This window comes from Allobosea sp. NPDC055594 (genome assembly GCF_053618995.1).
Window position 1 is genome coordinate 389,890 of record NZ_JBSHIO010000001.1, and the last position, 56,372, is coordinate 446,261.

The window sequence follows — 56,372 nt, forward strand, 5'->3', positions numbered from 1 at the left end:
TAGCTCCGAACTTGAAGCGCCCGGCGAACTGATCGGGGCTCCGCGCCAGCTGCCGGATCTCGTCCTGAAGATGAAGGCTCTGATCGACGAGGCCGATGATGCTGCGGCCGGTCGGTGTGAGTTCGACATGCCGCGTGGTACGGTCGAAGATCTCGCGTCCGAGGATCGTCTCGCATTCCTGGATACGCTTCGAGGCTGTCGATTGCGAGATGTTCAGATGGCGGGCTGCGGCATGGAACGTCCCGAGCTTGTTGACCCAGTAGATCGCCTCCATCTGCTTGTGTGAGATCATGCGCCGTTCCTTTTCGGCATCAGTCGAAAATCCTCATTGGTAGGGGGGTATGTTCGCCCAACCCGTCAAGCACAGTTCTGCCCGCCGCGCGCTTGCCGCGTTCTTCCAGCTTGCCGGCGGCTTTAGCGAGCGCGGAAAGCCCAAGACCTGACCCCAAGACCTGACCCATGTCTCACTCGACGTGTCGCTCGAGGAACTGCCGCACGCTCGTCGATCTGAGCCCCTGATCTTCCTCCAGATTTGAGTAGAGTCCGTCACTCACGGAAACGGACGATGCGCCCCTCACAGTTCACGGAAGAGCAGATCATCGGGATGCTGAAGGAGCAGGAGGCCGGAGCGGCGGCCGTTACCGCCTTGTCCGAATTCGGCCTCCCCCACGGCTGAGGAGGGGCGTCCGATGATGACGATCACCTGGAGCCTGCAACAGCTTCCTTTTCGATCGTGGTCAAGAACCTGCTGTTACCCTCCTGAGGACAGACAAAGCAGGTTGTGCCATCGATGACGACAGGGTCTAATTCGGCACCGTTCTTATTGCGCGTGCTGATTCTGAAGTCGCCTGCGGGCACGAAATTGAACGCAATCGCAGCGCGTTTGCTGGCTTCTACACTGGTTTCAATTGTTATCCGTGATTCTTCAAAATCTGGAGTAAAGCGGCGCTCACAGCGCTGAATGCCGGTGACACGCCTGAAATCTCTATTGTAGGATGAGGTGGCAAAGATTTCCGTCCCGGACATGTGGACATCGCCATCATAGTCGCGCGGCTCCGTATAATCGACGAACTGATCCCCATTGAAGGCCAGAGCAGCATTCCCCGTTAATGGGGACCGACCCTTCCTGGCTGTGACCAAAGGCCTTCCATCTATCTCCAGCACGAAGCCGCAGCAGTCATGGTTGCGGCTGTGCGTCAGATGCCGCTTTGAGCCAAAGACGAACAATCCAGACGTTTTTTTGCCGTTGCGATAATAGTCGACGGCAGCCATGCGCCGCTTGTCGAATAGGGTCGAGCGATAGCCATCTATCGGGCTCGCTATGGACGTTGAAAGGCAATAGTCGATTGGCGCATGATAGCTTAGCGGGAATGGCCCGGTTGGGACGTGATGCGCCAGCGGCCTGCCCGCTAATGCGCTCGTCATACGAGAGACGCCGCTATTCTCCCAGCTCTCCAGAAACTCATCGCCGAAATTCGCAAAAGGTACGCCGGTCGCGCTGGTGGCATGGTTGAGGTAATCCGGGAGCAGCCGGAAATAATTCATGCCGTCGGGGTAATGTCGTAACGACCATCCCGGTTGCTGGGCCTTTAACCAGATGAGAGGCAGAGCATGATCGAAAGCGAAAACGAGATAATGAAGCCCCTCGGAGTAGCTGCCGTCAGCCGCAGTATCGGCCATGATGGCGTGCCAATCTGCGTCTAGCCGGCGGACAAAATCCATATTATTCAGCCTCAGCAGTTCCGCACCGAGCAGAAAGCTGCTGTATATGACAATGCCGTGATTGGTTGATCGGCGATGCCAATAGTGCGCTTCGGGGAAGCTGGCATCGACCAGCCAGGAAGCGCCGCGCATAATGAAGGCTTCTATCGCGCTTGAAGGGGTGTCATCCAAGATCGCGCAGCATAGACCAAGCGCGCCCGGCAACAGGCCATTCGACCATCCGTTGAAATCCCATGGCTCTGACGGGTTTGCCCCCGAGGGGCGCCAATAAGGGGCCGACACAATGTGGTCGCGCATATCCCTCACCCAACGTTCCGATGAACGAGCCATTGCGGCACATTTTGGATCTAACCGGCCAATGTCCCGCAACTGGGCGATTACCATCAATGTCCCATAGATGGCGTTGGAGCGCCTTTCCCAATCATAGCGCCACGGCGAGGGAAAACCGCCTTCAGGTAAGATATAGTTCGAGGGCTGATCAGTAATTCGGCTTATCCTGCGCCTAGCATAGCGACGAAAATTCTCAAGAAATGCCGCATCCTGATCGATGGCGGAAACATTTTCATCCGATAGAAATATCATATGTTAGTGCTTCTCCCCGTGACCGAGAAGCTACGCTTTTCCTCTTGTTCAGTGTCAATATCTATCGATTGAGCTGGACGGGCCTTCGCGCAGGAATGAGCCGCCCCGGGTTCGCCGGAGACCATTTCGTTTGAGTCACGCTGCCATGGCTGGTTCGCTCAGCATGGCGTAGTGGCGTGCCTCGGCCTCGGTGTCGGGCAGAGATTTGCGTGAAAAGGGCCACATGGCCCCAAGGAATTGCTGATCTGGCATTTTTGCAGTGACTATGCCGCGCATCTTGCGAAAAAGCATACAGATGCAGGGTAGCGAAATGGGGCCGTCCGGGTAACGAGAGAGAATCGCAATATCGACAGAGCCAAAGGGCAGGGGGCCCGTTACCCGAAATGTTACCCCGCGCGCCCTAAGCCGGCGCGATCAAGCGCTGCCAAGCTGACAACAAATTGAATTATCGAGGATTTTTGGTGAGCGGGGAGGGGATCGAACCCTCGACCACATGATTAAAAGTCACGTGCTCTACCACTGAGCTACCCGCCCTCACCGGGCGCTGAATAGGGAGCGACGGCTTTCCGGTCAACATTGTTCGCAGGCTTTCCTCATGGCAGAAGCGCCGCAGAGATTTTCGAGGTCGCCATCGCGCATGTTCCAGACGTCCCAGTCCACGCATTTTCCGGCCGCAACCGCGTCCCCGCGGCCCTTGCGGACGAGATGCGCCCGGAGCGCCTGAAGTTATGGAAAATCGCGATAGCCGCCGCTGGACGGGCTGGATCAAGGCGTTTTCGCTGGCTGCGCTCGGAGTTGCCGGCACGCTTTTCGGCTTCGTCGCCCTGCTCGATCCTTATGGCGTGCGAGTCGAGGCAGGCGAGTCGCCGCGCCCGTTGATGGATCTCAACCAGCGCTTCATGTACCCGCAGCTGGTGCGGTCCGGCGCCTTCGATTCCGCTATCATCGGAACCTCGACCATCCGGCTGCTCGACCCGGCGATTCTGTCGCAGGGCCTGCAGGCACGGTTCGTCAATCTCGGCATGAACGCGGCGACCCCGTGGGAGCAGGTGCAGATCGCCGCACTGTTCGCGCGCAAGACCGCGGCGCCGAAGCTCGTGATCTGGGGCATCGACCTGCCCTGGTGCGAGGCCGATGCGACGAGCGGGGCGCGCAAGCTGACACCGCGTCCGTTCCCGCCCTGGCTTTATGACGACAGCGGCTGGAACGACTGGGCAAAGCAGCTCAATTTCACCACGCTCGAGATTGCCGTCAGGCTCGCCGGGAATCGTTTCGGCCTGGTGCCGCCGCGGATCCGCGGCGACGGCTACGAGGTCTTCACGCCGCCGGAGGCGAGCTATGATCTCGACCGCGCCCGCTTCCACCTCTACCGCGGCAGCCAGGGCAAGGCGCCCGAGATTGCGCCGCTGACGCCGGCCGAGGTGGTCACGCCGGAACAGCGGGCGACATGGCGTTTCCCGGCGCTGGCCTGGCTCGATCAGGCCCTGGCGGCCTTTCCGTCGCAGACCAGGCGCATCCTTGTCCTGCCTCCGATCCATGGCGGCGCATTGCCTCGCGAGGGGACTGCCGCCCATCAGCGGGAGCTTGCCTGCAAGGCGCAGATCGGCGCGATCGCGGCCCGGCACGGGGCGGTCGTCGCCGACTACGCCCATGTCTCGTCCCTGACCCGCGAGGATGCCAATTACTGGGATCCGGCACATTACCGGCTGCCGATCGCCCGCCGGATCGAGGCCGATCTGATCGCACTCGGCAAGGGTGAGCCTGCGCCGGACGATCCGGCCTTGCGGGTGTCGGCGCCCATTCGTTAACGCGCCATAAACCAAGCCGTTCTAGCGTCAGGCCATGGTCATACGTCGCGGCGTCCGCTCCATCCTGATCGCTCTGGCGCTCTACCTCGTGTCGGGCGCGGTCGTCGGCTATTTCCTGTTCCACGCCCAGCATGGTGCGCGCGGCCTCGAGGCGCTCGGCGGCCTGCGCGAGAAGCTCGGCGAGATGGAGGTCGAGATCGCCGCCCTGACGGCCGAGAGGCAAGGCTGGGAAAAGCGCCTCAACCTGATGCGCGACCAGGCCGTCGATCGCGATCTTCTGGAGGAGCGCGGGCGCGCCGTGCTCGGCCGTATCCACCGTAACGATGTCGTGGTGATGGGACGCTGAGCCGGCTCAGGGGGCGACGATAGTCGCAAAAAGATCGATTAACCGATATCAAGTTAATCGTCGATCTCTGAAATATATCAACAAACTAGCTCATGTTGCAGTGCGAGATGTCCATCTCGCCAAGGCTTTTGCGTTCCTCTACAACCGAAGCAGTTGAGCTTCGGAGGACTGCTTATGGCCATTGCCGCGCGTAAGACGAAGGCAGGCGATTCTGCCAAGGTGGCCGGAAAGACCCCGGCGAAGACCGCCACGCGGGGCAAGAGCGAGAGCAAGGCGATCTCCAACATCCCTGTCTTCGACAAGGAAGAAGAGCTGCACGCCTATCGCGAGATGCTGCTGATCCGCCGCTTCGAGGAGAAGGCCGGCCAGATGTATGGCATGGGCCTGATCGGCGGCTTCTGCCATCTCTATATCGGCCAGGAAGCCGTGGTGATCGGCATGCAGATGGCCTCGAAAGAGGGCGACCAGATCATCACCGGCTATCGCGATCACGGCCACATGCTGGCCTGCGGCATGGAATCGCGCGGTGTGATGGCGGAGCTGACCGGCCGGCGCGGCGGCTATTCGCGCGGCAAGGGCGGCTCGATGCACATGTTCAGCCGCGAGAAGAACTTCTATGGCGGTCACGGCATCGTCGGCGCCCAGGTCTCGCTCGGCGCGGGGCTCGGCTTCGCCAACTGGTACCGGCAGGACGGGCGAGTATCGATGGCCTATTTCGGCGACGGCGCCGCCAATCAGGGCCAGGTCTACGAGAGCTTCAACATGGCGCAGCTCTGGAAGCTGCCGGTCGTCTTCGTGATCGAGAACAACCGCTACGCCATGGGCACCTCGGTCAATCGTGCTTCGGCCCAGACCGATTTCTCGCGCCGCGGCGTCTCCTTCGGCATTCCCGGCGAGCAGGTCGACGGTATGGACGTCCGGGCGGTGCGCGCCGCCGGCCAGCGCGCCATCGATCATGCCCGCTCGGGCAAGGGGCCGTACATCCTCGAAATGCAGACCTACCGCTATCGCGGCCATTCGATGTCCGACCCGGCGAAGTACCGCTCCAAGGACGAAGTCCAGCGCATGCGCGAGGAGCACGATCCGATCGAGCAGGTGCGCGGCCGCCTGACGCGTGAGCACAAGGTCGGCGAGGATGAGTTCAAGGCGATCGACGCCAAGGTGCGCGAGATCGTCAACGACGCGGCCGAGTTCGCGACGCATGATCCCGAGCCGGACGTCTCGGAGCTCTTCACCGACATTCTGCTGGAGCCGACGCAGGCCTGACCGGCGCTGCGCTCCCAAATCGCATTTTTCAGCCCAACGGGCTTTCCAGAAATCCAGGTGCGTTCATGCCGATCGACATTCTCATGCCTGCGCTGTCGCCGACCATGGAACAGGGCAAGCTCGCAAAATGGCTGAAGGCCGAGGGCGACAGGGTCAAGGCCGGCGACATCATCGCCGAGATCGAGACCGACAAGGCGACCATGGAGGTCGAGGCGGTCGACGAGGGCGTCCTCGCCAAGATCCTGGTCGCCGACGGTACCGAGAATGTCGCGGTCAATACGCCGATCGGCGTGATCGCCGCCGACGGCGAGGACGTGAACGCCGCAGCGAGCGGCGCCGCGAAGGCGCCTGCCGCGCCGCAGGCGGCGGAGGCTCACGCACCGGCAGCGCCGGTCGAAGCGCCCGCTGCTCCGGTTTCGGCCGCGGCCTCGAGCGTGCCAGCCCAGGCGAAGTCGCATGATGCCTCGTCGGAGTTTCCCGCCGGCGCCGAAATCGTCACGATGACGGTGCGCGAGGCCCTGCGCGATGCCATGGCCGAGGAAATGCGCCGCGACGCCGACGTCTTCGTCATGGGCGAGGAAGTCGCCGAGTACCAGGGCGCCTACAAGGTCACGCAGGGCCTGCTGCAGGAGTTCGGCGCGCGCCGCGTGATCGACACGCCGATCACCGAGCATGGCTTCGCCGGCATTGGCGTCGGCGCCGCTCTGACCGGGCTGAAGCCGATCGTCGAGTTCATGACCTTCAACTTCGCCATGCAGGCGATCGACCAGATCATCAACTCGGCCGCCAAGACGCTCTACATGTCCGGCGGCCAGATGGGCTGCCCGATCGTCTTCCGCGGCCCGAACGGCGCGGCCGCCCGCGTCGCCGCCCAGCACAGCCATGACTACGCCGCCTGGTATTCGAACGTGCCGGGGCTCAAGGTCGTGATGCCCTACAGCGCCTCGGACGCGAAGGGCCTGCTGAAGAGCGCGATCCGCGATCCCAATCCGGTCATCTTCCTCGAGAACGAAATCCTCTACGGGCGCTCCTTCGAGGTGCCGAAGGGCGACGACTTCCTGGTGCCGATCGGCAAGGCCAAGGTCGTGCGCCCGGGGACGGATGTGACCATCGTCTCCTTCGGCATCGGCATGACCTATGCGCTCGGCGCCGCCGAGGCCCTGGCCAAGGAAGGCATCGAGGCCGAGGTCATCGACCTCCGCACCATCCGGCCGATGGACATCGAGACGGTCATCGCCTCGGTGCAGAAGACCAATCGCTGCGTCGCGGTCGAGGAGGGTTTCCCGCAATCCGGCGTCACTGCCGAGATCGGCATGAAGATCATGGAGGCGGCCTTCGACTATCTCGATGCGCCGGTCGCCCGCGTCACCGGCAAGGATGTGCCGATGCCCTACGCCGCCAATCTCGAGAAGCTCGCGCTTCCGAATGTCGGCGAGGTCGTCGCGGCGGCCAAGGCCGTCTGCTATAGGGCCTGACGCGTGCAGCTGACGATCGGAGCCATGATCGCTTCGGTCGCCCTCGCTTTGCTCGGGGGGCTGGCGGCCTATGCCTATGTCCAGCCCAAGCGCCGGCTGGCGCCACGCCCGCTGGTCGCCCGTGATCTCGCTCTGGCGAGGCTCAGCCTGCACCGCGTCGACCTCATCTCCTTCGTGCTGGCGGCGGCCGGTGTCCTGACGCTCATCCCTGAATCGGTCCAGGCCTTCGCGCCCGAGCTGATAGGGGGACGGACACTCGCCGGCACCGCGCTCGAACGTCTCGACTATATCGCCTTCGTTCTCGTCTCCCTCAGCTTCGGCATGGGCACCGTCCGCCGTATGCTGCTCATCGCATTGGAAAAAGCGAGCCTCCAGCCATGCCCGTGAACATCCTGATGCCCGCGCTGTCTCCGACCATGGAGAAGGGCAACCTCGCCAAGTGGCTCAAGAAGGAGGGCGACACGATCAAGGCCGGCGACATTATCGCCGAGATCGAGACCGACAAGGCGACCATGGAGGTCGAGGCGGTCGACGAGGGCGTGCTGGCGAAGATCGTCGTGCCGGAGGGCACCGCGGATGTCGCGGTGAACGAGGTCATCGGCGTGATCGCCGGCGAGGGCGAGGATGCCAAGAGCGTCTCCGCGCCGAGCGCCGCTCCGGCCAAGGCCGAGCCGGCTCCAAAGGCTGAGGCCAAGGCGGCCACGCCCGCCCCTGCCGTATCCGCTCCGGCCGCAGCTGCGGCTGCCGCCGCTCCGGCGCCCGTCGCCCAGGCCCCGGCAGCGGCCTCCGGCGAACGAGCCTTCGCCTCGCCGCTGGCGCGCCGCCTCGCCAAGGAGGCCGGGATCGATCTCAGCAAGGTCCAGGGCTCCGGCCCGCATGGCCGGATCGTCGAGAAGGATATCGAGGCCGCCAAGCAAGGCGGGGCCGCCAAGGCTGCTCCGGCTGCGGCTGCAGCTACTGCGCCGGCTGCGGCGAAGCCCGCTTCCGCGCCGCTCGCCTCGGGCCCCTCGGACGAGCAGGTCAAGAAACTGTTCGCGCCGGGTTCCTATGAGGAGATCCCGCATGACGGGATGCGCAAGACGATCGCGCGCCGCCTGACCGAGGCCAAACAGACCATCCCGCATTTCTACGTGACGGTCGATTGCGAGCTCGACGCGCTCTTGAAGCTGCGGGCCGAGCTCAATGCTGCCGCTCCGGAGAAGGACGGCAAGCCGGCCTACAAGCTCTCGGTCAACGACATGGTAATCAAGGCGCTCGCCCTGGCGCTGCGGGCTGTGCCGGACGCCAACGTCTCCTGGACCGACGGCGCGATGCTGAAGCACAAGCATGCCGATGTCGGCGTCGCGGTCTCGATCCCGGGCGGGCTGATCACCCCGATCGTCCGGGATGCCTGCCACAAGACGCTCTCCCAGATCTCCAACGAGATGAAGGACCTCGCGGCCCGCGCCAAGAACCGCAAGTTGAAGCCCGAGGAATACCAGGGCGGCACGTCGGCTGTCAGCAATCTCGGCATGTTCGGGGTCAAGGACTTCGCCGCGGTGATCAACCCGCCGCATGCGACGATCCTGGCGGTCGGGGCCGGCGAGCAGCGCGCCGTGGTCAAGGGCGGGCAGCTCGCGGTCGCGACGGTGATGTCGGTGACGCTCTCGACCGACCACCGCGCCGTCGACGGCGCGCTCGGGGCCGAGCTGCTCCAGGCCTTCAAGGGCTATATCGAAAAGCCGATGGCGATGCTGGTGTGAGGTAGTCATGACCCGCCAGGCCCGCATCCTCGCCTTCGGCGACTCCCTGACCTGGGGGCGTATCGCCAACCGGCCGGAGCGACATGGCGACGATGTGCGCTGGCCGCGCGTGCTGGAAAAGGCGCTCGGCGGCTACGCCACGGTGATCGAGGAGGGGCTGAACGGCCGGCGGATCGCGCTCGAGGACCCCTTGCGGCCCTATCGCTCGGGCATCTCGCTGCTGCCGCTGTTCATCGAGTGCCATGCGCCGCTCGATCTCGTCATCCTGATGCTCGGCACCAATGACTGCCAGCGCCAGCATTCGCTGGCGCCCTACGACGTCGCCCGCTCGATGCGGATGCTGGCCCAGGTGGCTCAGCGCCCGCCGGTCGAGCCCGGCATGCCGGTGCCGGAGGTGCTGATCGTCTCGCCGCCGGTGGTGCGTATGCCCGACGATCCCGAGCATGAAGCCAACTTCTTCATGGAGGGCGCTCCGGAGAAGATGGCATTGCTGGCCAAGTATTATCGGCGCATCGCCGACGAGATCGGCGTGCACTTCTTCGACGCGGCGGTGGTCGCGAGCGTGACCGGCGAAGACGGCATCCATCTCGACGCCGACAACACCCGCGCCATTGGACAGGCGCTTGCGCCGGTCGTCGACGGGCTGCTCGGCCTGCCGCTGCCGGCGCGTGGGCCGGCGCTGCGGATCACCGGTCCGTAAAGGGAATTACCGGGGCCTTGCCCCGCAACGTCAACGCCTCCCGAAAATGGGAGGACAGAGCCGAGGTGCCTTCCATGGCTGACTACGACATCATCATCATCGGCTCCGGCCCGGGCGGCTACATCGCGGCGATCCGCGCGGCGCAGCTCGGCTTCAAGACGGCGATCGTCGAGCGCGAGCATCTCGCCGGCATCTGCTCGAACTGGGGCTGCATCCCGACCAAGGCGCTGCTGCGCTCGGCCGAGATCCTGCATTATGGCCAGCACGCCAAGGATTACGGGCTGACGCTGGAAGGTACGTTCAAGGCCGATCTCGAAGCCGTGGTGAAGCGTTCGCGCGGCATCGCCGCCCGGATGAACAACGGCGTCCAGTTCCTGATGAAGAAGAACAAGGTCGACGTGATCTGGGGCGAGGCCAAGCTCACCAAGGCCAACACCATCGTGGTCGCGCCGACCAAGAAGCCGGCAATGCAGCCGCAGGTGCCGGCGCCGAAGAACGCCAAGGGCGAGGGCACCTACACCGCCGACCACATCATCGTCGCGACCGGCGCCCGGCCGCGCGTGCTGCCGGGGCTGGAGCCGGACGGCAAGCTGATCTGGACCTATTTCGAGGCGCTGGTGCCGCCGACCATGCCGAAATCGCTGGTCGTGATGGGCTCGGGCGCGATCGGCATCGAGTTCGCCTCGTTCTACCGCACGCTCGGCGCCGAGGTGACGGTGGTCGAGGTGATGCCGCAGGTCGTGCCGGTCGAGGATGCCGAGATCGGCGCCTTCGCGCGGAAAGCCTTCGAGAAGCAGGGCATGAAGATCCTGACCTCGACCAAGGTCACCAAGGTCGAGAAGGGGGCGAACTCCGTCACCGCCCATATCGAGGACGACAAGGGCAACAAGCAGACGATCACGGCCGAGCGGATGATCTCGGCCGTCGGCGTCGTCGCCAATGTCGAGAACCTCGGGCTGGAAGCGCTCGGCGTGAAGCTCGATCGCGGCGTGATCGCGATCGACGGGCTCTGCCGGACCAATGTGAAGGGCGTCTATGCGATCGGCGACGTCGCCGGCCCGCCGATGCTGGCGCACAAGGCCGAGCATGAGGCGGTGATCTGCGTCGAGGCGATCAAGGGCCTGCATCCACACCCGATGGACAAGGCGATGATCCCGGGCTGCACCTATTGCCACCCGCAGATCGCCAGTGTCGGCTTGACCGAGGCGAAGGCCAAGGAAGCCGGCCACCAGCTCAAGGTCGGCCGCTTCAACTTCGTCGCCAACGGCAAGGCCGTGGCGCTCGGCGAGGACTCGGGCATGGTCAAGACGATCTTCGACGCCAAGACCGGCAAGCTGCTCGGCGCCCATATGGTCGGGCCCGAGGTTACCGAGCTGATCCAGGGCTTCGTCGTCGCGATGAACCTCGAGACCACCGAGGAAGAGCTGATGCACACCATCTTCCCGCATCCGACCCTGTCGGAGACGATGAAGGAGGCCGTGCTCGACGCCTATGGCAAGGTGCTCAACGCCTGAGCTGCGGCGCTAACGCAGGTCGATCCTGATCCCGACGCCGATGAAGTTCGAACCGGACTTCTTCGGCGCGATCAGGCCGAAGACGCCGGACCGGTGATGCAGCCGGGTGATGAAGGAGACGCCCGGCGCAGAGGCGTGCGAGAACTCCGCCTCGAAGGCGAGATAGTTCAGCACCCGCGACGGCCGGACGTCGACCGCACCCTCGAAGCGCGGCCGCTCGGATGCGACCGATAGGCCTTCGGCGATGGCGAGATTGGCTCCGAGCCCGCCGCCGAGCGGGATTTGCCCGGTGCGGAACATCACTGCCAGCGTGCCCTCCCAATGGCTCTGGCCGCCGAAATGCTTGAGAACCTGCCCTTCCAGCTCGATGCGGTTGCCGCGGAAAGCGAAATCGGAGAAGGGCAGCGGGATCGAGAAGGAGGGTACGACCACGCGCGACAGGCCGACGCCGGCGAAATTCGTGTCCGAGAAGCTCAGATTGCCGGTGACGGCGCGGCTGGGCACATCGAGAAGATCGGTGTCGACCCAGCGACTGACATAGCCGGTCGCATGCCAGCGCCGCTCCGTTTCGCGCTCCGAGGCGATTGATGCAGGGGCGCCGCCGAAGGCGGCAGCAAGGAAGCCCCCCGTCATCAGCACGCCCGAACGGCGTGGACGGGCTCTGCCTTCAGGTGCGAGAGTGCCTTCGCAACAGGGCATGGCCGGCGTCGTCCTCCACGCTGCCGCAGAGCCAGAGCCTCCAGTCCGATCGGCCAGCGAACTCCCAAAACACTGCTCCGTCAACCGCAACCGCCCGGAAGGCCTGGTTTGGAAGCGCCTTTGGCGCGCGGGCGGTTGTTTCCCGGCTGCTCCCGTCTATTCTCCATGGCCGAGACGCATGTCCGAGGGGCTGCGTCGAACGGGTACAAGGTCGATCGCTTCCGGAGGTTTCCGATGGATATGCGTGCAATCCTCGTCGCCATCGTCATCGGCCTCGTCGCCGGATGGCTCGCCAGCATCGTGGTCGGCGGCGGAGGCCTTATCCGCTACATCGTCACCGGCCTGATCGGTGCCTTCGTCGGCAGCTTCCTGCTCGGCGCCCTCGGCATCAATCTCGGCATCGGCAATCCGCTGATCTCGCAGATCGTCACCGCGACGATCGGTGCGATCGTCGTCGTGCTGCTGGCCCGGCTGATCGCCTGAGCGCTTTCCTCTGGAAACCGGCGAGCGCGATGGGCATATCGCTGCGATGACGACGACACGCACGCGCAAACCCCGCGGTCCCGGCCGGATCATCGAGGACGACAAGGTCGAGATCCTGCCGCCGAAGCGGGGCCTTGCGGTCGACTGGCGCCGGCTGCTGCCGCCGGTTGCCTTCGGCACGGCGGCCGGCTTCATCGCCAGCCTGGTCGTCGGTGGCGGAGGCTTCCTGCGCCATGCCGTGGTCGGCTTGCTCGGCATGCTGGTCGGCCAGGGTATCGTGCGCGTCACCGCCTGGCGGATCTCGACGGGTTCCCGCTTCGCCGACGACATGGCCATGGCGGTGATCGGGGCGATCCTGGTGGTGCTGCTGGCGCGCTTCATAGCCTGAGGCGGAACCGGCCGGCGCCGCCGGCGTTGTTCGCACGGTCGCGGGGATTGCGACCGGCGAGGGCAGGGGGACTAGCATGAACAACGAGATCGTCGCGGCGCTCGGCACGCCTGGCTACGGCTTCTTCATGACGTTGCTGATCGGCATCGTCGCCGGCTGGATCGCCGAGCGCGTCACCTCTTCCGATCATGGGCTCTTCACCAACATGATCGTCGGAGTCGCCGGCTCCTTCGTCGGCAGCCGGCTTGCGGATCTGCTGGAGATCCCGGTCTACGGCTTCTGGCGCACGCTGACCGCCGCGATCGCCGGCGCCTGCCTGCTGATCGTGGTCTGGCGCGCCCTGCGCAACTGAGTCACGCGGCAGGGCGGGTTGCCCGCGCGCGCCATCGGGATTAGCTAGACGGCGAGGCCGCCTTCTCCTGCGGCCGCAGGAAACGGACCCATCCATGGCCGTCGTGCTCGACCTTCTGAACCGCGACCCGCGTCCCAATATCGGCAATCCGAAGGCCGAGGCGAAGCAGGGCGAAGTCCGCCATCCCGAAAAGCAGAAGCGCGCGGAGAATCCGATCCTGCGCAAGCCGGACTGGATCCGGGTCAAGGCGCCGGGCTCGCCGAAATGGGCCGAGACCCAGAAGATCGTGAAGGCCGAGAAGCTCGTCACCGTCTGCGAGGAGGCCGGCTGCCCCAATATCGGCGAGTGCTGGGAAAAGAAGCACGCCACCTTCATGATCATGGGCGACACCTGCACACGGGCCTGCGCCTTCTGCAACGTCAAGACCGGCGTGCCCGAGGCGCTCGACCATGAGGAGCCGCGCAAGATCGCCGAGGCCGTCGCCAAGCTCGGGCTCGAGCATGTCGTGATCACCTCGGTCGACCGCGACGATCTCAATGATGGCGGCGCCGAGCATTTCGCTCGCGTGATCCGCGCGATCCGCGAGGCCTCGCCGACGACAACCATCGAGATCCTGACGCCCGATTTCCTGCGCAAGCCCGGCGCGCTCGAAGTCGTGGTCGCGGCCAAGCCCGACGTCTTCAACCACAATCTCGAAACGGTTCCCGGCAAGTATCTGACGGTGCGCCCGGGCGCCCGCTATTTCCATTCGCTGCGGCTGCTGCAGCGGGTGAAGGAGCTCGACCCGACCATCTTCACCAAGTCCGGCATCATGGTCGGCCTCGGAGAGGAGCGGAACGAGGTGCTCCAGCTGATGGACGATCTGCGCTCCGCCGAGGTCGACTTCATCACCATCGGCCAGTATCTGGCGCCGTCGCGCAAGCACCATGCGGTGATCCGCTTCGTCACCCCCGACGAATTCAAGAGCTTCGAGACCATCGCCTATGTGAAGGGCTTCCTGATGGTCTCCGCGACGCCGCTGACCCGCTCTTCGCATCACGCGGGCGAGGATTTCGCCAAGCTGCGTGCGGCGCGCGCCGCGAAGACGGGCGCCTGAGAGCGGCTCTCCGATGCCGATGTTCAACAGCACCAGGCGGGTGAAGCACTCGCCCGCCGAGATGTTCGCTCTCGTCGCCGACGTCGAGAAGTATCCGCAATTCCTGCCGCTCTGCGAGGGGCTGGTGGTGCGCCGGCGAACGCCGCGCGAGGGCGGAGGCGAGGTGCTGCTCGCCGACATGACCGTCGGCTACAAGGCGATCCGCGAGACCTTCACCAGCCGGGTGACGCTCGATCCGGCCAATCTGAAGATCCTGGTCGAATATGTCGACGGGCCGTTCCGTTATCTCGAGAACCGCTGGAGCTTCCGACCTGCCGAGAAGGGCTCGGAGGTGGTGTTCTTCATCTCCTACGAATTCGCCAGCCGCATGCTCGGCCTGCTGATGGGCGCGATGTTCGACAAGGCCTTCCGCAAATTCGCCGAGGCGTTCGAGCGCCGGGCCGACGCCGTCTATGGCGCCGGGGTGCCTCTCGCTTCAGGCTGAGGTCAGCGAGGCCTCGCGCAGCAGGTCGAGCGCCTCAAGCACGCTGAGGCGGCGGATCTCGTCGCGCCCGAGCGCCCCGAAGCGCTTTTCGCGATGCAGGGTCCGGTCTGCGCCGGCGCAGGCGAAATGCACGAGACCGACCGGCTTCTCCTCGCTGCCGCCATCGGGGCCGGCGACGCCGGTGATCGAGACGGCGAGGCGGGCGGAGAGCCGTTCCCTTCCACCTTCGGCCATCGCCCGCGCCACCGGCTCGCTGACCGCGCCATGTCGCAGGATCAGCTCGGCGGGGACGTTGGCAAGCGTGGTCTTGGCCTCGTTCGAATAGGTGACCAGGCCTCCCAGGACCACGCTCGACGAGCCGGCGATCGCGGTCAGGGCGCCGCAGACGAGCCCGCCGGTGCAGGATTCCACCGTCGCGACAGTGATGCCGCGCTCGCGCGAGATGTTCAGGAGCTCGGCAGCCAGCGAACGGGTCTCGAGGTCGAACATGCTCTCACTCCGGTTCCGGCAGACGGATGCTGGCGCAGGCCTGCGCCGCGAGTCCCTCGCCGCGCCCGGTGAAGCCCAGGCGCTCCGAGGTCGTGGCCTTGACCCCGACCTGGTCGAGCCGCAGGCCGGCGATCGCGGCGATGCGGGCACGGATCGCATCGCGATGCGGGCCGAGCTTCGGCGCCTCGCAGATGATCGTCAGATCGAGATGGTCGATCTTCCCGCCGCGGGCTGCGACGCGCTCCGCCGCGAAGGCGAGGAAGCGGTCGGAGGAGGCGCCGCGCCATTGCGGGTCGCTCGGCGGGAAATGGCTGCCGATATCACCATCGGCAAGGGCGCCGAGCAGCGCATCGGTCAAGGCATGCAGGCCGACATCGCCGTCGGAATGCGCGGTGACGCCACGCGAATGAGGAATGCTGACGCCGCCGATCCAGACATGGTCGCCATCGGCGAAGGCGTGCACATCGTAGCCGGTTCCGATTCGGGGCACGAGATTGCGCCCCAGCCGCAGCTCGGCGGCAGTGAAGTCTTCGGGATGGGTGAGCTTCAGGTTCATCGGGTCTCCAGCGAAGGTCGCGACCTCGTGGCCGGCCCATTCCATCAGGGCGGAATCGTCGGTGAAGCCGTGAGCGCCTGCCGCGAAGGCCGCGTCATGCGCGGCGAGCAGGGGCGCGAAGGCGAAGGCCTGCGGCGTTTGCACCGAGACGAGGCGATCGCGCGGCGGGGTCTCGACGATGCGGCCGTCGGCATCGAGCCGCTTCACCGTATCGGTCAGGGCGAGGGCGGGGACGGCAGCCTGCGTCTTGCGGGCGGCGATGAGCGCCCTGTGGACCAGTTCGGGCGAGACGAGGGCGCGGGCGGCGTCGTGCACCAGCACGGCTCCGGCGAAGCCTGCCTCGGACAGCGCCTTCAGTCCGGCCCGGACCGAAGCCTGGCGGGTTTCGCCGCCATGGGTCGGCGGCAGCAGGCGCGCGCGCTCGGCTTCGCCTAGTTCCGCGACGGCATTGCGATAGCGCGCATCGTCCCTGGCGCCGATCACCACCAGAACGGGGCCGATGCGGGCTTCGGCCAGGAAGGGCGCGAGCGCACGGCAGAGCACGGGCTGACCGCCGAGACGGCGGTATTGCTTGGGCGCCTCGGCGCCGGCGCGCAGGCCGCGGCCGGCGGCGACGATCAGGGCGGCTACGGCCATGGTCATGAATGCGTCGGAAGCTCCGGATTCTGCTGGTGCTGGGTGATAGGCCGCGCAGCGCCGATAGCCAAGCGGCCTGCCGGCCCGATGGTCTGTGCCGACCTTGCTGCACATCGAAAATGCAGTCGCGGCCATCGGTGTGCGACCATGGTGCAATGCAGCATTGTCGAGAATTCCCTTGCGCAGCGCAGCAGATGTCCAATAAATCACCATAATGGAATCTGCCTCAAAATCAGGCGATGCGGTTGCGGCCATCGGCGGGCTGATGCCGACCGCCCGTGCCTTCCTCGCGCCGATGTCGGGCGTGACCGATGTGGTCATGCGCCGGATCAGCGCGCGCTTCGGCGCCGGCCTGGTCGTTTCCGAGATGATCGCCTCGGACGAGCTGGTGCGGGGCAGCGAGGAAGCGCGCCTGCGGGCCGAGGGCTCGGGCGTGACACCGCATGTGGTGCAGCTCGCCGGCTGCGAGGCGCGCTGGCTCGCCGAGGCGGCGCAGGTCGCCGAAGCCTCGGGAGCCGAGATCGTAGACATCAATATGGGCTGCCCGGCCAAGAAGGTCGTCGGAGGCTGGGCCGGCTCGGCGCTGATGCGCGATCTCGACCATGCGATCGGGCTGGTCGAGGCCGTGGTCGCGGCCGTGAAGGTGCCCGTCACCGTCAAGATGCGGCTCGGTTGGGACGATGCCTCGCGCAATGCGCCTGAGCTCGCACGGCGTGCCGTCGCGGCCGGGGCTGCGGCGATCACCGTGCATGGCCGCACGCGCCAGCAATTCTACAAGGGCGTCGCCGATTGGGCGGCGATCGCGCCGGTACGCGCCGCAGGTGCCTTTCCGCTGGTGGCCAATGGGGACATCGCGACCGCGGCGCAGGCGCGCGACTGCCTCGAACAGTCCGGCGCCGATTATGTGATGATCGGCCGTGCCGCGCTGGGACGTCCCTGGCTGCCCGGCCAGATCGGCGCGGTGCTCGCCGGACGCGAGCCCGAGGCGATCGCCGTCGAGACCAAGGCCGAATTGGCGCGCGAGCATTATGAGGGCCTGCTGTCGCTGATGGGGCGGGAGGTCGGCGTCCGCCATGCCCGCAAGCATCTGGCCGCCTATGCCGACGAGGCGCTGGCCTGCGGGCTCGAGCCCGATGAGCAGGCGCGGCGCGAGCTCCTGACCACGGTCGAGCCGTCCCGCGCGCTCGCGGCGCTCGACCGCCTGTTTTCGACCGAGCGCCTCGGCGCAGCCGCCTGAACCACAGGGGAAACCGCGTATGACCATGGCGATATTCGGCGAAAGCAGAGAGACGCCGGGCGGCGCATTGTTCGATTCTCTCGAGATCCAGGCGCTCAACGTGCTGCCCATGCCGGTCGTCGTGGTCGGGGAGGAGCATGCCGTGCTCTATGCCAATACGGCAGCCGAGGATTTCTTCCAGGCCAGCGCCGTCGTGCTGAAGCGCCAGCGGCTCCAGGATCTGATCGCCTTCGGTTCGCCGGTCCTGGCCCTCGTCGACGAGGTTCAGCGGCGCGGCGCCGGCGTCAGCGAGTACCGGCTCGAACTCGGCTCGCCCCGGCTCGGGCTCGACCGGATCGTCGACGTCTTCGCCTCGCCGCTGCCGGGGCAGCCGGAAGCGGTGGTGCTTCTGCTGCAAGAACGGACAATTGCCGAAAAAATGGACAGGCAGTTGACGCATCGCGGAGCAGCCCGCTCGATCACCGCGCTCGGCGCGATGCTGGCGCATGAGATCAAGAACCCGCTCTCCGGCATTCGCGGCGCAGCGCAACTCCTCGAGACCTCGGTGCCGGATGAAGACCGGTTGCTGACGCAGCTGATCTGCGACGAGGCCGACCGGATCGTGAAGTTGGTCGAGCGCGTCGAATTGTTCGGCGACGAGCGGCCGAGCGAGCGCGGCCCGGTCAACGTCCATGACGTGCTCGACCATGTGAAGCGGCTGGCGCAGTCGGGCTTCGCACGGCATATCCGTTTCAGCGAGGCCTATGACCCGTCTCTGCCGCCGGTCTCCGGCAGCCGCGATCAGCTCGTCCAGGTGCTGCTCAATCTGGTCAAGAACGCCGCCGAAGCGATCGGCTCCGATGCGATCGACGGCGAGATCACGCTGACCACAGCCTATCGGCCGGGCATCCGCATGCAGGCGCCGGGATCGCATGCGCGGCTCGCTCTGCCGCTGGAGATCGGCGTGCGCGACAACGGCCCGGGCGTCCCTGCCGATCTGCACGCCCATCTGTTCGATCCCTTCGTCACCACCAAGGCTCAGGGCAGTGGCCTTGGACTTGCACTCGTCGCCAAGGTGATCGGCGATCACGGCGGAATCGTCGAGTGCGAGTCCGTGCCGCGACGTACGACATTTCGGATCCGACTGCCCCTGCACGAAGCGCGCGAGCGTCAGGCAGGCTAAGCGCCACCAGGAAGCAGAGCTGCATGCCGACGGGTAACATTCTCATCGCGGATGACGACGCCGCCATCCGCACGGTCCTCAACCAGGCGCTCGCTCGCGCCGGCTACGAGGTCAGAACCACCGGACAGGCGGCAACCTTGTGGACCTGGGCGGCCCAGGGGCTCGGCGACCTGATCATCACCGACGTCGTCATGCCCGACGGCAACGCTTTCGATCTGCTGCCGCGGATCAAGCGGGTTCGGCCCGAGCTGCCGATCATCGTGATGAGCGCGCAGAACACCTTCATGACCGCGATCAAGGCCTCCGAGCGCGGCGCCTATGAATATCTGCCCAAGCCTTTCGACCTGAAGGAACTGGTCGCGATCGTCGGCCGCGCCCTGTCGCGCCCGCGCGGCGAGGTCGGGCGCGGGCACGCGGCTGAGCCCGACGACATCCCGCTGATCGGCCGCTCGCCGGCCATGCAGGACGTCTACCGCGCGCTGGCACGGCTGATGCCGATCGACCTCACCGTGATGATCAACGGCGAATCCGGGACCGGCAAGGAGCTGGTGGCGCGGGCGCTCCACGATTACGGCAAGCGCCGCAACGGGCCCTTCGTCGCGATCAACATGGCGGCGATCCCGAAGGACCTGATCGAGTCCGAGCTGTTCGGCCATGAGAAGGGCGCCTTCACCGGAGCGCTGACCCGCTCCTCCGGGCGCTTCGAGCAGGCCGAGGGCGGCACGCTCTTCCTCGACGAGATCGGCGATATGCCGATGGAGGCCCAGACGCGGCTGCTGCGCGTGCTCCAGCAGGGCGAATACACCACGGTCGGGGGGCGCACGCCGATCAAGACCAATGTCCGCATCGTCGCCGCGACCAACAAGGATCTGCGCATCTCGATCGCGCATGGGCTGTTCCGCGAGGATCTGTTTTTCCGGCTGAACGTCGTGCCGATCCGCCTGCCGCCGCTGCGCGAGCGGGTCGAGGACGTGCCGGACCTCGTCCGCCATTTCTTCGGCCTGGTCGAGAAGGAAGGCCTGCCGCGCAAGCAGATCGATTCCGAGGCGATGGACGTGATGCGGCGCTATCGCTGGCCGGGCAATGTCCGCGAGCTGGAAAACCTCGTCCGGCGGCTGGCGGCACTCTATCCGCAGGAGACAATCACGGCGCCGATCGTCGAGGCGGAGCTGCAACCTGCCGCGGCGACGCCGAACTATGCCGGCTCCGGCGGCGGGCAGGAACGCGCGGAGACGCTTTCAGGCTCGATGGAGCGTCATCTCACCCAGTATTTTTCGGGTTTCGGCGACCATGTCCCGCCTCCGGGGCTCTATCATCGTATCCTGCGCGAGATCGAGCCGCCTTTGATCGCGGCAGCGCTGGCGGCGACCCGCGGCAACCAGATCCGCGCCGCCGAGCTGCTCGGCCTGAACCGCAACACCCTGCGCAAGAAGATCCGCGAGCTCGACATGCAGGTGGTGCGCTCGCCGCGTTGAGGCTGCGGGCGAAGATGATGGAGCATTTTTCGAGCGAACAGGGTGGCGCCTGGCGTGAAGAAAACGCTCCAGGCCAGTCACCTCGCAGCCGACTGCGTTACGAGCCCCTGCATGGCGATCGGCTGGATCGATATCTTGCCGACGAACGGCCTGTCATGCGCCAGGACCACGAAATAGGCCGCAGCGGCGACCAGCACATAGATCTGCGAGGCCAGGATCTGCATCCGGAAGGTGTGGCTGTGGCAGATAATGATCAATAGCAGGGTCGCCGTCGATATCAGCCACATCGCGCTCCATTGCGCCCAGGTCGTACCGGCCCGGGAGGCTGCGAGGCGGGCGAGCCGGGCGTGCCGGATCTCCAGCAATTGACCGAGCAGCGGTGAATAGCTCGTCCCGTCGCCCAGCGCGCGATTCTGCCGGGCGATCAGGTCGATCGCGCCAAGCAGGTGCTTTTCCGACTGATCGTAGACCTTGTCGTCGAGCGGCGTGCTCCTGGCCATGGCTGGCCAGTCGGTCGCGATGACGTCCTTGAGATAGGCTTGCAGACCGCCGTTCAACCGGCTCTGCACCTCGTCCGGCAAGCCGGCCGAAACGACCAAGGCGTTCTCGACGGCATCGGCCTCGCGCTGAACCGCAGTGCGGGCGGAGACGGCGTCGTTCCAGATGCCCGCCGCCGAGAAGGCGACGATCAGGGCAAAGAGCGCGCCGCAGGCATTGATGAGGGAATCGCGAATCGGCAGCGGCTCGCTCAACCGGTAGCCCATGCGCGGCACGGCGAACCGGACGAGGCCGATCAGCAGCCAACAGATCGCAGTGCTGATCGACCAGACGACCAGGAACATCGCGGCCAACGGTAGTTGATGGAAGGCGATGAGCATGATGGCCTCTGGGATCCGTCTTATGCGCAGGCTAGAGACAGTCTGCGAGGGGGCATAGAGGCCCTATCCGGGCTTCAACAGATTGGCTTTCACGGAGCTCCAGCCGGCAAGGTTTCCTGCCTTGCCCGTGTCATATTTTGACAACACCGTTGCGGCGGCGCATCAGAGCGTCCGTTCGCCCGGCCCGCATTCCGACGGGGGGCGTCCAAGGAGCTTCGACCTCGTCTTGACTGCCTCGATCGGCGACCTTCGCATGACGCCGCGTACGGAAGAGCCTCCCAGGCGTTTCTCGGCCTGGCTCGGGGCGACGGTGGTCTGCTTCGCCCTGGTTTCCGGGCTTGCGACCTTCCTCGTCCTGGCCGGCGCGACACCGGTGGCGCCGGTCCATGAGGTCGTGCTCGGCCTGTTCGTCCTCAACGGCTTCCTGATCCTGCTGCTGCTGGTCATCGTCGCCATCGAGGCGGCGGTGCTGATCCGCGCCCGGCGGGCGGGCGTCGCGGCCGCCGGCCTGCATGTGCGCATCGTCAGCCTGTTCAGCATCGTCGCCGCCCTGCCGGCCGCTCTGGTCGCCGTGGTCGCGACCGTCACCTTGGAGCGCGGCCTCGAGCCCTGGTTCTCGGACCGGATGCGCGATGTGATCTTCAAGTCGGTCGAGGTCGCCGATGCCTATACGGCGAACCAGTGCCGCTCGCTCGGCCGGGAAATCCGCCTGCTGGCGGACGATCTCGCGCGCGCCAAGCCGGCCTTCGACGTGGATCGGCCCTGGTTCGAGAATTTCCTGACGGCGCGCGCCACGGCGCTGGGCCTGCCGGTGGTCTGGATCATGAAGCCACCGGACACTGTGCTGGTGCGGGCCAATATCGACGTGCTGCGCGGCGCCAGCAAACCCGATGCCGCCGCTTTCGAGGATGCCCAGACTTCGCCGGAGCCGATCTGTGTCGTGCCGTCGACAGGACGGATCTTCGGCGCGTTGGTGAAGCTCGCCTCCTATGACGGTGCATTTCTTTATGTCGCGCGCGAGGTCGACCCGCTGGCGGTCGAGTTCCCGGCGGTCGCCCGGGCGGCGGCGGTGGAGTATCTCGGCATCGATGCGCGTCGCAAAGGCGTGCAGATCGCCTTCGCCTCGATGTACGGGCTGATCGCGGTGATCCTCCTGCTCTCGGCGAGTTGGCTCGGGCTGAACTTCGCCAACGGATTGGTGGCGCCGATCCGACGGATGATCCACGCCACCGATCAGGTCTCCAGCGGCAATTTCTACGTGCAGGTGCCGATCCGGCGAGCCGAGGGCGACCTCGCCCATCTCGGCGAGACCTTCAACAAGATGACGGCCGAGCTCCGGCGGCAGCGCGACGGGCTGGTGACGGCGAGCGAGGTGATCGACCGCCGACGGCGCTTCACCGAGACCGTTCTGTCCGGCGTCTCATCGGGCGTGCTCAGCCTGGACGAGGGCGGGCATGTGACGATCAGCAACCGCTCCGCCGACGCTCTGCTCGGGACGGGCGGGCGCCTGCTCGGGCAGCCGATCGCCGAGATTGCGCCGGAGGTCGCGGAGTTCGTCTCGGAGGCGATGGCCAACCGCCAACGCATGAGCTCCGGTCAGGTCGTGATCACGCGCGGCGGACGCGACCGCATGGTCAACATCCGGGCCGTGCGCGAAGGCGAGGGGGCCGGTGCCGGACTGGTCGTGACGCTGGACGACATCACGGATCTCGTCACGGCGCAGCGCACGGCGGCCTGGGCCGATGTGGCGCGCCGGATCGCGCATGAGATCAAGAATCCGCTGACGCCGATCCAGCTTTCGGCGGAGCGCATCCGCCGCAAATTCGGCCGGGTCATCGTCGAGGACAAGGAGATCTTCGATCAATGCACGGCGACGATCGTGCGCCAGGTCGACGATATCCGCCGCATGGTCGACGAATTCTCCTCCTTCGCGCGCATGCCGAAGCCTTCTTTGGCGCGGGAGGACATCGTCGAGACGGTGCGCCAGATCGTCTTCCTGATGCGCGTCGGCAATCCCGAACTCATCATTGCCGACCGCCTGCCGGCCGAGCCGCTGCTCGCCCAGTTCGATCGCCGGCTGATGTCGCAGGCGCTGACCAATGTCATCAAGAACGCGACCGAGGCGATCGAGGCGGTGCCGGGCGAGGAGCGCGGCAAGGGCCGCATCGATATCTCCCTGGAACGCCACGGCGATGGCCGAATCGTTATCGACATCTTCGACAACGGCAAGGGTCTGCCGGCCGACCAGCGCCACAAGCTGCTGGAGCCCTATATGACGACCCGCGACGGCGGCACCGGTCTCGGCCTCGCCATCGTAGGCAAGATCCTCGAGGACCATGGCGGCGGCATCGAGCTGCTCGACCGGCCCGACAACGCCCGCGGCGCGCATGTCAGGCTCTGGTTCGTCGAGACCGGGCCGGCGGAGAGCGGCGAAGTGAACTCAGAAACGCGCAATAGACCGGCGGAAACAGCCGGAGGACAGATGAACGGGACCAAGGCATGAGCGCTGACATTCTCGTCGTCGACGACGAGGCCGATATTCGCGAACTCGTCGCCGGCCTGCTGGAGGACGAGGGCTACCGGACACGCAAGGCGGGTTCGGCCGACGAGGCCCTGGCGGCGATCGCCGCGCGGCGGCCGAATCTGGTCTTTCTCGACATCTGGCTGCAGGGCAGCCGGCTCGACGGGTTGCAGGTGCTGGAGCTGATCAAGGAGAGCCATCCCGAGCTCGCCGTGGTGATGATCTCCGGCCATGGCAACATCGAGACCGCGGTCTCGGCGATCAAGCACGGCGCCTACGACTTCATCGAGAAGCCGTTCAAGGCTGACAGGCTGGTGCTCGTCGCCGAGCGCGCGCTCGAGGCGTCGCGACTGCGTCGCGAGGTGCGAGACCTCAAGACGCGTTCGGTCCAGGCGAGCCGGATCGTCGGCCGTTCGAGCGCGATCAATCAGCTCAGGCAGACGCTGGAACGTGTGGCGCCGACGAATGCGCGCGTGCTGATCACTGGCGAGCCCGGTTGCGGCAAGGAGCTGACGGCGCGGACGCTGCACGAAGCCTCGACCCGTTCCGGCGGCCCGTTCATCGTGATCAACGCGGCGACGATCACGCCCGAGACGATGGAAGAGGAGCTCTTCGGCGTCGAAGGCGGCGAGGGGCGCTCGCGCCGGGTCGGTGCGCTCGAGGAGGCGCATGGCGGCTCGCTTTACATCGACGAGATCGGCGACATGCCGCGCGAGACCCAGAACCGGATCCTGCGCGTGCTGGTCGACCAGAACTTCCAGCGCGTCGGCGGCGCGACGCGCGTCCATGTCGACGTCAGGATCATCTCCTCGAGCAGCCGCGATCTCGTCAGGCTGATCGCCGAAGGGCAATTGCGCGAGGATCTCTACCATCGCCTCGGCGTGGTGCCGATCCGGGTGCCGGCGCTGTCGGAGCGACGCGAGGACGTGCCCGAGCTGATCGAGTTCTTCATGGAGCAGATCTCGGTGGCCAGCGGCCTGCCCAAGCGCCGCATCGGCGGCGATGCCATGGCGATCCTGCAATCGCATGAATGGCCCGGCAATGTCCGTGAGCTCCGCAACAATGTCGAGCGCCTGATGATCCTGACCAAGGGCGATCCCGGTGCTGAGATCACCGTGGAGATGCTGCCGGCCGAGGTTGGAGCGATGGTGCCGACCACGCCGTCGGGAGCGGGCGGCGAAAAGCTGATGAGCCTGCCGCTGCGCGACGCCCGCGAGATTTTCGAGCGGGAGTATCTGATGGCGCAGATCGCCCGCTTCTCGGGCAACATCTCGCGCACGGCGGAATTCATCGGCATGGAGCGCTCAGCCCTTCATCGCAAGCTGAAATCGCTGGGAGTGGGGTAGCATAGCGCGTCCGCAATGCGTTTCACGCAGGGCGGTCGCCTAAAATTGTTGCACCGCAACCCTTGCGCGACATCGCGCCCTCACGATCTAATGGAGCGTCGGTGTTCCGAGGCTCGGCGGCTGTCGCCGTGCTCCCAACGGAACGATCTGGATCGCATGCGCAAGCCGATTGCGATCCCAACAACAGAGGCACAACATGGCCGCAGAGCGGGCTCAGAATCTCCAGGACACGTTTCTCAACCACGTCCGCAAACAGAAGATTCCCCTCACCATTTTCCTCGTGAACGGCGTGAAGCTTCAGGGCGTCGTCACCTGGTTCGACAATTTCTGCGTGCTGCTGCGCCGCGATGGCCATTCGCAGCTCGTCTACAAGCATGCGATCTCGACGATCATGCCGGGTCACCCCGTGCAGCTGTTCGAGTCCGAGGAACAGGAAAAGGCCTGAGCCATGGCCGGAAAGGCCGGGAGTGATTCCGACGCGTCGATCGCCAAGCCGATCGATGCGGCGGAGCACGCCATTGCGGCCGATACCCGCGCCTTCGTCGTCGGCCCCTATCCGGCCCGCTCCCTTCCGGGCCGGGCCGGCGCGGCTGACGAGAACCAGCGCAGTCATGCGGCACGCCTCGACGAGGCGATAGGCCTCGCCGGCGCGATCGACCTGCAGGTGGTCGAGGCGATCCAGGTCATGCTGAGCGCGCTGCGGCCCGCGACCTATCTCGGCAAGGGCAAGGTCGAGGAGCTGGCGGAACGGGTGAAGCTCGAGGAGATCGGGCTCGTCGTGATGGACTGCGCCCTCTCGCCGGTGCAGCAGCGCAATCTCGAAAAGGCCTTCGGCTGCAAGGTCATCGACCGGACCGGCCTGATCCTCGAGATCTTCGGCCGGCGCGCCCGTACGCGTGAAGGCACGCTGCAGGTCGAGCTCGCGCATCTCAATTATCAGAAGAGCCGGCTCGTGCGGTCCTGGACCCATCTCGAGCGCCAGCGCGGCGGCTTCGGCTTCCTCGGCGGCCCCGGTGAAACCCAGATCGAGGCCGACAGGCGGGTCATCCAGGAGCGGATGACCAAGATCGAGCGCGACCTCGAGACAGTGAAGCGCACACGCTCACTGCATCGCGCCAGCCGCAAGCGCGTGCCTTATCCGATCGTTGCGCTCGTCGGCTACACCAATGCCGGCAAGTCGACATTGTTCAACCGCCTGACCTCGGCCGAGGTCCTGGCGCAGGACATGCTGTTCGCCACGCTCGATCCGACGGCGCGGGCGCTGAAGCTGCCGCATGGCGCCAAGATCCTGCTCTCCGACACGGTCGGCTTCATCTCGGATCTGCCGACCCAGCTCGTCGCCGCCTTCCGCGCGACCTTGGAGGATGCGATCGAGGCGGATGTGCTGCTGCATGTCCGCGACGTCTCGCATGAGGACACGCAGGCCCAGGCCGCGGATGTGCGGGCGATCCTGCGCGATCTCGGCATCGACCCCGATGACGGCCAGCGCGTGATCGAAGTCTGGAACAAGGCCGATCTGCTCGGCGAGGGCGAGCGCGAACGTCAGGCGGCGCTTGCCGGGCTGAGGCCGGAGGCTTCCCGGCCCGTCCTGGTCTCGGCCCTGACCGGCGAGGGGATGACGCGCCTGACCGATGCGATCGAGGCCAGGATCGCGCGGAGCCGCCCGGTCTACCGGCTGGTGCTCGCGCCGGGCGACGGAAAATCGCTGGCCTGGCTGCATGCCAACGGCGAGATTCTGGCGCGCAGCGACGGTGAGGACGGCGCGTTGAGCCTGCTGGTGCGGCTGCCGCCCGAGCGGGAAGGGGCCTTCGCGGCGCGTTTCCCGGAGGCTGAGCCGGAGCGATAGGGCAGCGTCCGAGCAACGCGCGCCATCATCATTCCGGCCGCGCTGCAAAAGGGAGCGCCGGAAGCCATCACAGACCTCAGTGCTCTGCGATGAATTCCGGAGCTGCGCCGCATCGCGGCTTCCCCGGAGCGAGGTTTCGGTCGGCAGGTTCGCTTCGCCCGAACGCTGGAAGCCGGCCTAGTTCAGCTCGGCCTTGTCGAGGCGATAGCGCCCCTTTCGGTCGCGCCGGAAGAATTCGCGCGCCTGGGGATGGCGGATCGGCTGTCCCGTCTCGTCACTGACCAGGTTCTGTTCGGAGACATAGGCGACGTATTCGGTCTCCTCGTTCTCGGCGAACAGATGGTAGAAGGGTTGATCCTTGGACGGGCGCAGATTCTCTGGGATTGCGAGCCACCACTCCTCGGAATTGGAAAAGACCGGATCGACATCGAAGATTACGCCGCGGAACGGGTAAACGCGATGACGTACCACCTGTCCGATGCGGAATTTCGCAGTTCTTGCTTCCATGCTTCTTCGATCTGTTTTTGATATGGCGGGGTTTCACCCCGCCAGAATGCGTCGCCGACCCAAGCCTGACCTAGGATTAGCTCGCCGTCAGGTCAATCTCCGTCGCGGTCACGACTTCGCGTCACAAGCCGTAGCGGGCTGCGAGCGCCGGATCGCGCCCCGCGACCTGCCGCGCCAGATCGACGATGACCTTGGCCTGCTTCCAGGTGGCGTCGTCCTGCATCTTGCCGTCGATCATCACAGCGCCGGAGCCATCCGGCATGGCGTCCAGGATGCGGCGGGCGAAGGCGACCTCGTCCGGGTCCGGGCTGAAGACCCGCTTGGCGATCTCGATCTGGGAGGGATGCAGCGTCCAGGCGCCGGAGCAGCCGAGCAGGAAGGCATTGCGGAATTGTGCCTCGCAGGCGGCGGTGTCCGAGAAATCGCCGAACGGGCCGTAGAACGGCTTCAGGCCAGCTGAGGCGCAGGCGTCGACCATCTTCGCCAGCGTGTAGTGCCAGAGATCCTGCTGGGCTACGGCTCGGGGCCCGCCATTGGCCTGGGGATCGGCGATCACCTTGTATTCAGGGTGGCCGCCGCCGACACGTGTCGTCTTCATCGCACGCGAGGCAGCGAGATCGGCCGGGCCGAGGCTCATGCCATGCATGCGCGGGGAGGCCGTGGCGATCGCATCGACATTCTTGACGCCCTCGGCCGTCTCCAGGATGGCGTGGATCAGCACCGGCTTTCGCAGGGCGTGCCGCGCCTCGTATTGCGCCAGCAGCTGGTCGACGAAGTGGATATCCCAGGGGCCCTCGACCTTCGGCACCATGACGACGTCGAGCTTGCCGCCGATCTCGCTCATGATGGCGGCAATGTCATCGAGGAACCAGGGCGAGTTCAGGGCGTTGACGCGGGTCCAGAGACCGGTGGCGCCGAAATCGGTGGCCTTGGCCAGTTCGATGAAGCCGTCCCGGGCGGCCTGCTTGGCCTCGACCGGAATCGCATCCTCGAGATTGCCGAGCACGATATCGACCTGGCCGGCGAGCTCGGGAACCTTGGCCCGCACCTTTTCGAGATGGGGCGGGACGAAATGGATCATCCGCTCCAGGCGCAGCGGCGGCTCCCGATAGGGCTCCGGCGCACCGATCGCCAGGGGGCGGTAGAACTGGCGGGGCGTCTTCGTGCTCATGCTCGGCTCCATGCTGCGCTGCAGCGAATGTGGCCGAGCATGCTGGCGGCGTCCACTGGGCTTTGGGATGGGGATCTAGGTAAAATTGCCTGGGACTATTTTCTTATTGCAATGATCAGGATAATAATCCTATTCGACGCCCCTTGGTCGGGCGCCGAGGTCCCAGATCAATTCCGGGTGAAAGGTGTCTCGAGCACGATCCTCGGCGCAGGGCCCACGCGGTCGCGCGGTCCGAGCCCGCCGCGGAGCATGGGAGCGTCGCTGGCGAAGCTCGGATCCTGCAGGCTAGCCTCCCGTACACGAATCCGGCGCTGGAAACTGCGCAGTTCGGCCTCGCGATGCGAGATACCTACTCTTGCATCGATCTCGCGCCGCTGCCGCGCGTTGAGATCGGACGAGTCGCGGAAGTCGCGGAAATCGGAGGCGGTATAGGGCCACTTGGTCGAGCCGGCGAAGGTTCGCACCTTGCCGTCGAGAACGACGCTGTCGCCGGGACGCAAGGTAATGTCGCGCAGCAGGGAGACGCGGCGTTCGCCGGGGTTGACGATGGCAGGGCGGCAGGCTGGGTCCGAGGATTGCTCATAGCCATAAGCGACCGGCAGAGCGCGATAGGTCCTGCCGTCCGAGGCGACCGCGCCGTCGATGGTCGCGGCCCCTGCGGCGACCTTGAAGACCTTGACCGGAATGCCGGGATTATTGGCCTGGCAAAGTGCCTCATGCGCCTTCAGATCGCCCTGGCTCCGGAGATAGCCGATCGGCGCGTGGAAGCCGTCGCACAGGCGCACGCAGATGGTGCGCGTCATGTCGGCGGCGCCCGAGACGGTGTCAAAGCGGATCGCCGGTTGTCGGGCGGCCGCGCGCTTCGGCGCGGCTTCACGCCGCATGAACGGGTTCAGCTCGACCTTCGGATGCGCGATCACGCCGTCGGGACGAGCCTGCCAGAGCGGCAGGGTCCAGAGATTGCGCTCGGGGGCATAGGCCCGCGCGGAGGCATAGACCGCTCGCGGCGCAGCCTGGTACCGGGCCTGCCGGGCCGCGGCCTCCTGTCGATGAAAGGCCCTGATTCCGGCGTCGTCCTCGGCCTGGACCAAGGTGACGGTCAGCACCATGCCGCCGGCGCCCAAGGCAAGGCCAAACCCGGTCATCGCCGCCAGGCGCATCAGCTTGCGCCCGCTGCCGGCCCGGCCTGCCGCAGCAGAGGTCGAAGCGAGAGCGATGGCTGCCTTGGGAGCAATCGAATCGATATTACGGACACGAAACACCGCGATCACTCCATCGCTCGCTGGTTCAGCTGTCCGCCGCAAACGAGCCATAATTTACTTTTTGTTAGTATTCAATCACCGGCGGCCGCAACGGCAAACGGGCGCGATGCTTAACGCCGCGCCCGCCGCAGAACTCGGGAGGTGACCCGCACGCGCCTCAGCGCAGGATCGTCTCCCGCAGTGGCACGGCTATGCGGGCGTCAGAATCGAGCATGCCGCGAAGCTCGGCCACGCTGGCAAGCTCGCGCGGCGCTTCGCGCACCTGAAGGCTCTGGCGCAGGAGTTTCTGGCGCGCCTCGGCTTGGCTGATGCCGACGGTCTCGTCGATCATCCGCTTCGTGGCAGAGCCGAGCTTGCCGGCCTGGCGAAAATCCTCGAAGTCGCCGGCCTCGTAGGGAAAGGCCGAGGCGCCCGTGAAGGTCGCGACCTTGCCGTCGAGGACGATGGAGTCACCGGGACGCAGGGTGATGTCGCGCAGCAGCGAGACGCGCCGTTCGCCGGCACCGGCAATCGCCGGCCGGCAGACCGGATCGGCCTTCTTCTCATAGGCATAGGCGTTCGGCAGCGCGGCATAGCGGGTGCCGTCGCCGGCGATGGCACGATCGACCGTCGCAGCGCCCGCCTGCAGTCGGAAGAGCTTGACGGGAACACCGGGGTTCTGCGCCTCGCACAAGGCTTCCTGGGCCCGGAAATCGGCCTGTGAGCGGGCATGACCGAGCGGGGCATGGAAGCCGTCGCAAAGGCGCACGCAGACCGTACGGCCGGCACTGCCCATGCCGGCAAAGGAGCCGCGATCGTGAGGTGCTGCCAGCCGCGGCTTGGGACGGGCAGGCTGGCCGAGACGCCCTTCATTCCGCATGGCGAGGGGCGGGCGGGCGAACCAGAGAGGCGCCGGGGCAGAGGTCGCGGCCGGCCGGCCGGCCCATCTGGTCGCTTCGGCCCGGTGGAAGGCCCGGATTCCGGCATCGTCCTCGGCGCGTACGAATGAGGAGGCCGCCAACAGGGCGCCGGCGCCGATGGCGGCGGCGAGGAGAGCAGAGCCATGAGAGAGCCGGGGCCGATAGCCGGCGGAATGCTTGCCTGCGCCGGGGCCAGCGGCGCGAGGCCGCTCTGCCATCCCTTCCCCAACGCCCGGCATGTCCCTGCGCTCCCCCACGAAGCTCGTCATGTGGTGAGCGGTAGGCCGGGCGCTGTTCAGAATGCTCGAAAAAATTCTCGAAAATTTGAAGGATCGGCCCGCAGGCGCGGCGGATCCTTAACGGATCGCGATCAGCGCTCGGCGCGATGCAGGGCCTGCGGGACGGCGACCGGTGCAGCCTCGACCGGCGTTTCGTCGGGCTCGCCGCGGCCGCGCCCGGCGATCCAGCTGTCGACCTTGTCGAGGTAGAAATAGATCACCGGCGTGATGTAGAGCGTCAGGAGCTGCGAAACTAGGAGGCCGCCGACCACAGCGATGCCGAGCGGCTGGCGCAGTTCGGCGCCGGCGCCGGCGCCCAGCGCGATCGGCAGCACGCCGAAGATCGCGGCGAAACTCGTCATCATGATCGGCCGGAAGCGCACCAGCGCGGCTTCGCGGATCGCCGAGAGCGCATCGTCGCCATGGCGGCGGCGCTCGATCGCGAAGTCGACCATCATGATCGCGTTCTTCTTGACGATGCCGACCAGCATCAGGATGCCGATGATCGCGATCACCGACAGGTCCATGCGAAAGTACTGCAGCGCGAGCAGGGCGCCGAGGCCGGCCGAAGGCAACCCGGAGAGGATCGTGATCGGGTGGATGAAGCTCTCGTAGAGGATGCCGAGGATGATGTAGATCACCAGGATCGCCGCGAAGATCAGCAGGCCCTGGCCCTTCAACGCATCCTGGAAGAGCTGGGCCGAGCCGGCGAAGCTGGTGACGATCGAAGCGGGGAGGTTCACGTCGCGCTCGGCGGCGCGGATCGCGTTGACGGCGTCGCCGAGCGAGACGCCGGGCGCCGTGTTGAAGGAGATCGTCACCGCCGGCTGCTGCGAGATCCGATTGACCGCGAGCGGACCGACGCTTGGCTTGATCGTCGCCACGGTTTCCAGCGGGACGTTCTGGCCGTTCGCGGTCTTGAGCAGGAGCCGCGAGAGCACGCCCGGATCCTGCTGATAGGCGCGGTTCGCCTCCATGATCACCTGGTAGTCGGTCGCGGGCGTGAAGATCGTGGCGATCTGGCGCGAGCCGAAGGCATTGCCGAGCGCCTGGCGGATCTGGTCGCTGGAGATGCCGAGGCTGGCGGCGCGTTCGCGGTCGATGTCGATCGAGAGCTGCGGGTTACGTAATTGCAGGTCGATATTAGCATCGCGCAGTTGCGGAATCTGGGCGAGCCGCTGCTGCATCAGCGGCGCGTAATTGAACAGCGCCGCGAGGTCAGGCCCCTGCAGCGAATAGAGATATTGGGCGCGCGAAGAGCGTCCGGCGTTGAGATTGATGTTCTGGACCTGCTGGAACACCGCCGTCATGCCGGGCACTTCGGCGGTGGCACGGCGCAGCCGCGCGATCACCACATCGGGCTTGTCGCGCTCTGATTTGGGCTTCAACGCGATGAACATGAAGCCATTGTTGGTGGCGTTGAAGCCACCGATATTCGAGGTCAGGTAGTCGACCGCCGGATCGGCCCGGACGATCTCGGCGACACGGGTCTGGCGCTCCGCCATCGCCTCGAAGGAGGTGTCCGGCGGACCCTCGGTCGCGCCGCGCAGCAGGCCGGTATCCTCGATCGGAAAGAAGCCCTTGGGGATGTCGATATAGAGCTGGACCGAGACATAGACCGTGCCGAGCGTGAACAGCAGCATCAGGAAGCGGGCCTTCAGCACATGGTCCAGTGTCCAGCGATAGGCTGACAGCATGCCCTGGAAGCCGGCTTCGAAGGTGCGGTCGAGCAGGTTCGGCTTCTTGTGCTGGTCATGCGCCTTGAGGAAGCGGGCGCAGAGCATCGGCGTCAGCGTCAGCGAGACGAAGCCGGAGACGATGATCGCCGCGGCGATCGTGCCGGCGAATTCGGCGAAGACCTTGCCGACCACGCCGCCCATGAAGAAGACCGGGATGAAGACTGCCACCAGCGAGATGGTGATCGAGAGAATCGTGAAGCCGATCTCGCGCGAGCCGTCGAGCGCTGCCTGGAACGGCTTCTTGCCCATCTCGATATGCCGGATGATGTTCTCCAGCATGACGATCGCGTCGTCGACGACGAAGCCGACGGCGAGCGTCAGCGCGAGCAGCGAGATGTTGTCGAGCGAGTAGCCGAGCGCATACATGATCGCGAAGGTGCCGATCAGCGAGATCGGCAGCGCCAGCGTCGGGATCAGCGTGGCGGTCAGGCTCTTCAGGAACAGGAAGATCACCATGATCACCAGCACGATGGCGATCATCAGCGAGACCTCGACATCCTCGACCGCCTCGCGGATCGGGATCGAGCGGTCGTTCAGTACCGCCAGATTCATCGCGGCGGGTAGCTGGGCGCGGTAGGCGGCGAGCCGATCCTTGATGCTGTCGACGACCTCGACGGTGTTGGCATCGGACTGGCGGTAGACGGCGAGGATGATCGAGCGCTCGCCATTGTACCAGCTCGCGGTCTGGTTGTTCTCGACGGAGTCGAAGGTCTGGGCGACGTCGCTGAGCCGGATCGGAATGCCGTTCTTCTGCGAGATGATCAGGTTGCCGTATTCGGCGGCGCGTTCGAGCTGGCCGGTGGCTCCCAGGGTCAGGCGCTGGTTGATGCCGTTCAGCGTGCCGACCGGGGAGTTCGAGTTGGCGGCCGAGACGGCGTTTCGGACATCGGCGAGCGAGAGCCCGCGCGCCGAGACGGCATCCGGGTTGACCAGGATGCGCACCGCGTATTTCTGCGCGCCGAAGATGTTGACCTGGGCGACGCCCGGCAATTGCGCGATCTGCTGCTGCAGCACGTTCTCGCCGAACTCATGCACCTCGTAGAGCGGCTTGGTCGCCGAGGTCAGCACCATGAACAGCACCGGCTGGTCGGCCGGATTGACCTTCCTGAAGCTCGGCGGGGCAGGGAGCTCGGGCGGCAGGCGCCGCGTCGTGGCGCTGAGCGCTGCCTGCACATCGAGCGCGGCGCCGTCGATGTTGCGGTTGAGGTCGAATTGCAGGGTGATCGAGGTCGAGCCGAGCTGCGAGACCGAGGACATCGAGGTGATGCCGGAGATCGAGGCGAATTCGCGCTCCAGCGGGGCGGCGATCGACGAAGCCATCGTCTCCGGGCTGGCGCCGGGCAGGCGGGCGCTGACATTGATCGTCGGGAAGTCGACGCGGGGCAGGGCCGCGACCGGCAATTGCTTGAAGGCGAAGAGCCCGAAGATCAGGAACGTCGCCATGACCAGCGTGGTCATGACCGGGCGACGGATGCAGAGCTCGGGCAGGTTCATCAGCCGGCGCTCCCGCGCTGCGAAGTCTGGTTCGGCGGTGGACTCTGGCCGCCGCGATCACGCTTGCGCTCGACGGTGCGGGCCCCTTCGGTCAGCAGGAGTTGGCCGTCGACGACGACCGTCTCGTCGCCAACGAGGCCGGAGGCGATCACGACACGATCATCGACCGTGCGGTCGACGGCGACCGTCCGGGCCCGGGCGACGCCGTCTTCGACGACGAAGACGAAGGAGCCGTTCTGCCCGGTCTGGATCGCTTCCCGCGGTACGGTGACGGCGTCGGGGTCGACACGCAGCGTCACGCGGACCTGGCAGAGCGCGCCGGGCCAGAGGGTTTCGTCGGCGTTTTCGAAGGAGGCCCGGATCTGGATCGTGCCGGTCGTCGCGTCGACCAGGTTGTCGATGACCGCGATCGTGCCCTCGACGCTTTTCGAAACGCCATGTTGCGTCGCCTGCACGACGGCGGTCCCCGCCGCCATCGCGGTGCGGATATCCGGGAGGTGGCGCTGGGCGACGGCGAAGCTGACATAGATCGGGTCGATCTGGTTGATCGTCACCAGTACGGTCGAATTGTCGCCGGTCTTGGCGATGTTGCCTTCCTTCAGCCCGGCGGCGCCGATGCGGCCGGAGACGGGGGCGAGGATGGTGTAGTAGCTGAGCTGGACCTTGAGCGCCTCGACCGCAGCCTCGCCGCCGCGAATGGCCGCCTTCAGGGTCGCGACCTGGGTGCGCGCGGTATCGAGGCGCTGATCGGTGGCGAAATCGCGCTTGGCCAGTTCCTCGGCGCGCCTGAGATCAGTCTCGGCTGAGGCGAGCGAGGCGCGGTCCTTGGCGACACCGGCTTCCGATTGCTTGATCAGCGCCTCGGCCAGGCGCGAATCGAGCCGGAAGAGCACGTCGCCCTTCTTGACGTAGCCGCCATCCTTGAAGGCCACCTCTGTGATCTGCGTATCGACGCGCGAGCGGACATTGACCGACGAGATCGCCTGGACGGTGCCGATCGCATCGAGGCGGACCGGCATCGCCCGGCGTTCGGCCTTGGCAGTGACGACCGTCACCGCCGGACGGCTGCCGGAGCCGCGCCCGCCCGGCACGGCGGCGACCGGTGCAGGGGGCTTCGCCTGTGTCGAGATCAGCTTGCCATAGGGAATCTGGTCGAGCGGCCAGGGGATGGGGCGGCCGGTATAGTGCAGAGCGGCGCCGACAGCGAGGATGCCTGCCGCCGAAAACAGGGCCAAACGCCCGAGAGACAGCCTTGCCATGAAGAGCCTTGCGCCATGCGAGCGGCCGAGCGGAACCTTACGGAACCGCCACCCCACCAACCATCGCCGCCGCCGAAATCGAGCATGCAGAGGGTCGTTTTCCGGCGCAAGCCGGCATCACGCATTGTTGCGGCTTATCGCGGCACGTCGCGACAATGTGACACGGACGACGAATACCTTGCGCCGCGTCGCTCATCCAAGGATAGCGGGTGACGACGATTTCCGTTCACAGTATCGCGACGACGACACCTATCCACATCAAGAACAGGCAGGCGACGCCGGCGGCGAAGACGAGGGCGCGCCGGCGCAGGTCGTTGCCACCGGTGTGGATCAATGTGTGCACGATCCGCGTCGCCACGAAGGCCCAGGCCAGGGCCGCCATGACATAGCCGGTTGCGCCGACATGGATCGCGATCAGCACCAGCGCGAAGAACAGCACCGGCGTCTCGAACTGGTTGCTGAAATTCGCGGCGGCGAGCCGGGCCGGCTCCGGATAGCGCTCGGTCGAGACGGCGACGTCCGCCATCCTGACCTCGCGATTGGCGAAGGCCTTCTTGCGACGCAGAAACATGATCGCCAGCACGACGAAGGTCCAGAAGACCTGAGCGAGCGCGGGGTAGATCAGTTTCAGCGTCATGGCCTATCTCGTGAAGATGCTGATGCGGGTGCGCGTCAAAACAGGTTCTTCACGAGCGGGTCGGATAGTTCGGGCTCTCGCGCACGATGGTGACATCGTGGACATGGCTTTCGCGCAGGCCGGCGCTGGTGATGCGGATGAAGCGGGCCTTGGTGCGGTAGTCCTCGAGGTTTCGCCCACCGACATAGCCCATCGCCGCCCGCAAGCCGCCGGCAAGCTGATGCAGAACGTTGGCGACGGGGCCCTTATAGGCGACCTGGCCCTCGATGCCCTCCGGCACCAGCTTCAGCGAGTCCTTGATGTCCTGCTGGAAATAGCGATCGGCCGAGCCGCGCGCCATCGCGCCGACCGAGCCCATGCCGCGATAGGATTTGTAGGAGCGGCCCTGGTAGAGGAAAGTCTCGCCCGGCGTCTCGTCGGTGCCGGCAAGCAGCGAGCCGACCATGGCGCAGGAGGCGCCGGCGGCGAGCGCCTTGGCGAGATCGCCGGAGTATTTGATACCGCCGTCGGCGATCACCGGAATGCCGGCCTTGCTGGCGGCGGAAGCGGCATCCATGATCGCGGTCAGCTGCGGCACGCCGACGCCGGCGACGATGCGGGTGGTGCAGATCGAGCCCGGGCCGATGCCGACCTTGATCGCGTCCGCGCCGGCATCGATCAGGGCCTGGGCGCCGCCGGCGGTGGCGATGTTACCGGCGATGATCTGGACGGCGTTGGAGAGCTTCTTCACCCGCGTCACGGCTTCCAGCACCTTGGCGGAGTGGCCATGGGCGGTGTCGACGACGATGATGTCGACGCCCGCGTCGATCAGCATCTCCGAGCGCTCGAAGCCGCTGTCGCCGGTGGTCGTCGCTGCCGCCACCAGCAGGCGGCCATGCGTGTCCTTGGCGGAGTTGGGATGCGCGACCTGCTTCTCCATGTCCTTGACGGTGATCAGGCCGATGCAGCGGAAATGGTCGTCGACGACGAGCAGCTTTTCGATGCGGAACTGATGGAGCAGGCGGCGGGCCTCATCCTGGCCGACACCCTCGCGCACCGTGATCAGCCGATCCTTGGTCATCAGCTCGGAGACCGGCTGCTCGGGATTGGCTGCGAAGCGGACGTCGCGATTGGTCAGGATGCCGACGAGGCGGCCCTTATGACCCTGCGGGCCGCGCTCGACCACCGGGATGCCCGAGATCGAGTTGTGCTTCATGATGGCGAGAGCATCGCCCAGCGTCTCGTCCGGGAAGATGGTGATCGGGTTGGCGATCATGCCCGACTCGAACTTCTTCACCAGCTTGACCTGCGCGGCCTGCAGCTCGGGATCGAGATTGCGGTGTACCACGCCAAGCCCGCCGGCCTGCGCCATGGCGATCGCCATGCCGGCCTCGGTCACCGTATCCATGGCGGAGGCGATGATCGGCAGGTTCAGCGAGATCGTCTTGGTCAGCTTGGTCGAGACGTCGACATCGGCCGGCATGACCTCCGAGGGGCCCGGCTCGAGCAGGACGTCGTCGAAGGTCAGGCCGTCGCGAATAAGGCCGTCGGTGATCGTTGCCATCGTCAACTCCGGGGCCGGACGGGCCGGCGCTAGTTCGTGGCCGGGCAGGGCGCCCATGGCCGAGTTGACGAGGCCCGTTATCACGCGGGAGACGAAGCCGCTAGGGGCTGGCGGCGGAAAGTTGTGTTGGGCGCACCCGCGAGGCGCGCCCAACCACGAGTCGGCTATTGCTGCTGGCCTGGGCGCGAAGGTCCAGCCTCGGCCGTCGAGGGGCTGACAAAGAAGCAGCCGCGCTCCATCATCATCGCGCCCTTGGCATTCGCCATCGCCTGGCATTCCTTCTGGCGGGCGCAGTTATAGGCGCGTAGCGCATCGCCGGAGCCGGGTGAGACCATGCGTTCGGCGCAAGCGCGTTCCCAGCTGTTCGACTGGGCGCTCGCGGCGGTGGAGCCGAGGCCGAGGAAGGCGAAGCCGGCGAGGATGGCGAAGGCGGCGGCGCGAACAGGCACGCCGACTGGCGCCAGGCGGTAAGAATGCTGCACTTGACTAGACATGGGACACCTTCGCCGGCGCGCCGGCCCTTCCGATCTCGAATGTGAAGATCTTCGCCCCAGACTTCACATAGGGACGCGCGCCCGTCTTTGACCTGCATCGAACGCATGGCCAGCTTGCCATCACGTCTCCGTGCCAAGGCTTGCGACTGCCTCGCAGTCAGCTTGCGGGCGGTGGATGGATTCGTCATGCGGCAGGCGCAACTCGCGCAAGCCAGCGATTCTTGCCCCTACACTCTCGTCATAGGGCGGATCGCGGATTAAGGCTGACGCGCAGCTCGCCAGAAAGTCCGCCCGTGCAGCGTGCCAAGCTCCTGCCTCTGATCGTCGCCTGTGCGCTGTTCATGGAGAACACCGACTCGACGGTGATCGCCACCTCGCTGCCGGTCATCGCGCAATCGCTCGGCGAGGACCCGATCGCCCTCAAGCTGGCGGTCACCTCCTATCTGGTCAGCCTCGCGGTCTTCATCCCGATCTCGGGCTGGATGGCCGACAGGTTCGGCGCTCGCACGATCTTCCGTTCGGCGCTCGGCGTGTTCATGCTCGGCTCGGTGCTCTGCGCGCTCTCGAACTCGCTCGGCGCTTTCGTCGGAGCCCGCTTCCTGCAGGGCATGGGCGGGGCGATGATGGTGCCGGTCGGCCGCCTCGTCATCCTGCGCAGCGTCGAGAAATCGCAACTGGTCAGCGCGCTCGCCTATCTGACCGTACCGGCGCTGGTCGGTCCCGTGGTCGGCCCCGTGCTGGGCGGTTTCATCACCACCTATTTCGACTGGCGCTGGATTTTCTTCATCAACCTGCCGATCGGCCTGCTCGGTATCGTGCTGGCGACGAAGTTCTTCGAGGATATCCGCGAGGAGGACGTGGCGCCGCTGGACATCAAGGGCTTCCTGCTGTCCTCGACCGGCTTCGCCGCCCTGATGCTCGGCCTGGTGACCGGCGGGCGCCATCTCGTGCCGGAGAGTGTCTCCTATGCCTGCGTCGCGTTCGGCGCGCTGGCATTGCTGGCCTACTGGTTCCACGCCCGGCGCACCCCCCATCCAGTGCTCAATCTCGGGCTGCTGCGGATCCCGACCTATAATACCGGTGTGATCGGCGGCTCGATCTTCCGCATCGGCATCGGCGCGATCCCGTTCCTGCTGCCGCTGATGCTACAGCTCGGCTTCGGCCTCAACGCGCTGCAATCGGGCCTGATCACCTTCGCCTCGGCGGCCGGCGCGCTGATCATGAAGACCCTGGCGAAGACGATCCTGCAGCGATTCGGCTTCCGCCGTGTGCTGACCTTCAACGCTCTGATCGGCGCCGCCTTCCTCGCAGCCTCCGGCCTGTTCACGCCGGCGACGCCGCATTGGCTGATGCTCTGCGTGCTCCTGATCGGCGGCTGCTTCCGTTCGCTTCAATTCACCGGCATCAATGCGCTGAGCTATGCCGATATCTCGAACCGCGACATGTCGAGCGCCACCAGCCTGTCGAGCGTCGCGCAGCAATTATCGCTGAGCCTCGGCGTCACCATCGGCGCCTTCGCACTGGAAACGGCCAATCTCGTCAATGGTGGGCAGTCGCTCGGCGCCGCCGATTTCTGGCCGGCCTTCGTGCTCGTCGGGCTGATCGCGGCCTCCTCGGCGCTGTGGATGGCGCGGCTCAAGCCCGATGCCGGCGCCGAGGTCTCAGGACATGCACCTGTCAGCGCCCGCAAGGCGACGGCGCAGGCGATCGCCGACCAGAAACCGCTGGAATGACGCGCGGGCGGCATCGCGCCCCGTTGACGAAGGCGCCTCGCCGGGCGACCGGTGGCGGATGACTTCCCTTTCCCAACGCGCCTTTCTCGGCGTGGAGCGCTCGGCGCTCGGACGCCCCTGGCGTGATCGGCTCGACCTTGCAGGGCTGGCGCGGGCCGAAGCCCTGGCGCAGGTCGAAGGCGTCCCCGACGCCGTGGCGCGCATCCTGGCCGGGCGCGGCGTCGCCGCCAGCGAGGCCCTGCGTTATCTCGAACCGAAGCTGCGCGATCTGCTGCCGGACCCTTCCGTGCTGCTCGACATGGAACCGGCTGCTCAAAGGCTGGCGCAGGCGGCGCTGCGGGCCGAGAAGGTCGCGATCTTCGGCGACTACGACGTCGACGGCGCCTGCTCGGCGGCCCTGCTCGCGATCTTCCTCAAGCAGGCCGGGGCCCGCCCGCGCGTGCACATTCCCGACCGGCTGATCGAAGGCTATGGCCCGAACAGCGAGGCGATCGCCATGCTGGCCGGGGAGGGCGCGACGCTCCTCGTCACGGTCGATTGCGGCACGACCAGCCATGAACCGCTGCGCGAGGCCGCGAGGCTCGGCCTCGATGTCGTCGTGCTCGACCACCATCAGGCGCCGGAGCAGCTGCCGGCGGCGGCCGCGATCGTCAATCCGAACCGGCAGGACGATCTCTCCGGCCTCGGCCATCTCTGCGCCGCCGGCGTGGTCTTCCTGACGCTGGTCGCGACCGCACGCGAACTGCGCCGGCACGGGCATTGGTCGGGTCGGGGCGGGGAGCCCGATCTTCTGGCGATGCTCGATCTCGTCGGGCTCGCGACCGTCGCCGACGTGGTGCCGTTGATCGGCCTCAATCGTGCTTTCGTGCGCCAGGGCATCGCCATTCTGAGGCTGCGCCAGCGGCCCGGTCTCGCGGCGCTGCTCGACGCCGCCGGGCTCGATGGCCCGGCCCAGCCCTGGCATCTCGGCTTCCTGCTCGGCCCGCGCATCAATGCCGGCGGGCGGATCGGCGATGCCGGCCTCGGCGCCCGCCTGCTGACGACCGATGACGAGGTCGAGGCACGCAGCATCGCCGCCGAGCTCAACCGGCTGAACCAGGAGCGCCAGGAGATCGAGCGTGCCGCCGTCGAGGAGGCGGTGGCCGAGGTCGAGCATCGGCTTGGCGACGCGGCCGAGCATCCGGTTCTGCTGGTCGGCTCGGCCGACTGGCATCCGGGCGTGGTCGGGCTGATCGCCGCCCGGCTCAAGGAGCGCTTCCGACGTCCTGCCTTCGCCCTGGCGCGCCATCCCGATGGCGGCGCGACCGGCTCCGGCCGCTCCGTCCCCGGCGTCGATCTTGGCGCCGCCGTGCGCCGGGCGGTCGAGGCCGGGCTCGCGATCAAGGGCGGTGGCCATGCCATGGCGGCGGGAATCACTCTGGCACCCGGCCAGGAGGCGCCCTTCATCGCCTTCATGAGCGCAGAGCTCGCGGCCAATGTCGCCGCCTCGCGCGAATCCGAGGCGCTGCTGGTCGATGCGGCGATCAGCGCGGGCGGTGCGAATCCCCGCCTGCTCGCCGAGATCGACCGCGCCGGCCCCTTCGGCTCCGGCTGCCCCGAGCCGGTCTTCGTGCTGCCGGCGCATCGGCTGGCCGATGTCGTCGAGATCGGCAGCGGCGGGCATTTGCGGGTCAGATTGCGCGCCGGCGACGGCGCCAGCATCGGCGGCGTTGCCTTCCGGGCGGCGCAGGAGCCGCTCGGCCAGGCGCTGCTGGCGGCGCGCGGCGAGCAGGTCCACCTCGCCGCGACGCTGACCCTGAATCGCTGGGGCGGTTCGGAGAAGGCGGAGCTGCGCGTGCTCGATCTGGCGAAGCCGTTGTGAGCCGTCGACAGAAATCCGAAAACCGGGCTTGCCCAACCGCGGCAGGGTGACTATAGCTCGCCCCGCTTCGCAGCAACGCCGCCTCGCGGCAGAAGCTCGCGACCTTCGTCTATCGGTTAGGACACCAGCCTTTCACGCTGGGGAGACGGGTTCGACTCCCGTAGGTCGCGCCACCTTTTTCTGGGTGGCCGTGAGCATCTGAAATTCCACGAAGATTAAGAACGGAAGATCGAGGGCATCCCCCACGATGCTGCGATGATGAAAGACCGCTAAGCCCCGGCGCGGAAGCGGCCATGGTGCATGGCATAAGCAGCCGCTGAGCGCCGCGGCGTTCCGATTGTCCCGCGCAAGAAGCTGAATTAAGGCTTCGGCCCAGATTCCGTCTCCCGCCTGCCCCCATGAGCGCACCAGCTGCTTCCCCTACCGGCGCATCCTTCCGAAACCTTACGGCGGCGCTATTCCTTGCTGTCATGTGGGGGCTTTCGATTCCCATCACGAAGCTCGGCCTTCTTACGCTGCCCCCTTTGACCTTGACGGGATTGCGCTTCCTGATCGCCGTGCCGTTGATGTTCCTCCTCGTCCTTGGAAAGCAGCGTCTACCACTCAGGGCGTTTCCCAAGGTTGCAGCGCTTGGCATCCTTGGCATTGGGATTGGACAGGTTGCTCAAACCTTCGGTGTCGTTGGAACCTCGGCCTCGGTGGCAACGACGATTTCTGCGGCGATTCCCGCTTTCGTCGTCATTTTCGCGGCGATGAGGCTGAAGCAGTCGGTGTCGAGTATCCAGGCCCTCGGCATTGCCGCGGCCTTCGTAGGAATCGCCTTGGTCGCCTGGGGACGCGGCGACGCGACTTCCACTGCATCGCAGACAAGTTTGACGGGCGCGGCTCTCGTGCTGCTCTCCGCGTTGACGATTGCGTTCTATTATGTGTGGAGCGTCGAACTCTCGGAACGGCACGGGACCGTTGTCGTGGCGGCTTGGAGCACCCTGTTCGGCTTCATGGCGGTGCTGCCGTGGACTGTTTGGGAGATGTCGCGGGTTTCATTCGAGGTGACCTCTGTCGGCATCGCCTCGGCTGTCTATCTCGGTGTCATGGTGACCGTGGCCGGGCTCTTCCTCTGGCTTCATTTGCTACGGACGGTTCCTGCACGCATCGCGGCAAGCATTCAGTACCTGCAGCCAATCGTTGGCGTAGCGGCTGCGGCGGTGATGTTCGGGGACGCATTGGGGCCGCTTTTCCTCATAGGCGTCGCCCTCGTGCTGATCGGATTGACACTCACTGTCGCAACACGGCGAAAGCAGAAGACCGTAAACTGACCGGGCCCCGGAGAGCCATCATCGCCTGAGGCTCCAGACGTGAAGTCACTTCACTCTTCGCCGGCTCGTCCTTCTGGCTGTCCCGAGGGCGTCCGACTACGGCGTCGCTTCTGTTGCCGGGCGAGCATGTCGATCAGACCGAACTCAGCAGGATGCTGGTTTCGCTGTTGAGGACGCCGTCGATGGTGCGGACCTCGCGCAGGACACGGTCGAAATCGCTCAGGCTGTCGGCCCGAATCTCGGCGATCAGATCCCAGCCGCCATTGGTGGTGTGCAGGGAATGCAATTCGGGGAAGCCGCGTAGCTGCCGGATCACCGCGGTCGTCGAACGGCCGGTAACCTCGATCATCATGATCGCCCGGATCGCCTTGTCGTCTGAATCCTGCCGGAACCGGACGGTGAAGCCGAGGACGGCCCCCGATTCGATCAGGCGGTCGAGCCGGCTTTGCACGGTCGCGCGCGATACCCCGAGGATCGTGGCGAGCTTCGAGATCGGTGCGCGGCCATCCTCGCGCAGGGCGGAGATCAGTCGATGATCCAGATCGTCAAAAACATGCATGGCAAAATGCTCAAACCTGATTGGCAGACTGTTCCTGTTTCTGCGTCTTAGTGCACTTGTTCGCTGTTCTTAGTGCAAATTGCTTTGCCGTAAAATGGAGGGAACGAGACAACGGAGGAGGGTGCGCGATGATGCGGTATGTGGGCGTCGACAACATGGTCCGGCTGGTCAGGGCCGTCGGGGTCGAGGCCTATCTGACCGGGCTCGCGGACTATATCGAACAGGACTTCCGGCGCTGGGCCGAGTTCGAGAAGGCGCCGCGCGTCGCCAGCCATTCCCGTGACGGCGTGATCGAGCTGATGCCGACCAGCGACGGCGCGCTCTACGGCTTCAAATATGTCAACGGCCACCCGAAGAACACGCAGTCCGGCCTGCAGACCGTGACGGCCTTCGGCGTGCTGGCGGATGTCGGCACCGGCTATCCGCGCCTGCTCTCCGAGATGACGATCACCACGGCCCTTCGGACGGCGGCGACCTCGGCCGTCGCGGCCCGTTATCTCGCGCGCAAGGATGCCGCGGTGATGGCGATCATCGGGCTCGGCTCACAATCGGAGTTCCAGGCGCTCGCCTTCAAGGCGCTGAACGGCATCAGGCGCCTGCGCGTCTTCGACATCGATTCGACGGCGACCGAGAAATTCCTCGCCAATCTCGCCAGCCAGGGTTTCGAGATCGAGGTGGCGGCGAGCGCGCAGGAGGCGGTCCTCGGCGCCGACATCATCACGACAGTCACCGCCGACAAGCTGAAGGCGACGATCCTCTCCGACAACATGGTCGGAGCCGGCGTCCACATCAACGCGGTCGGTGGTGACTGCCCCGGCAAGACCGAGTTGCAGCGCGAAATCCTGCTGCGTGCAGACGTCTTCGTCGAACTTCCCGAGCAGACGAGGATCGAGGGCGAGATCCAGCAGATGCCGCCCGATTTCCCGGTGACCGAGCTCTGGCGGGTGATTGTGGGCGAGACGGAAGGGCGCCGCACCCCCGACCAGATCACGGTCTTCGATTCCGTCGGCTTCGCCACCGAGGATTTTTCGGCGCTGCGCTATCTCAGCGATCTGATCGAGGGCACGGATTTTTATGACGAGATCGACCTGCTGACCGAGCCGGAAGATCCGCGCAACCTGTTCGGGCTGCTCGCCGCCGCCTGAGGCCGATGGTCTTGCATCGCCGCGGACCGGACAAGGCCGGGCCGCGCTTCGCGGATCGGGATAGCGCAAACGGCGCGGCCGCGGCCGATGTCATGCGGCCCCCTTGCCGGCGAACGCGACCGAACGGAGAGGCGCTTCGGAGAGCACTTCCGAGGCAAGCGGCATCGACCGCGGGCCACGGGCCGCCGACAGGTCTACCCTGAACGTCGCGATCAGCCGATCCAGGGCCTGAACCTGGTTTGAAAGGGCCGCTGCGGACGCCGCGCTTTCCTCGGCCAGGGCGGCGTTCTGCTGTGTCGTCGCATCCATCATCGCCAGGGTCTGGCTCATCTCCTCGATGCCATTTGCCTGTTCCGACGAGCCGGCCGAAATGCCCGAGACGGCCGACGCCACCTGCTGCGAGGCGGCAACGATCCTCTCCAGCGCGGAGCCGGCGGAGCGCACCAGGGTGACCCCGCGCGCGACCTCGGCATTCGAGGCGCCGATCAGCGTATTGATCCCCTTCGAGGCTTCTCCGGAGCGTTGGGCGAGCGTGCGGACTTCCGAGGCCACCACAGCGAAGCCGCGGCCTGCATCGCCGGCTCGCGCCGCCTCGACGGCGGCATTGAGCGCCAACAGATTGGTCTGGAAGGCGATGCCGTCGATCAGCGAGGTGATCTCGGCGATCTTCTTCGAGGCATCGTCGATCCCCGTCATCGCCTCGACCGCCTGACGGACGATGGCGCCGCCCTCTTCGGCGACCAGCATCGCCTCACGCGCGGCCTGCTCGGCGTTGCGCGAGGTTTCCGCGTTGCTCTTGACCGAGGCGGCAAGCTCCTCGGTCGTCGCGGCGCTTTCCTCCAGCGAGGCCGCCTGTTCCTCGGCCCGCTCGGCCAGATTCTGCGATGCTTGCGAAACCTCCCCGACGCTGGAACGAATGTCCCGCGTCGTCGACAGGATGGTCCGCATCGTATCCTGCAAGGTGGCGACGGCCGCATTGAAATCGTCTCGGAGCTGGCCGTACTCGCCCGGCAGATCATCGGGCATGCGATAGGTCAGGTCGCCCCGGGCGATGGCGGCCATGGCCTGCCCCACCGAATTGACGACCGCCGTGCGCTCCTTTTCAAGCACCTCCCGTTCGGCTGTGAGCCGAGCAGCCTCGGCGGCCTCCAGATAAAGCGAGATCGCAAAATCCATGTCGAGCAGCGTTGCCTTGGCGACGGCGCTCACTTCCGCGGCGACCGATTGCGCGCTGGCCGCGGCGCCGCTCTTGACCTGGCGGCCGCGAAAGGCCTTTCCCAGGACGCTCGATGCGGCACTTTCACCTTCGCCCCGAGGCCAGCGCGCCTCGATGAGCTTGCCGATCAGAGATTCGAGGACGAGGCCGTAGCCGCCGATATACCATCGCGGAGCAAGCCCGATCCGGGCATGGACCTGGCCGACGATCGAGACGGCGCTGAGATAGTCCTCATCGAACCGCCCACCCGAGATCATCTCCCAATGGGCGATCTGCTTGCCCTTGGCACCGGCGATCTGAGCCTCCCCCGAAAAGAAAGCCCTTGTTTCCGGAAACGCCCGGACCTGCTCGTAGAAATCGTCGAGTGCTTGCGGCAGCGCGCCCATGACGATCGGCTTGGCACTCTGCAGATTGTCCAGGGCAGTCTTGCCCAGCTTCATGAATCGAAGACGTTCGGATAGGGCGTTCGACGACGACATGTGACTATCCCGATGGGTTGAGTGATGGCTGAAATCGCGGGCAGGCCAGGCTGGTCCGGTAGGCTGGGAGAAAAATCGCGCGGCTGATCGATCTCGCTTCCGCCGGAAAATGCTCTCCGGCGGCGGCGTGGCGGTCAGGCGGCTCGCACTGTCGCCAGGAAGCTTTCGGCTTCGGAGGAGAGCTTCTCCGCCTGCCGCACCAATTCGGTCGAAGCGGCGAGGGCGTGGGCGGACGCCTCGCTCGACTCCGAAGCGCGCCGGGCCACCCCCACGATGCCGTTCGCCACTTCGGCGGAGCTCTGCCAGGCCTGTCGGAGATTGCAGGCCGTTCGCTCGGTGGCGTGCTCCTGACCAGAGACCGCATGCGCGATCGCCGCTCCGATCTCGTTCATTTCCCGAATGGTCTGCCTGATCGCGTCGGTGGCGAGCGCGACATACTGGGTGAAGTCGCGGATGGCCCCGATCTGTGAGCCGATCTCGGCTGTCGCCTGAGCGGTTTGGGCGGCCAGCAGCTTGACCTCCCCGGCAACCACCGAGAAGCCTCGGCCCGTTTCACCCGCCCGGGCTGCCTCGATGCTCGCATTCATCGCCAGCAGCCTGGTCTTGCCTGCGATTTCGCGGATCGCCTCGACGATGCCGTCGATCCTGTCGACAGAGCCGGTCAATGCGCCCACTTGCAGGCTGATCTGTTCGGCTTCCGTGACGGCGCGTGTGGACACCAGACCGGAAGCTGCGATCTGTTCGCCGAACTCGCTGAGGGACGCTGCCAGTTGGTCGGTCGAAAAAGCGACCGTTTCGATGGCCTTCGTCGCCTCCATCGAGGATTCTGTGGCGTCGCTTGCCCTGTAAAGGGTCTCGCTCGCCGAGGCCGCGAGCGACCCCGCCGATGCCTTCAGATCGTTCGCGGCGATGGTGACCGAGCGAACGACGGTGGCGACCACCTGTTCGAAACTGCCCGCCAGCCTTTCGAGCGTCTCGCGACGATTGCGGCGCCCGGCCTCGAGATAGACCGAGATCGCCAGGTCCATGTCCAGCAGGGCAGCACGATTGAGCGCGATCGCCGCCCGGCGCATGCGGGGCTCCCGCCCGATCCGCCATGCGGCCTTCGCCTGACCGATACGGGCGGTCAATCCCGCAATGATGAAATTATAGCCGCCGATATACCAATGCGGCTCGAGGCCGAGCCGGCAATGCACCTCGCCGATGCGCCGGACCGAGCTGGCATATTGACCATCGAAGCTTGCCTCGGTGATCAGATCCCAGTGCGAAAGCTGCATCTGGCGGGCCCGTTCAATCACGGAATCGTTTGGAAACAGTCGCGCGACATCGGGAAATGCGCGAATATGCCGGTAAAATGCGTCGAGCACCCCGGGCAGTTCCGCAGCCACGATCGGCCGGATCTCGCGCAGCGCGCGGCGCACCTCGTCATCGATCCCGGCGAAGCTGAGCCTTTCGGCAATGTCGTCGCCGCTCGCGCGATCGCCGGAGCCGCCCCGGCCAAAGGTGGGCCGCTCTCCCGGTGAAGGATGCGCGCTCCCGGAACCTGCCACGGACGCCGCTCCCACCCCTTCAGGTCCAGCCAGACTCATGGAATGATGGCTCCCCCGCGGCTGATCGCCTCGCACCAATGGAGTCGAGATCGATGCGAACGATTCCGTTCTTATTGAGTACCATATCGTACATTACGTAAGGTTAACAGAAAATTGTCCACCGCGGCCCAACGCAATGTCCGGGGGAATGCTTGACGCAAGAGTTGAGGGGCGATTTCGAGGTTCGAAACCAGATCCTGCTTTCGGTTCGGCCCGAAGCGCGGGCGTTCCTCGCGCCGAGGCTGATCACGCGGCGACTATCGCCGGGCCAGGCGCTCTACCAGGAGAACGAACCGTTCACGCACGCGATCTTCCCGCATGAGGGCGTAATTTCGCTCAGGGCCGAGATGCGCGACGGACGCAGCGTCGAGAAAGCCTCGATCGGCTATGAGGGCTTCATCGGCATCGCCTTGATCATGGGGGGAGGCGAGGCGATCAGCCAGTCGACGGTCGCCGTATCCGGCTATGGCTCCTGGCTATCGATCGAGGATCTGGACGAGGCGATCGCCGGCTTCCCCTGCGTTCGCGACGCCATGCTGCGCTACGCCAAGAGCCTGATCATCCAGCTGCTCGAGACCGTCGCCTGCAACAGCCTGCACAGTGCCGAGGAGCGCATCGCGCGCTGGCTCGCTCATGCGCATGATCGGGTCGTAGGCGACAGTTTCCAGCTCACCCAGGCGGCGATCTCGCAAGCGCTCGGGCTGCGCCGCGCAACCGTCAATCAGGTCTGTTCGAAGCTGATGGAGAACGGCGCGATCGCCTATTCGCGAGGCGATCTGACCGTTCTCGACAGCGGCCGGCTTCAGGGCCATGCCTGCGAATGCTATGGCCGGGTCCGCAAGGCCTTCGAAATCAACGCGAAGCCTGTCGAGCGCTTCCTAAGATAGGGCGCGCGAATTCAGGGTGCTTCGGCACGACGCACCGGGCCTCTGCCACCGATCGGGCTCGTCATGCTGACAGCGCATGGAACAGCAGGTTCTCATCCGCCGCCCCGCATCCTATAAAGCCGTACCGCGTGGTTCGAGCCTTTTCGGGAAGGCGCCAGGTGGACAACCTCCACCGAGTACCGCGACCGCATGGCCGATCTCGCCAATCTCTTCAATCTGGTCGCGCCCTTCTTCGGGCTGATCGTGCTCGGCTTCGCCGTCGGCCGCTACAAGCAGCTGCCGGAGGAGGGGCTCGCATGGATGCAGTTCTTCCTGATCTATGTGGCGCTGCCCTGCCTGTTCTACCGGCTGATCGCCGACAAGCCGCTGAGCGATCTGACGAATTGGGGCTTCGTCCTGGCGACGACCACGGCGACCTTCCTTGCCTTCACGCTCTCCTTCGGGCTCGGCTACAAGTATACGCGGGGAAACATGCCCCAGGCGGTGATGCAGGGCGTCGCCGGCTCCTATTCGAATATCGGCTATATGGGACCGCCCCTGATCCTGGCGGCGCTGGGCCCGGTCGCGAGCGCCCCGGTCGTCCTGATCTTCGTCTTCGACAACCTCCTGCTGTTTTCGCTGATCCCGTTCCTGATGGCTGTCGCCGGCGTCGAGAAGCGCAGCCTCGCGGCGACGGCCGGCGACGTTGCCTGGAAGGTCGCAACGCACCCCTTCAACCTCGCGACCGTCGCCGGCGTGCTCGCGGCTTTCACCAAGCTCGAGCTGCCGACCGCGATCGACAAGATGACGCTCTGGCTGTCGCAGGCGGCGGCGCCCTGCGCGCTCTTCCTGCTCGGCGTCACCGTCGCGCTGCGGCCGATGAAGCGCATGCCCGGCGAATTGCCGGCGCTGGTCTTCATCAAGCTGGTGCTGCACCCCTTGCTGGTCTGGGTGCTGCTCTCGGCGATGGGCAATTTCTCCGACGCCTGGATCTATGCGGCAGTGATCATGGCCGCGCTGCCGCCGGCGCTGAACATCTTCGTGATCTCGACGCAGTACCGCGTCGGCGTCGAGCGCGCCTCGGCCTGCATCCTCGTCGGCACCATCGTCTCCACCGTGACGCTGACGGGCTTCCTGTGGCTGGTGAAGACAGGCAGGATGCCGGCCGACCTCTTCCATTGAGCGCCCCTCCGGGCCTCGCCAAGGGCCCGACGATGCAGCCGCTTTCCGATCTCCTCGTCCTCGATTTCTCGACGCTGCTGCCGGGACCGCTCGCCAGCCTGTTCCTGGCCGAGGCGGGGGCAAGGATCATCAGGATCGAGCGACCGGAGGGCGAGGATATGCGCCGCTTCCCACCACGGCTCGGCGAGACCTCGGCGCCGTTCGCGGCACTCAATCGCGGCAAGACCAGCCTCGCCATCGACCTGAAGGCTCCCGACGCGGTGGAACGCCTGCGCCCGCTGATCGAGAAGGCCGACATCCTGATCGAGCAGTTCCGGCCCGGCGTGATGGAACGGCTGGGTTTCGGGTACGAAGCCATGCGCGCGATCAACCCGCGGCTGATCTATTGCTCGATTAGCGGCTACGGGCAGGAAGGACCCCGCGCGCTCGAAGCAGGGCACGACATCAACTACCAGGCGATCGGTGGGCTGCTTGGCCAGTCCCTGAAGCGCGGCGAGCCCGCGCCGCTGCCGCCGACGCTGGTCGCCGACATCGCCGGCGGTGCGATGCCGGCCGTACTCAACATCCTGCTGGCGCTGCGCGAGCGCGACCTTTCGGGGCAGGGCTGTCATCTCGACATCGCCATGACCGACGCGATGCCGACCTTCGCCTGGTACGGGCTGGCGCAGGGCCAGGCGAGCGGGCGCTATCCGCAGGGTGGCGAGGGGCTTTTGACCGGCGGCAGCCCGCGCTACGGGCTCTATGCCACCGCCGATAGCTGGTTCCTCGCCGTCGGGGCGCTGGAAGAGAAGTTCTGGGCGATCTTCAGCGCGGCGATCGGCCTCGACGAGGCCCTGCGCGACGATCGCCGACAGGAGGAAGCAACGCGCGCCGCCGTCGCGGCCCTGATCGGCGCGCAGCCGGCCGCGCACTGGCGCGGGCTGCTCGAACCGCTCGACTGCTGCTGCACCGTGGTACGGACGCTCGAGGAGGCGCTGGCCGATCCGCAGCTCACCGCCCGCGGTCTGCTCGACCGGCAGGTCGAGGAGCCGGGCGGGCGCCGGATCGTCTCGACGCCGCTGCCGCTGGCGCCGGTCTTCCGTGATGCGGCGCCGGCGCTGCGCAAGGTTCCGGCCGTCGGCGACGAGACGCTCTAAGCCTGAGGCGCGCGCTCAGCCTGCGGCGGTGCCACCCGCGAGGCCCTGGCGCATCACGAGCCGGCGCAGCGGCCCGAAGCGCGACAGCGCGAGCAGGCCGGCGCCGCGCAGGAGGTCGGCGGGCAAGAGATCGGTCAGCAGGGTCCGGTTGAGGGCGTCGACCGCACCGGTGCGCAACCGGACGTCGGTCTGGCGCGAAAGATCGTAGCGCGCCAGCGGCCCTTCCGCGCCGGGGTCCTCGGCCTCGATCAGGGAGTCGCGCAGCGCGGCGACGTCGCGCAGGCCGAGATTGAGCCCCTGCGCACCGATCGGCGGGAAGACATGGGCGGCCTCGCCGATCAGTGCGGCGCGGTCCGTGGCGAAGCGCTCGACGGAAAGGCCGCCCATCGGCACGCGCCCGCGCCGGCCCTCGACGGTCATCGCGCCGACGATCGAATGGGTCTGGCGCTCGACCGCGCGGGCGAAGCCGGCATCGTCGAGCGCGGCGACCTCGTCGGCCTCGCGCGGCGCCAGCATCCAGACAAGCGAGGAACGGCGGCCCGGCAGCGGCACCAGCGTGCACGGCCCGGCGCGGGTGTGGAACTCGGTCGAGGCGTCGCCATGCTCGCGGCGATGGCCGAGAATCGCGGTCAGCGCGACCTGCGGATAAGTCCAGTCGCGCGTCTCGATGCCAGCGGCGGCGCGAACCCGCGAATTACGGCCATCGGCACCGACCACGAGCGCCGCATGCAGCGGCTCGAAGCCGGCGCCGGAGAGCCGCACCGCGTCCGGCCCGAGCTCGATCTCCTCGACCGGAAAGGGCACCATGCGGATCGCCGGTTCCTGCGCGGCGCGCGCGGCGAGCGTCTCGACCAGGGCGGCGTTCTCGACATTCCAGCCGAAGGCCGGAAGCCCGAGCTCGGCGGCCTTGAACTCGACCGGCGGCTGACGGAACAGGCTGCCGGTATCGTCGACCAGGCGCATGATCTCGAGTGGGGCGGCGATGCGCTCCAGTGCCTTGCCGAGGCCGAGTTCGCCGAGCAGGCGCCAGGAGCCGTCGAGCAGGGCGACAGTGCGACCGTCGCGCGGGGCGGTCGCGGCGCCAAACAGTACACTCTCCCGGCCAGTGGCGGCGAGGGCGAGCGCCGCGGCGAGCCCGACGGCGCCGGCGCCGACGATGGCGATCTGGCAATCCTGCATGCTTTGTTCCGTCATGCCGTCTTGGCTAGCTCATGTCGGCGGCGCTGGCGAGCGCGCCCTTGCCGCAGCTCAGACATCACGAAACCTCACCAGCCTATCGTCGATGCCTTCATGGCCGAGCACGCGGCGCACCGGCGCCGTCGCTCCGAGGATCTCGACCTTGGCGTCATGGCGGATCGCCTTGTCGATCATCGCCCGCAGCGCGACGGCGGCGCTGGAATCGGCAAAGGGGACGTCCGAGAGGTCGAGCACGATACGAGCCGGGAAGGGCCCGGTCCGATCGAGCACGGTCGCGACACTCATGCTGGCTCCGAAGAAGAGCGGGCCGGAAATGCGATAGCGGAAGCTATCGCCATTGCCGTTGCGGAGCACATCCACTTCGGCGGGCTCGGACATATCATCGTCGTCGACCAGGGCCGGGTCCATGCCGGCCTCGACGGTCACGACATTGGCCATGCGGTGCATGAAGATCAGCGAGCCAAGCACGACGCCGACCCCGATGCCAACCATCAGATCCTCGAAGATCACCAGCAGGAAGGTCGCGAGCAGCACCACCGAATCGGCGCGGGAATGCCTGAGGATGGCGATGAAGGCCGCCTTCTCCGCCATGTTCCAGGCGACGACGGCGAGCACCCCTGCCAGCGCGGCCAGTGGGATGTAGGAGGCGAGCGGCGCCGCGACCAGCATGAAGAGCAGCACGAACAAGGCGTGCAGCATGCCCGCGACCGGCGTCTGCCCGCCGGCCCGGACATTGGTCGCCGTGCGCGCGATGGTCCCGGTCACGCAAATGCCGCCGAACAGGGAGGCGCCGATATTGGCGGCCCCCTGCGCCACCAGTTCGGTGTTGGAGCGGTGCCGCCGACCGGTCATGCCGTCGGCGACCACGGCCGAGAGCAGCGATTCGATGCCGCCGAGGATCGCGATCGAGACCGCTGCCGGCAGGACCGCGACCAGCTTGTCGAGGCTGAAGGCCGGCAGATGCGGGGCCGGCAGCGAGTTCGGAATGCCGCCGAAGCGGCTGCCGATGGTCTCGACCGGCAGCTTCAGCAGGAAGACCAGCGCGGCGGCGAGCGCGACTGCAATCAAGAGCCCCGGCCAGCCCGGCCGCCACCGGCGCAGGCCGAGGATGACGCCGATGGTCAGCGCCGAAAGCGCGACGGCCGCGGGGTTGATGGTGGCGAGCGCCTCCCAGAGCGCCTCCAGCTTCGGCAGCAGTGCCGCCGGCTCCTTGCCCGGCAGGGTCAGCCCGAAGAGGTCACGGATCTGGCTGGCGAAGATGATGATGGCAATGCCGGCAGTGAAGCCGACCAGGACCGGGTGCGGAATGTATTTGATATAGGTGCCGAGCCTGAGCAGCCCGATGGCGATGAGAATGGCCCCGGCGAGCAGCGTCGCCAGCACCAGCCCGTCGAAGCCATGCTGGTCGATGGTCGCGGCGATCAGGACGATGAAGGCGCCGGCCGGGCCGCCGATCTGGTGGCGGCTGCCGCCGAGGGCCGAAACCAGGAAGCCGCCGATGATGGCGGTGAAGAGGCCGGCCGCTGGGGTTGCGCCGCTGGCGATGGCGATCGCCATGGAAAGGGGCAGGGCGACAATGGCAACCGTCAATCCGGCAAGCGCGTCGGCCCGCAATCGGGCTGGGCCGTAGCCCTCCCGCAATACGGTGAAGAGCTTGGGAGCGAAGGTTCCATGCGAAGCCGTGTCGCTGCCAAGGCGCGCCCCTGGCTCGTTCATGTCTTGTTCCTGCGCTGCGATCCCACCAGCCCGACCGCGCTCCGGTACGCGACTCGCGCCGGACGCTGATCCCCATGCGCAGTCCAGCCGTTGCGCCGCCCGGATGCAAGTCCCTATGGTCGCGCACCTGCCTCGAGGAGAGATTGCCATGGTGAAGGCCATTCGCGTGCACAAGACCGGCGGACCGGACGTGCTCCAGCTCGAAGACATCGCGCTGCCGGCGCCCGGGCCCGGTCAACTGCTGATCCGCAACCGCGCCATCGGCCTCAACTTCATCGACACCTATTTCCGGACCGGCCTCTATCCGGCGCCGCAGCTCCCGTTCACACCCGGCAACGAGTCGGCCGGCGATGTCCTCGCAGTCGGCGAGGGCGTCACCGAGTTCAAGCCGGGCGACCGTATCGCCTGCGTCGCCGGCCTCGGCGCCTATGCCGAAGAGCGGATCGTCCCCGCCGCTGCGGCCGTCGCCCTGCCCGATGCGGTGTCCTATGAAGCAGCCGCCAGCATGATGCTGAAGGGCCTGACGGCCGAGTACCTGCTGCACCGGACCTACAAGGTGAAGCCGGGCGACACGATCCTCGTCCACGCTGCGGCCGGTGGCACCGGCACCATCCTCTGCCAATGGGGCAAGGCGCTGGGCGCCACGGTGATCGGCACCGCCGGCTCGAAGGAGAAGGCCGATCTCGCCAGGGCCCACGGCGCCGATCATGTCATCCTCTACGGCGAGGAGGACGTCGCGGCGCGCGTCAAGGAGATCACCGGCGGCCAGGGCTGCGATGTGGTCTATGACGGCGTCGGCAAGGACACCTTCATCGCCTCGCTCGACTCGCTGAAGCCGTTCGGCCTGCTGACGAGCTTCGGCAATGCCTCGGGCGCGGTCGACGGCGTCAATCTCGGCATCCTGGCGAGCAAGGGCTCGGTCTACGTGACCCGGCCGACGCTCAACACGCATACCGCCAAGCGCGAGACCATGGTCGAGATGGCGAAGAACCTGTTCGGCGCGGTGAGCTCCGGCAAGGTCACGGTGGCGATCAATGCCCGCTTCCCGCTGGCCGAGGCGGCTGCGGCCCATCGCGCCCTCGAAAGCCGCGGCACCACCGGCTCGACGGTGATCATTCCGTAGCGCATTTTCGAGCGGAGTGGGCGCCGGTTCGTCTGGAGAAAATGCGAACTGGAGCAGTCATGCGTTTCAACGAAGCGCAGAATGCTCCAGTCACCGCAGCATCCGGAGCGCTATTCCGCCCGAATTGCCGTCTAGGAACGGTCCTGCCGGAAGCGCTTTCCGGCTGGAGCGGGCTGCGAGCGGGTTTCGGGATGAACAGGTTGGGGCTGGCGCTGCTGCTGGCGATCGGGCTCGCCGGTGCTGGGGCGCTCGTCGCACCACCGGCCTTGCGGCTGTGGGAGCTTCACATGGCCGCCGATGACCCGGTCGCTCTGTCGCAGCTGCGCCTCGGCGAGACCCTCGATGCGGCGCGCGTTGCAACGGGGATCGACGCAGCGATCGATGCCGGCGACGCCGAGCTCGCGGACAGCTTCATCTCACTCGCAGCCGAACGCGGCATAGCGGTGGCGCCCGAGCAGCTCCGGCGACTCCAGGCGCTGCGCGACGGTGCCTGGCTGCGCACCGCTTCCGATTTCGGACATGGTTTCCTCGCCGGAGCGCGCGATAGCGACGCCGCCTTCGCCGGAGCGTTGGCGAGCGATGTCAGCGGCTTTGGCGATCTGCGCGATCTTGCCCTCGAAGGACGCAAGCTGCTCGGCGGGGAGGGCGCGGACGAAACCGTTCTTGCACTCTCGGCCGTCGGGCTCGCCGTCAGCGCCGCCACCTGGGTGAGCCTTGGTGGCGGCCTGCCGGCCCGCGGTGGCCTGAGCGCCGTCAAGGCCGCCGGCAAGGCGAAGCTGCTGTCGCCGGCCCTCACCGCCAGTCTCGGCCGTGCCGCCGCAGGCGCGCTCGACAGGCCGGCCCTCGCAGCCAGCTTCGGCGCCGCCGCGCGGCTCGACCTTGCCGCGGCGAAAGTCGCGGCCGGCGGTATCGTCCGCCCGGCAGCGCTGGCACGCTTCACGGCGCTTGGCCAGGATGCCGGTGTCCTCTATGCCCGTACCGGCCAGCGCGGCCTGCGTCAGGTGCTCGCCATAGCCGACGATGCCGGCGATATCGGCAAGGCGGCCCGGCTGGGAGCGGCGAAACCCTCGACCTTGCGGGCGACACTGAAGGTGCTCGGCCGTTCGGCCCTGGTACTCGGAACGCTCAGCCTCAGCGCCGCGAGCTGGATGCTGGCCCTGATCGGCTA

The 56,372-nt window shown here is 66.5% G+C and carries 49 protein-coding genes and 2 tRNA genes (2 of these 51 only partly in view); 30 read left to right on the top strand and 21 right to left on the bottom strand.

What is annotated here, in order from left to right; genetic code table 11:
* The 3 genes from ACWGRX_RS01825 to ACWGRX_RS01835 form a co-directional block, all read right to left on the bottom strand.
* A protein-coding gene (locus ACWGRX_RS01825; protein WP_452116187.1) for a LysR family transcriptional regulator crosses the window boundary here: on the bottom strand, positions 1–292 show its start. The gene continues 608 nt to the left of window position 1, outside the view; 292 of the gene's 900 nt are visible here — the first part of the coding sequence; its start codon is at positions 290–292; the stop codon falls past the left edge of the window.
* A gap of 407 nt (positions 293–699) precedes the next feature.
* Positions 700–2,304 (bottom strand): hypothetical protein, encoded by a 1,605-nt coding sequence (locus ACWGRX_RS01830; RefSeq protein WP_452116188.1) that lies wholly within the window; start codon positions 2,302–2,304, stop codon positions 700–702.
* A 459-nt stretch (positions 2,305–2,763) separates the two neighbouring features.
* Positions 2,764–2,838 (bottom strand) — tRNA-Lys (locus ACWGRX_RS01835).
* A 194-nt stretch (positions 2,839–3,032) separates the two neighbouring features.
* Here ACWGRX_RS01835 and ACWGRX_RS01840 point away from each other — a divergent pair.
* The 8 genes from ACWGRX_RS01840 (at position 3,033) to lpdA (ending at position 11,155) form a co-directional block, all read left to right on the top strand.
* A complete protein-coding gene (locus ACWGRX_RS01840) occupies positions 3,033–4,112 on the top strand; it encodes a hypothetical protein (RefSeq protein ID WP_452116189.1) in 1,080 nt (359 codons plus the stop codon).
* 34 nt (positions 4,113–4,146) lie between these two features.
* Entirely contained in the window at positions 4,147–4,458 is a 312-nt protein-coding gene (locus tag ACWGRX_RS01845) for a septum formation initiator family protein (RefSeq protein ID WP_452116190.1), read from the top strand.
* A 174-nt stretch (positions 4,459–4,632) separates the two neighbouring features.
* Entirely contained in the window at positions 4,633–5,724 is a 1,092-nt protein-coding gene (pdhA, locus tag ACWGRX_RS01850; protein ID WP_452116191.1) for a pyruvate dehydrogenase (acetyl-transferring) E1 component subunit alpha, read from the top strand.
* Between the two features lie 65 nt (positions 5,725–5,789).
* Positions 5,790–7,199, top strand: a complete 1,410-nt coding sequence (locus ACWGRX_RS01855; RefSeq protein ID WP_452116192.1) for a pyruvate dehydrogenase complex E1 component subunit beta — start codon at positions 5,790–5,792, stop codon at positions 7,197–7,199.
* Between the two features lie 24 nt (positions 7,200–7,223).
* A complete protein-coding gene (locus ACWGRX_RS01860; protein ID WP_291642359.1) occupies positions 7,224–7,586 on the top strand; it encodes a hypothetical protein in 363 nt (120 codons plus the stop codon).
* Positions 7,577–8,941 (top strand): pyruvate dehydrogenase complex dihydrolipoamide acetyltransferase, encoded by a 1,365-nt coding sequence (locus ACWGRX_RS01865; RefSeq protein WP_452116193.1) that lies wholly within the window; start codon positions 7,577–7,579, stop codon positions 8,939–8,941. Before ACWGRX_RS01860 ends, ACWGRX_RS01865 begins: the two co-directional genes overlap by 10 nt.
* Positions 8,942–8,948: 7 nt before the next feature.
* Complete coding sequence (locus tag ACWGRX_RS01870; RefSeq protein ID WP_452116194.1) at positions 8,949–9,641, top strand: SGNH/GDSL hydrolase family protein; 693 nt, start codon at positions 8,949–8,951, stop codon at positions 9,639–9,641.
* A gap of 74 nt (positions 9,642–9,715) precedes the next feature.
* Complete coding sequence (gene lpdA / locus ACWGRX_RS01875; protein WP_452116195.1) at positions 9,716–11,155, top strand: dihydrolipoyl dehydrogenase; 1,440 nt, start codon at positions 9,716–9,718, stop codon at positions 11,153–11,155.
* Between the two features lie 9 nt (positions 11,156–11,164).
* Here the strand turns inward: lpdA and ACWGRX_RS01880 are convergent, their stop codons facing one another.
* On the bottom strand, positions 11,165–11,788 hold the full coding sequence (locus tag ACWGRX_RS01880) for a hypothetical protein (RefSeq protein WP_452116196.1): 624 nt from the start codon (positions 11,786–11,788) through the stop codon (positions 11,165–11,167).
* Between the two features lie 300 nt (positions 11,789–12,088).
* Between ACWGRX_RS01880 and ACWGRX_RS01885 the strand changes: the two genes are divergently transcribed.
* From ACWGRX_RS01885 to ACWGRX_RS01905, 5 genes are all read left to right on the top strand, one after another.
* The gene (locus ACWGRX_RS01885) at positions 12,089–12,337 is read left to right on the top strand and encodes a GlsB/YeaQ/YmgE family stress response membrane protein (protein WP_291641832.1); all 249 of its coding nucleotides are present in this window, start codon (positions 12,089–12,091) and stop codon (positions 12,335–12,337) included.
* A gap of 46 nt (positions 12,338–12,383) precedes the next feature.
* Positions 12,384–12,725 (top strand): GlsB/YeaQ/YmgE family stress response membrane protein, encoded by a 342-nt coding sequence (locus ACWGRX_RS01890; RefSeq protein WP_291641834.1) that lies wholly within the window; start codon positions 12,384–12,386, stop codon positions 12,723–12,725.
* Between the two features lie 76 nt (positions 12,726–12,801).
* Complete coding sequence (locus tag ACWGRX_RS01895; RefSeq protein WP_291641836.1) at positions 12,802–13,077, top strand: GlsB/YeaQ/YmgE family stress response membrane protein; 276 nt, start codon at positions 12,802–12,804, stop codon at positions 13,075–13,077.
* A gap of 94 nt (positions 13,078–13,171) precedes the next feature.
* A complete protein-coding gene (lipA, locus tag ACWGRX_RS01900; RefSeq protein ID WP_291641838.1) occupies positions 13,172–14,173 on the top strand; it encodes a lipoyl synthase in 1,002 nt (333 codons plus the stop codon).
* A gap of 13 nt (positions 14,174–14,186) precedes the next feature.
* Entirely contained in the window at positions 14,187–14,657 is a 471-nt protein-coding gene (locus ACWGRX_RS01905) for a type II toxin-antitoxin system RatA family toxin (RefSeq protein ID WP_291645451.1), read from the top strand.
* Here ACWGRX_RS01905 and ACWGRX_RS01910 read toward each other — a convergent pair.
* Together ACWGRX_RS01910 and ACWGRX_RS01915 are read right to left on the bottom strand one after the other, a co-directional pair.
* On the bottom strand, positions 14,649–15,146 hold the full coding sequence (locus tag ACWGRX_RS01910) for a CinA family protein (RefSeq protein ID WP_452116197.1): 498 nt from the start codon (positions 15,144–15,146) through the stop codon (positions 14,649–14,651). The two genes, ACWGRX_RS01905 and ACWGRX_RS01910, sit on opposite strands and share 9 nt — an antisense overlap.
* A gap of 4 nt (positions 15,147–15,150) precedes the next feature.
* Positions 15,151–16,338, bottom strand: a complete 1,188-nt coding sequence (locus ACWGRX_RS01915) for a bifunctional 2-C-methyl-D-erythritol 4-phosphate cytidylyltransferase/2-C-methyl-D-erythritol 2,4-cyclodiphosphate synthase (RefSeq protein ID WP_452116503.1) — start codon at positions 16,336–16,338, stop codon at positions 15,151–15,153.
* 265 nt (positions 16,339–16,603) lie between these two features.
* On the opposite strand from ACWGRX_RS01915, the gene dusB reads away from it, so the two are divergent.
* From dusB to ntrC, 3 genes are all read left to right on the top strand, one after another.
* Positions 16,604–17,575, top strand: coding sequence for a tRNA dihydrouridine synthase DusB (gene dusB, locus ACWGRX_RS01920; RefSeq protein WP_452116198.1), 972 nt, complete (start codon positions 16,604–16,606; stop codon positions 17,573–17,575).
* Between the two features lie 109 nt (positions 17,576–17,684).
* Complete coding sequence (locus ACWGRX_RS01925) at positions 17,685–18,737, top strand: two-component system sensor histidine kinase NtrB (RefSeq protein ID WP_291641862.1); 1,053 nt, start codon at positions 17,685–17,687, stop codon at positions 18,735–18,737.
* Between the two features lie 23 nt (positions 18,738–18,760).
* Complete coding sequence (gene ntrC / locus ACWGRX_RS01930) at positions 18,761–20,212, top strand: nitrogen regulation protein NR(I) (RefSeq protein ID WP_452116199.1); 1,452 nt, start codon at positions 18,761–18,763, stop codon at positions 20,210–20,212.
* Positions 20,213–20,289: 77 nt separating this feature from the next.
* On the opposite strand, the gene ACWGRX_RS01935 is transcribed toward ntrC, so the two are convergent.
* Entirely contained in the window at positions 20,290–21,090 is an 801-nt protein-coding gene (locus ACWGRX_RS01935; protein WP_452116200.1) for a bestrophin-like domain, read from the bottom strand.
* 253 nt (positions 21,091–21,343) lie between these two features.
* Between ACWGRX_RS01935 and ACWGRX_RS01940 the strand changes: the two genes are divergently transcribed.
* From ACWGRX_RS01940 to hflX, 4 genes are all read left to right on the top strand, one after another.
* Positions 21,344–23,593, top strand: a complete 2,250-nt coding sequence (locus ACWGRX_RS01940) for a sensor histidine kinase NtrY-like (protein WP_452116201.1) — start codon at positions 21,344–21,346, stop codon at positions 23,591–23,593.
* Positions 23,590–24,957, top strand: a complete 1,368-nt coding sequence (gene ntrX / locus ACWGRX_RS01945; RefSeq protein ID WP_291645446.1) for a nitrogen assimilation response regulator NtrX — start codon at positions 23,590–23,592, stop codon at positions 24,955–24,957. The genes ACWGRX_RS01940 and ntrX overlap by 4 nt, the downstream gene beginning before the upstream one ends.
* 196 nt (positions 24,958–25,153) lie before the next feature.
* The gene (hfq, locus tag ACWGRX_RS01950; RefSeq protein ID WP_066469118.1) at positions 25,154–25,402 is read left to right on the top strand and encodes an RNA chaperone Hfq; all 249 of its coding nucleotides are present in this window, start codon (positions 25,154–25,156) and stop codon (positions 25,400–25,402) included.
* A gap of 3 nt (positions 25,403–25,405) precedes the next feature.
* Entirely contained in the window at positions 25,406–26,803 is a 1,398-nt protein-coding gene (gene hflX / locus ACWGRX_RS01955) for a GTPase HflX (RefSeq protein ID WP_452116202.1), read from the top strand.
* A gap of 177 nt (positions 26,804–26,980) precedes the next feature.
* Here hflX and hspQ read toward each other — a convergent pair whose 3' ends face one another.
* From hspQ to ACWGRX_RS02000, 9 genes are all read right to left on the bottom strand, one after another.
* Positions 26,981–27,310, bottom strand: coding sequence for a heat shock protein HspQ (gene hspQ / locus ACWGRX_RS01960; protein WP_291641856.1), 330 nt, complete (start codon positions 27,308–27,310; stop codon positions 26,981–26,983).
* A gap of 121 nt (positions 27,311–27,431) precedes the next feature.
* Entirely contained in the window at positions 27,432–28,481 is a 1,050-nt protein-coding gene (locus ACWGRX_RS01965) for an HpcH/HpaI aldolase/citrate lyase family protein (RefSeq protein ID WP_452116203.1), read from the bottom strand.
* A gap of 167 nt (positions 28,482–28,648) precedes the next feature.
* On the bottom strand, positions 28,649–29,743 hold the full coding sequence (locus ACWGRX_RS01970; protein WP_452116204.1) for a DUF2865 domain-containing protein: 1,095 nt from the start codon (positions 29,741–29,743) through the stop codon (positions 28,649–28,651).
* A 157-nt stretch (positions 29,744–29,900) separates the two neighbouring features.
* Complete coding sequence (locus ACWGRX_RS01975; protein ID WP_452116205.1) at positions 29,901–30,743, bottom strand: DUF2865 domain-containing protein; 843 nt, start codon at positions 30,741–30,743, stop codon at positions 29,901–29,903.
* A gap of 269 nt (positions 30,744–31,012) precedes the next feature.
* Positions 31,013–34,153, bottom strand: coding sequence for an efflux RND transporter permease subunit (locus ACWGRX_RS01980; protein ID WP_452116206.1), 3,141 nt, complete (start codon positions 34,151–34,153; stop codon positions 31,013–31,015).
* Positions 34,153–35,412 (bottom strand): efflux RND transporter periplasmic adaptor subunit, encoded by a 1,260-nt coding sequence (locus ACWGRX_RS01985; RefSeq protein ID WP_452116207.1) that lies wholly within the window; start codon positions 35,410–35,412, stop codon positions 34,153–34,155. The genes ACWGRX_RS01980 and ACWGRX_RS01985 overlap by 1 nt, the downstream gene beginning before the upstream one ends.
* 226 nt (positions 35,413–35,638) lie before the next feature.
* Positions 35,639–36,049, bottom strand: a complete 411-nt coding sequence (locus tag ACWGRX_RS01990) for an MAPEG family protein (RefSeq protein WP_452116208.1) — start codon at positions 36,047–36,049, stop codon at positions 35,639–35,641.
* Positions 36,050–36,098: 49 nt separating this feature from the next.
* Positions 36,099–37,592 carry an IMP dehydrogenase gene (guaB, locus tag ACWGRX_RS01995; protein ID WP_452116209.1) on the bottom strand — a complete coding sequence of 498 codons (1,494 nt, stop codon included), beginning with the start codon at positions 37,590–37,592 and terminating at the stop codon, positions 36,099–36,101.
* 164 nt (positions 37,593–37,756) lie between these two features.
* Positions 37,757–38,086, bottom strand: a complete 330-nt coding sequence (locus ACWGRX_RS02000) for a hypothetical protein (RefSeq protein WP_452116210.1) — start codon at positions 38,084–38,086, stop codon at positions 37,757–37,759.
* A 293-nt stretch (positions 38,087–38,379) separates the two neighbouring features.
* Here ACWGRX_RS02000 and ACWGRX_RS02005 point away from each other — a divergent pair, with 293 nt between their 5' ends.
* The 4 genes from ACWGRX_RS02005 (at position 38,380) to ACWGRX_RS02020 (ending at position 42,996) form a co-directional block, all read left to right on the top strand.
* A complete protein-coding gene (locus tag ACWGRX_RS02005) occupies positions 38,380–39,819 on the top strand; it encodes a DHA2 family efflux MFS transporter permease subunit (protein WP_452116211.1) in 1,440 nt (479 codons plus the stop codon).
* Positions 39,820–39,877: 58 nt separating this feature from the next.
* Positions 39,878–41,680 carry a single-stranded-DNA-specific exonuclease RecJ gene (gene recJ / locus ACWGRX_RS02010; protein WP_452116212.1) on the top strand — a complete coding sequence of 601 codons (1,803 nt, stop codon included), beginning with the start codon at positions 39,878–39,880 and terminating at the stop codon, positions 41,678–41,680.
* A gap of 98 nt (positions 41,681–41,778) precedes the next feature.
* A tRNA-Glu gene (locus ACWGRX_RS02015) sits at positions 41,779–41,853 on the top strand.
* A 225-nt stretch (positions 41,854–42,078) separates the two neighbouring features.
* Positions 42,079–42,996 (top strand): DMT family transporter, encoded by a 918-nt coding sequence (locus ACWGRX_RS02020; protein ID WP_452116213.1) that lies wholly within the window; start codon positions 42,079–42,081, stop codon positions 42,994–42,996.
* Positions 42,997–43,129: 133 nt separating this feature from the next.
* Here the strand turns inward: ACWGRX_RS02020 and ACWGRX_RS02025 are convergent, their stop codons facing one another.
* Complete coding sequence (locus tag ACWGRX_RS02025) at positions 43,130–43,555, bottom strand: Lrp/AsnC family transcriptional regulator (protein WP_452116214.1); 426 nt, start codon at positions 43,553–43,555, stop codon at positions 43,130–43,132.
* A 128-nt stretch (positions 43,556–43,683) separates the two neighbouring features.
* On the opposite strand from ACWGRX_RS02025, the gene ACWGRX_RS02030 reads away from it, so the two are divergent.
* Entirely contained in the window at positions 43,684–44,700 is a 1,017-nt protein-coding gene (locus ACWGRX_RS02030; protein ID WP_452116215.1) for an ornithine cyclodeaminase, read from the top strand.
* Between the two features lie 90 nt (positions 44,701–44,790).
* Here the strand turns inward: ACWGRX_RS02030 and ACWGRX_RS02035 are convergent, their stop codons facing one another.
* Positions 44,791–46,395 (bottom strand): methyl-accepting chemotaxis protein, encoded by a 1,605-nt coding sequence (locus ACWGRX_RS02035; RefSeq protein ID WP_452116216.1) that lies wholly within the window; start codon positions 46,393–46,395, stop codon positions 44,791–44,793.
* Between the two features lie 134 nt (positions 46,396–46,529).
* Complete coding sequence (locus ACWGRX_RS02040) at positions 46,530–47,945, bottom strand: protoglobin domain-containing protein (RefSeq protein ID WP_452116217.1); 1,416 nt, start codon at positions 47,943–47,945, stop codon at positions 46,530–46,532.
* Positions 47,946–48,136: 191 nt separating this feature from the next.
* Between ACWGRX_RS02040 and ACWGRX_RS02045 the strand changes: the two genes are divergently transcribed.
* From ACWGRX_RS02045 to ACWGRX_RS02055, 3 genes are all read left to right on the top strand, one after another.
* Positions 48,137–48,871: a Crp/Fnr family transcriptional regulator gene (locus ACWGRX_RS02045; RefSeq protein ID WP_452116218.1), complete on the top strand. Its 735-nt coding sequence runs from the start codon at positions 48,137–48,139 to the stop codon at positions 48,869–48,871.
* A 189-nt stretch (positions 48,872–49,060) separates the two neighbouring features.
* Entirely contained in the window at positions 49,061–50,032 is a 972-nt protein-coding gene (locus tag ACWGRX_RS02050; protein ID WP_452116219.1) for an AEC family transporter, read from the top strand.
* Positions 50,029–51,168, top strand: coding sequence for a CaiB/BaiF CoA transferase family protein (locus tag ACWGRX_RS02055; protein ID WP_452116220.1), 1,140 nt, complete (start codon positions 50,029–50,031; stop codon positions 51,166–51,168). The genes ACWGRX_RS02050 and ACWGRX_RS02055 overlap by 4 nt, the downstream gene beginning before the upstream one ends.
* 15 nt (positions 51,169–51,183) lie before the next feature.
* On the opposite strand, the gene ACWGRX_RS02060 is transcribed toward ACWGRX_RS02055, so the two are convergent.
* The gene (locus tag ACWGRX_RS02060; protein ID WP_452116221.1) at positions 51,184–52,347 is read right to left on the bottom strand and encodes an FAD-dependent monooxygenase; all 1,164 of its coding nucleotides are present in this window, start codon (positions 52,345–52,347) and stop codon (positions 51,184–51,186) included.
* A gap of 69 nt (positions 52,348–52,416) precedes the next feature.
* Positions 52,417–54,081, bottom strand: coding sequence for a SulP family inorganic anion transporter (locus ACWGRX_RS02065; RefSeq protein WP_452116222.1), 1,665 nt, complete (start codon positions 54,079–54,081; stop codon positions 52,417–52,419).
* A gap of 148 nt (positions 54,082–54,229) precedes the next feature.
* On the opposite strand from ACWGRX_RS02065, the gene ACWGRX_RS02070 reads away from it, so the two are divergent.
* Entirely contained in the window at positions 54,230–55,204 is a 975-nt protein-coding gene (locus ACWGRX_RS02070; protein WP_452116223.1) for a quinone oxidoreductase family protein, read from the top strand.
* Between the two features lie 191 nt (positions 55,205–55,395).
* On the top strand, positions 55,396–56,372 hold the 5' portion of the coding sequence (locus tag ACWGRX_RS02075; RefSeq protein WP_452116224.1) for a hypothetical protein. Its footprint extends 139 nt past the window's final position; the window shows 977 of its 1,116 coding nt (coding positions 1–977); the start codon lies at positions 55,396–55,398; its stop codon lies beyond the right edge, outside the window.

What these genes read in the sequence shown, in the direction of transcription:
- ACWGRX_RS01830 (WP_452116188.1), bottom strand. Translation starts at nt 2,304, where the DNA reads ATGATATTTCTATCGGATGAAAATGTTTCCGCCATCGATCAGGATGCG.
- ACWGRX_RS01840 (WP_452116189.1), top strand. Translation starts at nt 3,033, where the DNA reads ATGGAAAATCGCGATAGCCGCCGCTGGACGGGCTGGATCAAGGCGTTT.
- ACWGRX_RS01845 (WP_452116190.1), top strand. Translation starts at nt 4,147, where the DNA reads ATGGTCATACGTCGCGGCGTCCGCTCCATCCTGATCGCTCTGGCGCTC.
- pdhA (WP_452116191.1), top strand. Translation starts at nt 4,633, where the DNA reads ATGGCCATTGCCGCGCGTAAGACGAAGGCAGGCGATTCTGCCAAGGTG.
- ACWGRX_RS01855 (WP_452116192.1), top strand. Translation starts at nt 5,790, where the DNA reads ATGCCGATCGACATTCTCATGCCTGCGCTGTCGCCGACCATGGAACAG.
- ACWGRX_RS01860 (WP_291642359.1), top strand. Translation starts at nt 7,224, where the DNA reads ATGATCGCTTCGGTCGCCCTCGCTTTGCTCGGGGGGCTGGCGGCCTAT.
- ACWGRX_RS01865 (WP_452116193.1), top strand. Translation starts at nt 7,577, where the DNA reads ATGCCCGTGAACATCCTGATGCCCGCGCTGTCTCCGACCATGGAGAAG.
- ACWGRX_RS01870 (WP_452116194.1), top strand. Translation starts at nt 8,949, where the DNA reads ATGACCCGCCAGGCCCGCATCCTCGCCTTCGGCGACTCCCTGACCTGG.
- lpdA (WP_452116195.1), top strand. Translation starts at nt 9,716, where the DNA reads ATGGCTGACTACGACATCATCATCATCGGCTCCGGCCCGGGCGGCTAC.
- ACWGRX_RS01880 (WP_452116196.1), bottom strand. Translation starts at nt 11,788, where the DNA reads ATGACGGGGGGCTTCCTTGCTGCCGCCTTCGGCGGCGCCCCTGCATCA.
- ACWGRX_RS01885 (WP_291641832.1), top strand. Translation starts at nt 12,089, where the DNA reads ATGGATATGCGTGCAATCCTCGTCGCCATCGTCATCGGCCTCGTCGCC.
- ACWGRX_RS01890 (WP_291641834.1), top strand. Translation starts at nt 12,384, where the DNA reads ATGACGACGACACGCACGCGCAAACCCCGCGGTCCCGGCCGGATCATC.
- ACWGRX_RS01895 (WP_291641836.1), top strand. Translation starts at nt 12,802, where the DNA reads ATGAACAACGAGATCGTCGCGGCGCTCGGCACGCCTGGCTACGGCTTC.
- lipA (WP_291641838.1), top strand. Translation starts at nt 13,172, where the DNA reads ATGGCCGTCGTGCTCGACCTTCTGAACCGCGACCCGCGTCCCAATATC.
- ACWGRX_RS01905 (WP_291645451.1), top strand. Translation starts at nt 14,187, where the DNA reads ATGCCGATGTTCAACAGCACCAGGCGGGTGAAGCACTCGCCCGCCGAG.
- ACWGRX_RS01910 (WP_452116197.1), bottom strand. Translation starts at nt 15,146, where the DNA reads ATGTTCGACCTCGAGACCCGTTCGCTGGCTGCCGAGCTCCTGAACATC.
- ACWGRX_RS01915 (WP_452116503.1), bottom strand. Translation starts at nt 16,338, where the DNA reads ATGGCCGTAGCCGCCCTGATCGTCGCCGCCGGCCGCGGCCTGCGCGCC.
- dusB (WP_452116198.1), top strand. Translation starts at nt 16,604, where the DNA reads ATGCCGACCGCCCGTGCCTTCCTCGCGCCGATGTCGGGCGTGACCGAT.
- ACWGRX_RS01925 (WP_291641862.1), top strand. Translation starts at nt 17,685, where the DNA reads ATGCCGGTCGTCGTGGTCGGGGAGGAGCATGCCGTGCTCTATGCCAAT.
- ntrC (WP_452116199.1), top strand. Translation starts at nt 18,761, where the DNA reads ATGCCGACGGGTAACATTCTCATCGCGGATGACGACGCCGCCATCCGC.
- ACWGRX_RS01935 (WP_452116200.1), bottom strand. Translation starts at nt 21,090, where the DNA reads ATGCTCATCGCCTTCCATCAACTACCGTTGGCCGCGATGTTCCTGGTC.
- ACWGRX_RS01940 (WP_452116201.1), top strand. Translation starts at nt 21,344, where the DNA reads ATGACGCCGCGTACGGAAGAGCCTCCCAGGCGTTTCTCGGCCTGGCTC.
- ntrX (WP_291645446.1), top strand. Translation starts at nt 23,590, where the DNA reads ATGAGCGCTGACATTCTCGTCGTCGACGACGAGGCCGATATTCGCGAA.
- hfq (WP_066469118.1), top strand. Translation starts at nt 25,154, where the DNA reads ATGGCCGCAGAGCGGGCTCAGAATCTCCAGGACACGTTTCTCAACCAC.
- hflX (WP_452116202.1), top strand. Translation starts at nt 25,406, where the DNA reads ATGGCCGGAAAGGCCGGGAGTGATTCCGACGCGTCGATCGCCAAGCCG.
- hspQ (WP_291641856.1), bottom strand. Translation starts at nt 27,310, where the DNA reads ATGGAAGCAAGAACTGCGAAATTCCGCATCGGACAGGTGGTACGTCAT.
- ACWGRX_RS01965 (WP_452116203.1), bottom strand. Translation starts at nt 28,481, where the DNA reads ATGAGCACGAAGACGCCCCGCCAGTTCTACCGCCCCCTGGCGATCGGT.
- ACWGRX_RS01980 (WP_452116206.1), bottom strand. Translation starts at nt 34,153, where the DNA reads ATGAACCTGCCCGAGCTCTGCATCCGTCGCCCGGTCATGACCACGCTG.
- ACWGRX_RS01985 (WP_452116207.1), bottom strand. Translation starts at nt 35,412, where the DNA reads ATGGCAAGGCTGTCTCTCGGGCGTTTGGCCCTGTTTTCGGCGGCAGGC.
- ACWGRX_RS01990 (WP_452116208.1), bottom strand. Translation starts at nt 36,049, where the DNA reads ATGACGCTGAAACTGATCTACCCCGCGCTCGCTCAGGTCTTCTGGACC.
- guaB (WP_452116209.1), bottom strand. Translation starts at nt 37,592, where the DNA reads ATGGCAACGATCACCGACGGCCTTATTCGCGACGGCCTGACCTTCGAC.
- ACWGRX_RS02000 (WP_452116210.1), bottom strand. Translation starts at nt 38,086, where the DNA reads ATGTCTAGTCAAGTGCAGCATTCTTACCGCCTGGCGCCAGTCGGCGTG.
- recJ (WP_452116212.1), top strand. Translation starts at nt 39,878, where the DNA reads ATGACTTCCCTTTCCCAACGCGCCTTTCTCGGCGTGGAGCGCTCGGCG.
- ACWGRX_RS02020 (WP_452116213.1), top strand. Translation starts at nt 42,079, where the DNA reads ATGAGCGCACCAGCTGCTTCCCCTACCGGCGCATCCTTCCGAAACCTT.
- ACWGRX_RS02025 (WP_452116214.1), bottom strand. Translation starts at nt 43,555, where the DNA reads ATGCATGTTTTTGACGATCTGGATCATCGACTGATCTCCGCCCTGCGC.
- ACWGRX_RS02030 (WP_452116215.1), top strand. Translation starts at nt 43,684, where the DNA reads ATGATGCGGTATGTGGGCGTCGACAACATGGTCCGGCTGGTCAGGGCC.
- ACWGRX_RS02035 (WP_452116216.1), bottom strand. Translation starts at nt 46,395, where the DNA reads ATGTCGTCGTCGAACGCCCTATCCGAACGTCTTCGATTCATGAAGCTG.
- ACWGRX_RS02050 (WP_452116219.1), top strand. Translation starts at nt 49,061, where the DNA reads ATGGCCGATCTCGCCAATCTCTTCAATCTGGTCGCGCCCTTCTTCGGG.
- ACWGRX_RS02060 (WP_452116221.1), bottom strand. Translation starts at nt 52,347, where the DNA reads ATGCAGGATTGCCAGATCGCCATCGTCGGCGCCGGCGCCGTCGGGCTC.
- ACWGRX_RS02065 (WP_452116222.1), bottom strand. Translation starts at nt 54,081, where the DNA reads ATGAACGAGCCAGGGGCGCGCCTTGGCAGCGACACGGCTTCGCATGGA.
- ACWGRX_RS02070 (WP_452116223.1), top strand. Translation starts at nt 54,230, where the DNA reads ATGGTGAAGGCCATTCGCGTGCACAAGACCGGCGGACCGGACGTGCTC.